This is a genomic window from Micromonospora sp. NBC_01638, assembly GCF_045209745.1.
GTDB lineage: Bacteria > Actinomycetota > Actinomycetes > Mycobacteriales > Micromonosporaceae > Micromonospora.
In genome coordinates this window covers 1,828,883-1,885,291 of sequence record NZ_CP109273.1, presented here as the reverse complement: position 1 = coordinate 1,885,291, position 56,409 = coordinate 1,828,883, and the positions used below count along the sequence as shown (strand labels likewise).

The following is a 56,409-nucleotide window of genomic DNA, read 5'->3' as shown; positions in this document are numbered from 1 at the left end:
CGGCGCTGCTCGGTCCGGCCCCGTCACTGCTGGGCGCCCTGCAGGACGCCAGCACCGGTGCCGGCTACGGCTTCCTCACCGGATGGATCATCGGCACCGCCAGCCTCGGCGGTCGCGCCTGACCAGTCCGGGGCAGGTCAGCTCGCCGGGCGGCCGAGGTCGAGGAGACGCTGTCGGCTGAGCGCGCCCACCGGGCGGCCGGCGTCGGTCACCACGAGTTGGTCTCGTCCCGAGGTGAGCAGCACCGCCAGCGCGTCGTACGCGGAGCCGTCCAGTGCGAGGGTGGGCAGGTCTGCTGCGGCGTCCCCGGGTACCGGCTCCAGCGACTCCCGGTCGAGTGGGGTGACCGCCAGCCGGCGGATGCCCCGGTCGGCGCCGACGAACTCGCGGACGAACGGGGTGGCGGGTGCGCCGAGCAGTGCGGCCGGCGTGTCGTACTGCTCCAGGTGCCCGCCCTCGGAGAGCACCGCGATCCGGTCGCCGAGGCGGACCGCCTCGTCGAGGTCGTGGGTGACCAGCACGATCGTCTTGCGGACCTCGGCCTGGAGGCGGAGGAACTCCTCCTGGAGGCGGGCCCGGACGATCGGGTCGACGGCCGAGAAGGGCTCGTCCATCAGCAGCACCACCGGGTCGGCGGCGAGTGCGCGGGCCACCCCGACCCGCTGCCGCTGGCCACCCGACAGCTCGTGCGGGTAGCGGCCGCCGAACTGGGCCGGGTCCAGTCCGACGAGGTCGAGCAGTTCGTCGACCCGGGCCCGGGTCTGGCCTTTGGGCCACCGGAGCAGGCCCGGGACGGTGGCCACGTTGGCCCGAACCGTCTGGTGTGGAAAGAGGCCGACGTTCTGGATCACGTACCCGATTCGGCGGCGCAGCCGCACCGGGTCGACGTCGGTGACGTCCTCGTCGCCGAGCGTGATCCGGCCTGCGGTCGGCTCGATCAGGCGATTGATCATGCGCAGCACCGTCGACTTGCCGCAGCCGGACGGGCCGATCAGCACCACCAGTTCGCCGGCCCGGACGTCCAGGCTGAGCTCCCGGACAGCCTCGGTGCCGTTCGGGTAGCGCTTCTGGATGCCCTGCAGGGAGATCGACGCCGCGCGAGGGGGTTGGGTCACGTCGGGGGCCTCCGGGGTAACGTCCACGTATGTCCTTCCGCCTGAGCTACCGGGCCGACCCGGGTAACCCCTGGTTCTCCTGGCAGTACGTGCGGGACAACTCTGACACGATCCTCGCCGCGGTGCGCGAACACGCCTCCCTCACCGGGCGTGCGGTGCTGATCGCGGTGCTGATCGCCCTGCCGCTGTCCGTGCTGGCGTACTGGGTCCGTCCGCTCGCCGGCCCGATCCTCGCCGTCAGTGGGGTGGTCTACACCATCCCGTCGTTGGCGCTCTTCGCGTTCATCGCGCCCTACCTGGGCACCGGGGCCACCACCGTGCTGGTCGGGCTGGTCCTCTACGCACTGTTGCTGATCGTGCGCAACGTGGTGGCCGGCCTCAACCAGGTGGCGCCGGAGGTTCGCGAGGCCGCCGAAGGAATGGGCTACGGCCGGTGGGGGCGGCTGTTCCGGATCGACCTGCCGCTGGCCGTGCCAGGCATCGTGACCGGCGTGCGGTTGGCGACCGTCTCCACGGTGGCGTTGGTCACGGTCGGGGTGCTGGTCGGGCATGGCGGTCTCGGTCAGTTGATCTTCGCGGGCTTCCAGAACAACCTCTACAAGGCTGAGATCATGACCGGCGCTCTGCTCAGCGTGGCGCTCGCGGTCGTGCTCGACCTGCTGCTCGTCCTGGTCGCCCGGTTGGTGAGCCCCTGGTCCACCCGGAGGGCACGGTGACCGTCGCGGCGAACCCGATCGGCCAGGCAGTCGTCTGGATCAACGACCCACTCAACTGGACCAATCCCGGGGGCATGCTGGACCGCCTCGGCGAGCACCTGACGATCTCGGCCCTGGCGGTGGCGCTCGGCTGCCTGGTGGCGTGGCCGCTCGGTCTCTGGCTGGGTCACGTCGGCCGGGGCGGCGGCCTGGTGGTGCTGGTGTCCAACGCCACCCTGGCCATCCCCACCCTGGCGCTGTTGACCATCCTGCCGGTGGTCTTCGCCAGCGGCTTCGGGCGGACGCCGGTCGTGGTGGCGTTGGCCGTCTTCGCCGTCCCGCCGCTGCTGGCCAACGCGTACACCGGGGTGCGGCAGGTCGACCCGGAGGCCCGCGACGCGGCCCGGGGGATGGGCCTGTCCGGCGGGCAGTTGCTGCGCCGCGTGGAGTTGCCGCTCGCGGTGCCCTACCTGGCTGCCGGGTTCCGAACCGCCGCGGTCCAGGTGATCGCGACCGCCGCGCTGGCCTCGTTCGTCAACGGCGGCGGCCTCGGCCAGATCATCCGGACCGGTTTCGGCATCGGTATCGCGGCCGGCGGGGGCCAGATCGTCGCTGGCGGAGTGCTGGTGGCCGGGCTCGCGCTGCTGGCCGAGGTGGTCCTCGGCGGTGTCGAACGGCTGGTCACTCCCCGTCCGCTGCGGCGCGGGCCGCAGAGCGCGGGGCGGGCCCGGCCCGCCGACGCCACCGGGAGCGCCTGACCCGCGTTGTCGCGGGCGACTCGTCAGGGTGAGCGTTCCGTCGAGCCGGCGACCGACGGTAGGTCGATCGGTGACGATGCGGTGACGAAGTCCATCCCAAGTTGTCGGTCGGTTGCGGAACATGTTGGGTGGATATTCGCGGGCGACCGACAGTCAGGATCGCCCGTCGGACACGCGGCCGGCCCGGGACGGGCCGCGCCGGGACACGGAAGGCGGGCACATGCGCGCACGTACACGTCTGGCTGTCGGCGCTATCGGCGCCGTCGCCGGGGCAGCACTCCTCACCGGGTGTGGTGATGCCGGCTCGTCCGGCACCAACGCGCCCCAGCAGGGCGCCTCCGGCGCCGGGTGCGCCCCGGTCGCCGGTCAGCAGCTCATCGCTCTGCAGGACGACAAGAAGCTCCAGAACTCCGACAACGTCATCCCAGCGGTCAACAGCAAGGTGGCCAACCCGCAGCTGATCGCCGCACTGGACAAGGTCTCTGCCGCGCTCGACACGCCGAAGCTGGTCCAGCTCAACAAGGCCGTCGACACGGATCGTAAGACCCCCAAGGTGGCGGCCGAGGAGTTCGCTTCCGCCAACAACCTCACTGCGGGCATCGCCAAGGGCCCGGGCGGCGACATCGTGGTCGGTGCCGGCAACTTCAGCGAGAGCCAGACGCTCGGCGAGCTGTACCGGATCGCGCTCACCGCCGCCGGTTACCAGGTCAAGGTGCAGCAGATCGGCAACCGGGAGCTCTACGAGCCGGCGCTGGAAAAGGGCGAGATCCAGGTCGTCCCGGAGTACGCGGCGACCATGGCCGAGTTCCTCAACACCAAGGTCAACGGCGCCAAGGCCCAGCCGGTCTCCTCGCCGGACATCAACACGACGGTGACCGCGCTCAAGGCCGAGGGCGACAAGGCCGGCATCACCTTCGGTGCCCCGGCCGCCGCACAGGACCAGAACGCCTTCGCCGTCACCCAGGCCTTCGCCGACAAGTACGGCGTGCGGACCCTCTCCGAACTGGCCGCGAAGTGCTCCGGCAGCGCGACGGTGCTGGGTGGCCCGCCGGAGTGCGAGCAGCGTCCGTTCTGCAAGCCGGGTCTGGAGAAGACGTACGGGTTGTCGGTGGGCAGGTTCTCCTCGCTGGACCAGGGCGGACCGCTGACCAAGAGCGGGCTGCGCGACGGCTCGATCAGCGTTGGCCTGATCTTCTCCTCGGACGGCGCCTTCGCCACCAGCTGAGCTCTCTCTCCTGATGTGCCGAGGACGCCCCCGCCCCGACCGGGCGGGGGCGTCCTCGCATCCCGGGACCCCGTTCCCTCTGATGGAGAACGTCGGTAGGCTGCGCACCTATGCCAGCCCCGGCCACCTCTGACGCCCGGCGTCAATCACCGCTGCTGACCGTGCTCTTCTGGGCGGGCGTCGCTCTCGCGCCGGTGGCGGCGCTCATTCTGTTGGTTGCCGACGGTAACGGCCCGCTGCGTTTCGCCGCGGTGCTCGCCATCCTCGCGGTGGTCCTGATCGGCCTCTCCATCGCGCTGCGTCCCGACGGTGAGGGCGCCTCGGCGCGGGCCGACGAGCTGCTGGATGAGATCGAGGAGCTCCGTCGGGAGCTGCGCACGGAGATCGTGGCCGTCGCGCAGCGCGGTAACCAGGCGCTCGACCAGGCGCAACGGGCACAGGAGGGCGTTGCCGCGGTCCGCCGCCGTCTCGACGCCAGCGGTGCTGCCCTCGCCGGTGCCGTCCCCGCTGGCGAGCCGGCGGGGCCCGGCCGGGCGCGCGTGCCGGCCGTCGAGCCGCCGGTGGACAACGCCCCGGTGGCCCGTAGCCGGGTCCAGGTGCAGGGTGACGCGCCCGCCGGTCGCGTCCGGGTGTCCAGCCCGGACGACGCGGCCCGGTGGGGTCGCTCCGAGCGCGCGGACGACGACGAGCCGGCGTACCCCCGGGAAGCCGCCGAGCCAGCGGCGACCGCGGGGACGTACGGCGCGGAACGGCCGGCCGCCACCGCGTACGCCTCAGCCCGTCCCCGTGAGCACGATCGCCCGGAACCGGCGCACCGGCCGGGCGGCGTGGTCCGGCACACCGAGACCGTGCACGTCACCACCCGGCACACCGTGGTGGACGGCGGTCCGGCCGAGCCGGCTGGGCGCTACGGCGGCGGGTACGCCGGCCAGTGGACCGCGCCGGCGCAGGAGTGGACCCGGGGCGGCGGTGCGGATGAGCGCTCCCGCTCGGCCGGCCGAGCGAGGAGCGAGCCGGAGGAACGCCCCCGAGCCGGGTACGGCGACGACCGGGCCCGCTCCGGCGACAACCGGACCCGGGGGGCGCAGCCCGCGACCCGGGGCGAGCCTGAGTGGAGCGGCGCGCGGGACGGTTCGGGTTGGGGTGCCGAACGGAACGGACCCGACCTCGATGGGGATGAGCCGGGCTGGACGGGCCGCCGCGACGAGCCGGAGTGGACCGATCCGCGCGACGCGTACGCCCAGTCCGACGAGCGCGGCTCGGCGGCCCGGTCGCACCGCACGCCGGAGAGGTCGGCCTCGGGTTCCTGGGGCAGCCCGGACGATCGCGGTTGGTCGGAGCAGCGCGACCGGACGAGCGCCGCCGCGCCGCAGCCTGGGCCGCCCCTGCGGGCCGACGACACCGGCGAGTACTGGTCACAGTTGCGGGCCGGCGACCGGTGGGCCGCCGTCCGCGACGACGAGAACGGCCGTGAGCTGCGGGTCGGCGAACGCCGGGCCGAGGTGCACGCCGACGCCACCGGCACCGAGTACCGGGTGGCCGACCGCTGGGCCGCCGTGCGGCATGAGGAGCCGCGCCGCCATGAGGAGCGCGAGTCGTACCACCGGGACGAGCCGGCGCGCCGGCACGATCGCGACGGCGGCTGGCGGGCCGAGCCGGCGGACCGGCCGGCGCTGCCGACGGGCGGCGTCCCGGTGCCGGACGAGTGGCGCCCACCCCGCCAGCGCGGTCACGAGGCGGAACCCGCACCGGAGCGGACCGGTCGACGCCGGGTCGACGAGCGCTACGGCTACCCGCCGCAGGACGACGGGCCGCGCGCCGGCGGCACGCCGCCCGGCGACCACTGGCGCTGACCCCTCAGGCCGCCCGCGTCACTTGTCGATGTCGCCGACCACGAAGAACATCGAGCCGAGGATCGCGATCAGGTCCGGGACCAGGCAGCCGGGAAGCAGGGTGGCCAGCGCCTGCACATTCGCGTACGAGGCCGTGCGCAGCTTCAACCGCCATGGCGTCTTCTCACCCCGGGACACCAGGTAGTAGCCGTTGATGCCGAGCGGGTTCTCGGTCCAGGCGTAGGTGTGCCCCTCCGGCGCCTTGAGCACCTTCGGCAGTCGGGTGTTGATCGGCCCGGTCAGCCGATCCACCCGGTCCAGGCACTGCTCGGCGAGGTCCAGCGACGCGTACACCTGGTCGAGCAGCACCTCGAAGCGGGCGTGGCAGTCCCCGGCGGTCCGGGTGACCACCGGCACGTCCAGCTCGTCGTATGCCAGGTAGGGGTCGTCGCGGCGCAGATCCAGGTCGAGCCCGGAGGCGCGAGCCACCGGCCCGGACGCGCCGAACGCGGCGGCGTCCGCGGCGGAGAGCACACCCACGCCCACCGTCCGAGCCAGGAAGATCTCGTTACGTCGGATCAGGTGGTCCAGGTCGGGCAACCGCCGGCGTACCTCGCCGATCGCCGCGCGGGCCCGGCCGGTCCACCCGTACGGCACCTCTTCCTTGAGGCCGCCCACCCGGTTGAACATGTAGTGGATCCGGCCGCCGGAGACCTCCTCCATCACCGCCTGGATCGTCTCCCGTTCCCGGAAGGCGTAGAAGATGGGCGTGATCGCCCCGATCTCCAGCGGATACGAGCCGAGGAACATCAGGTGGTTGAGCACCCGGTTCAGCTCGGCCAGGGCCATCCGCAGCCAGGTGGCCCGCTCCGGCACCTCCATGCCCATCAGGCGTTCCACGGCGAGCACCACACCCAGCTCGTTGGAGAACGCCGAGAGCCAGTCGTGCCGGTTGGCCAGCACGATGATCTGCCGGTAGTCGCGCACCTCGAAGAGCTTCTCCGCGCCCCGATGCATATAACCGATGATCGGCTCGCAGGTGATGACCCGCTCGCCGTCGAGCACCAGCTTCAGTCGCAGCACGCCGTGCGTGGAGGGGTGCTGCGGACCGATGTTCAGCACCATGTCCGTGCCGAGTTGCTGATCGCCGGTGCCGGCGACCAGGCCCGCCCCGGTGCCGACGGTCAGTTCACGGAGGTCCCCGGCGTCGGTGGTCATGCCCGTCATCGTGCCACGGCCGGCCCGAGCGGGATGCCGACCGGTTGGCGCAGCCACCAGTGCCCACCGAGCCCGGCCGGGTCGGTCAGCTCGGCCACCGCCGACGCAGCGGCCAGCGCCCGCACGTACCCGACGGGGTCCGTGCCGGCCAGGCTCAGCGGCGGTCGGCCGCCGTCGGCCCCGAGCGCCCGCAGTGCCTCCCGCTGCAGGACCAGGGAGTACGCACACCGGGCCACCCCCGCACCAGCGGAGGCGACCGAGTCCATGGCCACGTGCGCGGTCACATCACTCGACCCGTCCGGCACCGCCAGCACCTGCCGCCCACCCCGATACCCGGTCATCGTCCCGTCGACCGGCCGGCCCTCTCTCAGGTGCCCGTAGTCAACTGCTACCGCCAGCCCTCGGCTGATCTGTCGCACCGCGTTGGCCCATGCTTCGTCCCGTGGTCTGCCGATCTCTGCTCGGTGGTCGCTGTGGGGGGTTTCGCTTGTCGCATCAGTCGAGGTTGAACCACCGGTCAGGTCACGGTCCGCACTGCGAGGGCTCGCGGGACTGGGCCACCAGGTGGTCAGCCAGTCGAGGTCGTCGGGGGTGACCGGCTCGCCGATCGTCTCCACGCCGCTGTCGGGGTCGACCAGTACATATCGCCAGCCATCGGTGGTGTGCACCGCCACGTCCAACGGGACGTTGTCCAACCACTCGGTAGCCAGCAGCACCCCCGTGATATCGCCGGGGATATCAGACACCCAGTTGATCTCGTCAGGCAGATCTGCGGGGCGGGCCGCGTACTCGACTGCTGTGAAACGCACCCGTTGGGCGAGCGAGGGACGCTCGGCGACCAACGACGGCTCGTCGGGCAACCGACGGACGACGGCCGTGGGAGTCAGGGTTTCCGGGGAGCCCGCCCGCGGGGGGATCAAGCCTGACCGCCCGGAGCGGGTGGGCTCCTCCCCGGAAACCCCCACCGCGCCCCCGACGGCGCCCCCGACGGCGCCCTCGAACGCGACAAGCCCATGTAGGGCACGCAACAGTTCCCCCCGCCCAGCCCCGACGTCGATCACGTCGAGCCGTGACGGGTGGCCGAGGGCCGAGTCGACCTCTGCGATCAGGCGCAGCAGTGCGCTGGCGAACGCCGGGGACGCGTGCACGCTGGTGCGGAAGTGATCGGCCGGCCCGCTGCCGGCCACAAAGAAGCCACCCGGCCCGTAGAGGGCCTGGCTCATCGCGTCCCGCCACAGGATCGACATCAGTTCACTCCGAGCTCAGGGTGTGTCACCGTGCCGACCCTACGGTCCGGTGTCACGGTGCCCCGCGATCTTGCAGTTGCTGCCTCGACGGAGGGGGCATTCCAGGCATCTCGGCGACCGAAACTGCAAGACGCGCGGCGGTGTGGTGGCTAAGGGGCCCTTCCTTCGGTGGTGAGCGTTTTCACACATGCTTGGCCCGGTTCGGTGGGCCGGGCGCATACTTGCGATCGACCGGTACCCCTTCTCGAGGACTGGATCGTCGTCATGAGCGCACCGTTGCGCCCGCGTCCGGCCGCCCCGCACGGGCCCGCCGCCTCGCGGGATCGCGCCGACATCGGCGCCTTCGTCGCCCCCCGTCTGCTCACCGTCGGTGTCATTGGTGCCGGTCGGGTCGGAGCCGTGCTGGGGGCCGCACTCGCCGCCGCCGGGCATCGGGTGGTCGCCGTCACCGGCGGTTCCGGAGCCAGCAGCGCCCGACTCGCGCTGCTCCTGCCCGAGGTGCCCCGCCGCCCGGTCGCCGCCGTGGCCCACGCCGCCGCCGACCTGCTGCTGATCGCGGTGCCGGACGACGCGCTGGCCGGTGTGGTGGCCGACCTCGCCGATCGGGGTGCGCTGCGCCCGGGCCAGGTGGTCGCGCACACCTCCGGCGCCCATGGCCTGGCCGTGCTGGGGCCGGCCGCCGAGGTCGGTGCCCGGCCGCTCGCCCTGCACCCCGCGATGACCTTCACCGGTACGCCGGACGACCTGGCCCGGCTGGCCGGCATCTCGTACGGCGTGACCGCCCCGGCGGAGCTGCGCCCGTTTGCTGCCCGGCTGGTCGCCGACCTGGGCGGCGTGCCCGAGTGGGTGGCCGAGTCGGACCGCCCGCTGTACCACGCCGCGCTGGCCCACGGCGCGAACCATTTGGTGACCCTGGTGAACGAGGCGACGGACCGGCTGCGCGACGCCGGGGTGGACCGGCCGGAGAAGGTGCTCGCTCCGCTGCTGCGGGCCGCCCTGGAGAATGCGCTGCGGCTTGGTGACGACGCGTTGACCGGCCCGGTTTCCCGTGGCGACGCGGGGACCGTCCAGCAGCACCTGGCCCGGTTGGCCGCCACCGCACCGGAGTCCGTGCCCGCGTACCTGGCGTTGGCCCGACGTACTGCCGACCGGGCGATCGCCGCCGGCCGGCTGCGGCCGGTGGACGCGCAGTCGCTGCTGGGAGTGCTGGCCGACAGCGGTCGGGAGGTGGCCGCATGACGCAGCTCGTGCACACGCGCGTCGAGTTGGCTGAGGCCCGGGCCGGGCTGAAGGGCACGGTCGGCGTGGTGATGACCATGGGCGCGTTGCACTCCGGGCACGAGACCTTGCTGCGCGCGGCCCGGGAGCAGGCCGACCACGTGCTGGTGACGATCTTCGTGAACCCGTTGCAGTTCGGGCCGAACGAGGACTTCGACCGCTACCCGCGCACCCTCGACACGGACCTGGAGGTGTGCCGGCGGGCGGGTGCCGATCTTGTCTTTGCCCCGTCGGTGGCTGACATGTATCCGGACGGCCAGCCCCGCGTACGCCTCGACCCGGGCCCGCTCGGCGTGGAGTTGGAGGGCGCGAGTCGCCCCGGCTTCTTCCACGGTGTGCTCACCGTGGTGCTGAAGCTGCTCCAGCTCACCCAACCGGACCTGGCGTTCTTCGGCGAGAAGGACTACCAGCAGCTCACCCTGGTCCGGCGGATGGTCCGGGACCTGGACGTGCCGGTCGAGGTGGTCGGCGTGCCGACCGTCCGGGAGCCGGACGGGCTGGCGCTCTCCAGCCGCAACCGCTATCTGAGCGAGCCGGAGCGGGCCGCCGCGCTGAGCCTGTCCGCGGCCCTGCGGGCCGGCGCGCGGGCGGCCGACGACGGCCTGGACGCGGGGGCGGTGCTGACCGCCGCGCACGCCGCGTTCGGTGCGGGTACGCCCGGCGCCCGCCTCGACTACCTGGTGCTCACCGATCCCGAGTTGGAGCCAGGGCCGGTGGCCGGGCCAGCCCGGCTGGTGATCGCCGCGTGGGTGGGCGCCACCCGGTTGATCGACAACACGGCTGTCCATCTCGCCCCTCGCCCCTGACCTGGCCGCACCACCTCACCACTTTCGCGAAAGGGCACCCCGATGCTGCGGACCATGCTCAAGTCGAAGATCCACCGAGCCACGGTGACCCAGGCCGACCTGCACTACGTCGGTTCGGTGACGGTGGACGAGGACCTGCTCGACGCCGCCGACCTGCTCCCCGGCGAGCAGGTGGCGATCGTGGACATCACCAACGGCGCCCGGTTGGAGACGTACGTGATTCCGGGCCAGCGGGGCAGCGGCGTGATCGGCATCAACGGCGCCGCCGCGCATCTGGTGCACCCCGGTGACCTGGTCATCCTGATCTCGTACGGGCAGATGGACGACGCCGAGGCCCGGTCGTACCGGCCACGGGTGGTGCACGTGGACGCCGACAACCGGGTGATCGAGCTGGGTGCCGACCCGGCTGCGGTGGCGCCCGGCACGGCCGGTGACCCGGTGCCCAGCCCGCTGGCCGTGTCCAGCGTCTGATCCCGCACGACGCGATTCCGGTCTGTCACCAGAAGGTCATTTCCGGTTACCCTTGGCGCGCTGGCGGAAGCCGGCCGGTGGCTGGGGGAGGCCGCTTTGCGCAGTGCGATGACGACCCTGTTCGCCGCTGTTGCCACGGCAGCGTTGTTGGTGGGCTGTGCCGGGTCCGGTGACCTGGACGGTGACCTGACCGACGACTGGGCGGCGCTGCCGCCACCGTCGGTTTTCACCCCGGCCGCCGGTGTGTGTCAGGCCGCCGATTTCACCGATGTGGTCACTCTGGCCAGCTATGAGCCGGTGGACTGCGCCGGCCCGCACCGGGTGGAGACCGTGCATGTGGGGGCGTTCCCGGTCGAGCGGTCGAGCGTTCCGGCGGGTGGCTCGGCGGAGCTGCGGGGTGCGTTCGCCGAGTGCGACACCCGGGCGACCGGCTACGTGGGCGACGACTGGCGGGCTGGCCGGCTACGGCTGTCCGTGGCGCTGCCCTCCGGTCCGGGCTGGGTGGCGGGTTCCCGGTGGTTCCGGTGTGACCTCACCGAGTTGACCACGGTCGAGGCGGCGGCCACCGTGGTCGTCCGGTCGGGCAGTCTGCGGGACACGTTGAAGGGGGTCTCGGCGCTGCGGCTGGGTTGCCAGCAGACCCGTGGCGCGGGCGGCCGGGGTGTGCAGACGTTGGTCCCGGTGGAGTGCGGCAAGCAGCACGACGCCGAGTTCGTCGGGGTGTGGCGCGCGCCGGACATCGCGTACCCGACCCGGGACGCCGACTGGGCTCCGCTCTACACCGGCTGTCGCAGCATCCTCGGCCGGTATGCGGGCGTGCCGGACGATGCCCAGCTGCGCTACCGCAGCGGTGTGGTGGTCCGCCCGCCGGGCGCTGGGCGCTGGAAGGTCGGTGACCGGGGTGTCCGCTGCTACCTGTGGCTCAGCGACCGTACGGTGACCGCCTCGCTGAAGGGCGCGGGCCCGGTTGGCCTACCGGTCCGGACGAAGTGACCACGGCCCGACGGTCGGCCCGGTGCCGGACGGGGTCGCCCAAAGCACTCGTCCCGCCCCCGCCGCTCTGAGCGAGGGTGGTTCGGGTTGACTGGGGGGATGGATCTTCCGACCGTCGACCTGCCGGCCCTGCCCGCGTTGCTGGCCGCACCCGCCCCCGGCTGGGTGGAGACCACCGATGTGATCGTGGTGGGTTCCGGGGTGGCCGGGTTGACCGCCGCGCTGCACCTGCGTGAGGCCGGTCTGCACGTCACGGTGGTCACCAAGGTCAACATCGACGATGGCTCGACCAGATGGGCGCAGGGCGGCATCGCCGCCGTGCTCGACCCGACGGACACCGCAGCGGCGCATGTCCGGGACACCGAGGTCGCCGGGGTGGGGCTCTGCGACCCGGCGGCGGTCCGGGTGCTGGTCGAGGAGGGCCCGACCCGGCTGCGCGAGCTGATCCGGGTCGGAGCCGAGTTCGATCGCCACGCGGACGGCTCCCTGATGCTGACCCGCGAGGGCGGGCACCGGGCGGATCGGATCGTGCACGCGGGCGGGGACGCCACCGGCGCCGAGGTGCAGCGGGCGCTGCACGCCGCGGTGCAGCGCGACCCGTGGATCCGGCTGGTCGAGCACGCCCTGGTGCTGGACCTGCTGCGAGCGCCGGGCGACGGCCCGGACGGGCTGGGCCCGGCCTGTGGGATCACCCTGCACGTGCTCGGCGAGGGCAGCGAGGACGGCGTCGGCGCGCTGCTGGCCCGGGCGGTGGTGCTGGCCACCGGCGGGATGGGGCAGATCTTCTCCGCCACCACCAACCCGGCGGTGTCCACTGGGGACGGGGTGGCGCTGGCGATGCGGGCCGGCGCGGCGGTGACCGACGTGGAGTTCGTCCAGTTCCACCCGACCGCCCTGATCACCCCGTCCGGCGGGGGAGTGCCCGGTGTCGGGCACGCGCAGCAGCCGCTGGTCTCCGAGGCGCTGCGCGGCGAGGGCGCGCATCTGGTGGACGCGGACGGCAAGCGGTTCATGGTGGGCCAGCACGAGTTGGCCGAGCTGGCACCCCGGGACGTGGTGGCCAAGGGCATCCACCGGGTGTTGCTGGCCACCGGCGCGGACCATGTCTTCCTCGACGCGCGGCACCTGGGCGGGGACTTCCTGGCCGGGCGGTTCCCCACCATCGTGGCGTCCTGCCTGGCGATCGGCGTGGACCCGGCGACCGATCTGATCCCGGTCGCGCCGGCCGCCCACTACGCCTCCGGCGGCGTCCGCACCGATCTGCGCGGCCGCACCTCCATCCCCGGCCTGTACGCCTGTGGCGAGGTGGCCTGCACGGGTGTGCACGGCGCGAACCGGTTGGCCAGCAACTCGCTGCTGGAGGGTCTGGTCTTCTCCCGGCGGATCGCCGAGGACATCGCGGCCGGCCTGCCCGAGCAGGTTCAACCGGCGGACACCGGTGCCTGGCGTGGGGGTGCGGGTTGGGTGGTGCCGGCGGAGGCGACGCCGACCCTGCAACGAGCGATGACCCGGGGGGCCGGGGTGCTCCGATCCGCGGCGACGCTGGCGCAGACGGCCGGGACGCTGACCGAGTTGGGCGTCGCCCGGGGTCGGCCGCGGACCGCCGACTGGGAGGCGACCAACCTGCTCACCGTGGCGTCGACGCTGGTCGCTGCCGCGTACGCACGCGGCGAGACCCGGGGTTGCCACTGGCGGGAGGACTTCCCGACGGCCGACGAGCGGTGGCTGGGCCACCTGGTCGGGTCGGTCGGGGCGCAGGGTCGGGTGAGCCAGCTTTGGGAGGCAAAGTCATGACCGAGTCGACGCTGCAGGCGTTGCGGGCGGCCGGACTGGATCCGGCGCAGGTGCGGCGGGTGATCGAGACCGCGCTGGTCGAGGATCTGGGCCCGGATTTCCTCGACGTCACCAGCGTGGCCACCATTGGGGCGGAACAGACCGACACGGCCGACCTGGTGGCCCGCGCGGACGGGGTGTTGGCCGGGATGGCCGTGGCCGCCGCCGTGTTCGAGTTGGTGGGCGAGGTGACGGGCTTCGGTCGTACCGTCGAGGTGTCGGTGGTGGCCCGCGACGGTGAGCGGGTGGCCCGCGGCACCGTGCTGGCGACGGTGACCGGCCCGACCCGGCTGCTGCTGACGGCCGAGCGGACGGCGCTCAACCTGCTGTGCCGGATGTCCGGGGTGGCCACCCACACCCGCGCCTGGGCGGACGCGTTGGCTGGCACGAAGGCGATGGTGCTGGACACCCGCAAGACGACGCCGGGCCTGCGGGCGCTGGAGAAGTACGCGGTGCGGGCCGGTGGAGGCACCAACAAACGGATGGGCCTCTACGACGTGGCCATGATCAAGGACAACCACAAGCTGGCGTCCGGGGGCATCACGCATGCCTACCGGCGGGTTCGGGAGGCGTTCCCGGAGGTGCCGGTGCAGGTCGAGGTGACCACGGTCGACGAGGCGGTGGAGGCGGTGGAGGCGGGGGCGGATTTCCTGCTCTGCGACAACATGACGCCCGAGGTGTTGGCCGAGACGGTGGCCGCGGTGGGTGACCGGGCGGAGCTGGAGGCGACCGGCGGGCTGACTCTGGAGGTGGCGGGCCGGTACGCGGCCACCGGCGTCGACTTCCTCTCGGTGGGTGCGTTGACCCACTCGTCGCCGATCCTGGACATCGCGCTGGACCTGCGGACCGGATAGCTGGCGCTTGTCGGTCTCAGACGGTGGTCAGCGAGTTGGTGACCAGGTTGAAGATCACCCGGTTCTCGGTGTCCTGTCGGCCGTCCAGGCCGTACTTGGCCCGGAAGAGCTCCAGCACCCGGTTGTAGATCTCGGGCGCCAGCTCGTCGGCCTCACCGATGGCGAAGACCTCGCCGGCCGCCTCTGGCCGGTCCAGCACGACGGTCAGCCCGGCCAGGCCGTGCCGGGCCACGTTGCGCACCAGGTCCGTGCCGGCGATGAACCAGTCGCCGTCGGAGCGTACGTAGAGCGCGTCGCAGGTCTCCAGGTCGCGGCCGGCTCGGCGCAGGCAGAGCCGCAGCGTGAGGCAGGCCGCCAGATCCTCCAGGGGAGCGGTGTCCCACAGCTCGGCGAACCGGTCGTCGACGAACTCGCCCAACGGGGTCGAGACGAACGCCTCGATCTGCTGCGTGTCGAAGGTGCTGCCCTGCACCGGAAAGAACGAGATGAACGCCTTGCCGTCCCAGCGGTACATCTGCACGGAGGGAGCGGCGCTGTAGACCCGGACCTGAAGTCGGACACGGGCCGACTCGGGCAGTTCCTCGCTGAGCCGCGCGAGGTGCCACAGGTTGTTGAGGATGGCGACCGAGGCGTCCCGCCGGCGTAGCTCCTCGCCGCGCAGCCGGACCGCCGGTGAGTCCGGGTCGAGCAGCAGAACCTTGACGTCGGCGCCGTTGGCGAGCGCGGAGCGCAGCGCGGCCACGAACCGGGCCGCGTACGGGCCCTCCAGCATGCTGGTCCAGGTTTCCAGGATGGCCACGACCTCCCGGGACTGGGCGACCCGTTCGATCAGGGCGTCCCGGTCGAGGCGGGGGTGTTCGATGATGCTGACCGTCTGGAGCTCGCGGAAGAGCGGGTTGAGCACCACGTAGGTCAGCAGCGTCATGATCAGCGCGGCGCCGATGTTGAGGTAGAGGTCGCCGGCGAAGCTGTCGCTCTCCCGGAGGGACACCCGCCACGCCTGCACGATCATCCAGATCGCGCCGCCGGCCAGCGCGACCAGCACCAGCACGTGCCGTCGACGTCGGCGCAGGGTGTTGCGACCCCGCACCCACCACGTCCCCGACATGTCCGCTCCCCGTCCGGCCGCGCCGTGGATAGACCCATGTTCATGTCGCGATACGACCAGGATACGGTCCGTGGGCCGGTCCGCGCCCGCCCGTACGGTCGTTGTCTAGGCTGCGTGCGTGCTGCTCTGCATCGACATCGGAAACACCAACACCGTGCTGGCGACCTTCGACGGCGACAAGCTGGTGCACTCCTGGCGGATCAAGACCGATGCCCGCTCGACGGCGGACGAGTTGGGCCTGATGTTCCGAGGTCTGCTCGCTGGGGACAACGTCGAGATCACCGGTGTGGCCGCCTGCTCCACGGTGCCGGCCGCACTGCGGTCGCTGCGCACCATGCTGGGCCGTTACTACGCCGACCTGCCGAGCGTGATCGTCGAGCCCGGGGTACGGACCGGGGTGCAGTTGGCGATCGACAACCCGAAGGAGGTGGGCGCCGACCGGGTGGTGAACACCCTGGCCGCGTTCACCCTCTACGGCGGGCCGTCGATCGTGGTGGACTTCGGCACCACCACCAACTTCGACGTGATCAGCGGGCGGGGCGAGTTCCTCGGTGGGGCGTTCGCCCCGGGCATCGAGATCTCCTTCGACGCGCTGGCCGCCCGGGCTGCGCAGCTGCGCAAGGTCGAGGCCACCAAGCCCCGCTCGGTGATCGGCAAGAACACCGTGGAGTGCCTCCAGGCCGGCCTGTACTTCGGCTTCGCCGGCCAGGTGGACCGGATCGTGGAGCGGATGACCGAGGAGTTGGGCGAGGTGCGGGCGGTGATCGCCACCGGCGGCCTGGCCGCCCTGGTGATGAACGAGTGCCGCAGCATCACCCACCACGAGCCGATGATCACGCTGATCGGTCTGCGGATGGTCTACGAGCGCAACCTGTGACCCCGGCCGCCGGCCGAGAAACTGGCCGAAACCGGTCGCCGCAGCCCCGAAGGGGAGGGCGTGAGTGTGATCGACCAGGACGGGCAGGTTATCCCGTAACAGCCTCCGGACCGCTTGAGTACGCTCGGGCCTGACCCCCTGTATCTCCCGTGACGAGGAAGCGTGCCGTGAGCGAGCAGAACGCCGTGCCAGTGGACCCCGCCGATGACCTTCCCGAGCAGATGAAGGTCCGCCGGGAGAAGCGGGACCGGATGCTCGCCGAGGGCGTCGAGCCCTACCCGGTCGGTTTCTCCCGCACCACCACCCTGGCGCAGGTCCGGGCGCGCTACGCCGACCTGCCGACCGACACCGCGACCGGTGATCAGGTCGCGGTCACCGGTCGGGTGATCTTCGTACGCAACACGGGCAAGCTCTGCTTCGCGACTCTGCGGGACGGCGACGGCACCGAGTTGCAGGCGATGCTCTCCCTGGACCGGGTCGGACCGGAGCGGTTGGAGGCATGGAAGCGCCTGGTCGACCTCGGCGACCATGTCGGCGTCACCGGCGAGGTGATCACCAGTCGCCGGGGTGAGCTGTCGGTGCTGGCACAGCAGTGGGAGATGACCGCCAAGGCGCTGCGACCGTTGCCGGTGGCGCACAAGCCGCTCTCCGAGGAGGCCCGCGTCCGGCAGCGTTACGTCGACCTGATCGTCCGGCCGCAGGCGCGGGAGATGGTCCGTACCCGGGCCGCTGCGGTACGCAGTATGCGCGATTCACTGCACGGGCAGGGTTTCATCGAGGTGGAAACGCCGATGCTGCAACTGCTGCATGGTGGTGCGGCAGCTCGACCGTTCGTGACCCACAGCAATGCATTGAACACCGATCTGTATCTGCGAATCGCTCCGGAACTGTTTCTCAAGCGCGCCGTGGTCGGCGGCGTCGACCGCGTGTTCGAGATCAACCGCAACTTCCGTAATGAGGGTGTCGACTCTTCGCACTCGCCCGAGTTCGCGATGCTGGAGACGTACCAGGCCTACGGCGACTACGACACGATGGCCGAGTTGACCCGCAATCTCGTGCAACAGGCGGCGATCGCGGTCAGCGGCTCGATGGTGGTGACCCACGCCGACGGGCGTGAGTTCGACCTGGGCGGCGAGTGGCGGTCCGTGACGCTGTTCGGCGTGCTTTCCGAAGCGCTGGGCGAGGAGGTCACGGTCCGCACCGAGCGCTCCCGCCTGGTGGAGTACGCGGACAAGGTGGGACTGGCCGTGGACCCGAAGTGGGGCCCGGGCAAGCTGGCCGAGGAACTGTTCGAGGAACTGGTCGTCCCCGGTCTGGAGGCACCCACCTTCGTGCGGGACTACCCGGAGGAGACCAGCCCGCTCACCCGGGCGCACCGCAGCGAGCCGGGGCTGGCTGAGAAGTGGGACCTCTACGTGCTCGGCTTCGAGCTGGGCACCGCGTACTCCGAGCTGGTCGACCCGGTCGTGCAGCGGGAGCGGCTGGTGGCCCAGGCGCAGCTGGCTGCGCGTGGCGACGACGAGGCGATGCGTCTCGACGAGGACTTTCTTCGGGCGATGGAGTATGGAATGCCGCCGGCCGGCGGTATGGGAATGGGAATCGATCGGCTGTTGATGGCCCTGACCGGGCTCGGAATTCGGGAAACGATCCTCTTCCCGTTGGTCCGCCCCGAGTAGTCTCGGCCCGGCCCACGCCGAGCCGTAACGGCATCCTATTGACGCGGCAAGCAGAGCGCGGGTTATTGTGCTCTCGTTAGCAGGAGCAGCCTGCTCGAAAGGAATGTGGGACGTGGCCAAACAGATCATTCACAAGCTGGTCGATGACTTGGACGGCGGGGACGCTGACGAGACCGTCAAGTTCGCCCTCGACGGCGTCCAGTACGAGATCGACCTGTCGAGTGCCAACGCCGCGAAATTGCGCGACGCTTTTGCCGCGTACGTGGGCGCCGGCACCAAGGTCGGCCGCGGCGGCGTGGTGATCGGTGGGCGGGCTGCCCGTGGTCGGGGCGGCGCGACCGCCGATCGGGAACAGAACAAGGCGATCCGGGAGTGGGCCAAGAAGGCCGGCAAGGACATCTCGGACCGGGGTCGTATCCCGCAGGACATCGTCGACGAGTTCCACGCAAAGCGCTGATCCGTCAGCACCCAGGTGGCCAGCCGCCACCGCAGGCGACGCCGACGCCGGGCCGGAGCAGTTCTCCGGGCCGGCGTCGCCGCATCCGCGGCCGGCCAGGTCGGGCTGAGGTCCGGGGAAGCATTCCGCGCTCACCGGCGTTGTCCACAACCAGTGGAACAGCTATCCACAGCCTGTGGACAACCGTCCCCAGGGTTGGTCGCGGCGTTCGTCGCGACAGCCCAACCGTCCTCCCGGAGCGCCTCGGGAGCCGGAATTGAGCTTCGGTAGCGCCAGTCGGATTTCGCTCTGCGCGTAGCGCCAGGGCTACCGGAACACCTCCTGAGCGCGGACGGTTGTCCAAAACGACGTGGAACCGACCCAGACCAGAGACACACGACCTCAGCTGAGTCGGTCAGCGACGATAGAGTAAGGAGGCACGGACGCCCGTCCCGGACGTTCGTGCACCGGCCCCGCCAAGATCTTGACCATCAAGGCGCACGGCATGTGAGGAGCACGAGGGCATGTTCGAGCGGTTCACCGACCGAGCGCGACGGGTTGTCGTCCTGGCCCAAGAAGAGGCCCGGATGCTCAACCACAACTACATCGGTACGGAACACATCCTGCTGGGCCTGATCCACGAAGGTGAAGGCGTCGCGGCAAAGGCCCTGGAGAGCCTCGGCATCTCCCTGGAGGGCGTCCGCCAGCAGGTCGAGGAGATCATCGGCCAGGGCCAGCAGGCGCCGAGCGGGCACATCCCGTTCACGCCGCGGGCCAAGAAGGTGCTGGAGCTGTCGCTGCGCGAGGCGCTGCAGCTCGGCCACAACTACATCGGCACCGAGCACATCCTGCTCGGGCTGATCCGTGAGGGCGAGGGCGTCGCCGCCCAGGTGCTGGTCAAGCTCGGCGCCGACCTCAACCGGGTCCGCCAGCAGGTGATCCAGCTGCTCTCCGGCTACCAGGGCAAGGAGCCTGCCGCGGCGGGCGCCGCGCCGGGTGAGGCCGCGCCGTCGACCAGCCTGGTGCTGGACCAGTTCGGCCGCAACCTGACTCAGGCCGCCCGCGAGGGCAAGCTCGACCCGGTCATCGGGCGCGAGAAGGAAATCGAGCGGGTCATGCAGGTGCTCTCCCGCCGTACCAAGAACAACCCGGTCCTGATCGGTGAGCCCGGCGTCGGTAAGACCGCCGTGGTGGAGGGGCTTTCCCAGAAGATCATCAAGGGCGAGGTGCCCGAGACTCTCAAGGACAAGCAGCTCTACACGCTCGACCTCGGCGCGCTCGTCGCCGGTTCCCGCTACCGCGGTGACTTCGAGGAGCGCCTCAAGAAGGTGCTCAAGGAGATCCGCACCCGCGGCGACATCATCCTGTTCATCGACGAGATCCACACCCTGGTGGGTGCGGGTGCCGCCGAGGGTGCGATCGACGCCGCGAGCATCCTCAAGCCGATGCTGGCCCGTGGTGAGCTGCAGACCATCGGCGCCACCACCCTTGACGAATACCGCAAGCACCTGGAGAAGGACGCCGCTCTCGAGCGCCGGTTCCAGCCGATCCAGGTGGGTGAGCCGTCGCTGGCGCACACCATCGAGATCCTCAAGGGCCTGCGTGACCGCTACGAGGCGCACCACCGGGTCTCGATCACGGACGCAGCGCTGGTGGCTGCCGCAACTCTGGCCGATAGATACATCTCCGACCGTTTCCTGCCGGACAAGGCGATCGACCTGATCGACGAGGCCGGTGCGCGGATGCGGATCCGTCGGATGACCGCGCCGCCAGACCTGCGTGACTTCGACGAGCGGATCGCTCAGGTGCGTCGCGACAAGGAGTCCGCGATCGATGCGCAGGACTTCGAGCGCGCCGCGCAGCTGCGGGACAAGGAGAAGCAGCTCCTCGGTCAGAAGGCTCAGCGGGAGAAGGAGTGGAAGGCAGGTGACCTGGACGTCGTCAGCGAGGTTGACGACGAGCAGATCGCCGAGGTGCTCGGCAACTGGACCGGTATCCCGGTCTACAAGCTGACCGAGGAGGAGACCTCGCGCCTGCTGCGCATGGAGGACGAGCTGCACAAGCGCGTCATCGGCCAGGAGGACGCGGTCAAGGCGGTCTCGAAGGCGATCCGGCGTACCCGGGCCGGCCTGAAGGACCCGAAGCGCCCGTCGGGCTCGTTCATCTTCGCCGGCCCGTCCGGTGTGGGTAAGACCGAGCTGTCCAAGGCGCTCGCCGAGTTCCTCTTCGGCAGCGAGGATGCCCTCATCCAGCTGGACATGTCCGAGTTCCACGACCGCTACACGGTCTCCCGGCTCGTTGGTGCTCCTCCCGGCTACGTCGGTTACGACGAGGGCGGGCAGCTGACCGAGAAGGTGCGGCGTCGGCCGTTCTCGGTGGTCCTCTTCGACGAGATCGAGAAGGCCCACCCGGACGTGTTCAACACGCTCCTGCAGATCCTCGAAGACGGTCGGCTCACCGACGGTCAGGGTCGGATCGTGGACTTCAAGAACACGGTCATCATCCTGACCACCAACCTGGGCACCCGGGACGTCGCCAAGGCGGTGTCGCTCGGTTTCCAGCAGTCGGAGGACTCCGAGTCCAACTACGACCGGATGAAGCAGAAGGTCAACGACGAGCTCAAGCAGCACTTCCGGCCTGAGTTCCTCAACCGGATCGACGACACCATCGTCTTCCACCAGCTGCGCCAGACCGAGATCCTCTCGATCGTGGACATCATGATCCGGCGGATCGAGGGCCAGCTGCACAACAAGGACATGGGCCTGGAGCTGACCGACAACGCCAAGAAGTACCTGGCGCTCAAGGGCTTCGACCCGGTGCTCGGTGCCCGTCCGCTTCGTCGCACGATCCAGCGCGACATCGAGGACAACCTCTCCGAGCGGATCTTGTTCAACGAGCTGACCCCGGGTCAGATCGTCGTGGTCGACTGCGAGGGCGACCCGAACGACATCGACAAGTCCAAGCTCGTCTTCCGGGGCGCGGAGAAGCCGGTCGAAGTTCCGGACGCTGTGCCGGCCGACCTCGGCAACACCGCCACCGCGGGCGCCGACGAGTAGCACAACCAGCAGCAGGGGGCGGGGCCTCGGTGGCGTGAGCCATCGAGGCCCCGCCTTCTCGTCGTCACCGCACCGCTCACGATTACGCCCGCCGTAACCGCTCGCCGGGGCGGTAGGGCGTGCCGGTGGAGGCGTTCGCCGGCAAGATCGCGCAACAACCTGGATGTAGTGGCATCCGGCGTGTCCAACACCACTTCATCCAGGATCGAGCACGATCTTGGGTCGGGCGGGTCGGGCGGGTCGGGCGGGTCGGGCGGGCCGGGCGGGCCGGGCGGGTCAGGCGGTCAGGTCGGCGGTGGGGAGGGACGGGCCGTCGCCGACGAGGCGGAAGGCGTCGGCTCCGGCTGGTTCGACCAGCCCGTCCTGCACCAGGCCGGCCAGGGCTCGGGCGCGCTGCACGTCATCGGTCCAGACCTGGTCCAGCCGTTGGTGCGGGACCGGCCCAGTGGTTTCCCGGAGCACCCCGAGCAGCAGGCCGCGTACCTGTCGGTCGGTGCCCGCGTACCGCTGGGATCGGCGGGTTGGCCCCGCTGGCGCCTCCTGGCCGGAGGCCCGCCACGCGCAGACCGACTCGACCGGGCAGGCCGTGCAGCGCGGTGACCGGGCCGTGCAGATCACCGCGCCCAACTCCATGAACGCGGCGCTGGCCAGCGCCGCCGCAGCCGGTTCCGCCGGGAGTAGTTCCTCGGTGGCGACCAGGTCGGCTGGCCGGGTGACCGGCCCCGCGTCCGGCTCGCCGGCCACGGCCCGGCAAACCACCCGGCGCACGTTGGTGTCGACCACCGGGTGCCGCTGCCCGTACGCGAAGGCGGCCACCGCCCGCGCCGTGTAGGTGCCGACTCCCGGCAGTGCCAGCAGTTGTTCCAGCCGGTCCGGCACCTGGCCGCCGTGCCGGTCCACGATAGCGACCGCACATTCCCGCAGCCGGACCGCCCGGCGGGGGTAGCCGAGGCGTCCCCACATCCGGATCGCCTCGGCGGGGGTGTCCGCCGCCAACGCTGCCGGGTCCGGCCAGCGGGCCAGCCATGCCTGCCAGGTCGGCACCACCCGGACCACGGGCGTCTGCTGGAGCATGACCTCGCTGACCAGGATGGCCCACGGGCTGACCCCGGGCGCACGCCACGGCAGGTCACGGGCGTGCTGCTGGAACCATCGGCTGACCAGGGTGGCGAAATCGGGTTGAGTCATGGCGCCGTCGATGATGTCACGCGCTGGGATCCCGCTGGGTGGGCGGCTCGGGCGGGGTGCCACGGCGGCGCCCGACGGGTCGGGGAGAATGCCCTGATGAACGAGCTCGCGATCACCGTCATCGGTCGGGACCGGCCGGGCATCGTGGCCGACGTCGCCGAGGTGCTGGCCCGACTGGGCGCGAACCTCACCGACAGCACGATGACGCGGCTGCGGGGGCATTTCGCAATGACCCTCATCTGCACCGGGCCGGCCGCCGCCGAGGTTGAGGCCGCGCTGGCGTCGCTGGCCGCCGAGGGTCAACTGCTGGCGACGGTACGCGCGGTCACCCCCGACGGCGAGGTGCCTGCGGCGGGTGAGCCGTTCGTGATGGCGGTGCACGGTTCGGACCGGATGGGGATCGTCGCGGCGATGACCCGGGTGCTGGTCGACGCCGGCGGTAATGTCACCGACCTGAGTACGCGGTTGGCCGGCCCGCTCTACGTGGTGCTGGCCGAGGTCGAGTTGCCGGCCGGCGTGGCCGACACGCTGATCGACCGGCTGCACCGGACGGCCGCCGAGTTGGGCGTGGAGGTCACCCTCCGGCCAGCGGACCCGGATCTGTTGTGACCGGCGAGGTGAGCGGGCCGGACGGTGACACGTACGCCGGGCTGGGCGATTGGACGCCGGAGTCGCTGGTCGTGCCGGGTGCGGTGCGGGCGGTGGTGTCCGCCCCGCATCCGATGCTGAGCCGGGCCGCCGACGAGGTTGATCCGACGGCGGAGGAGACGGTCCAGCTCGCTGCCGACCTGGTCGCGACGATGCGAGTCTCGCCGGGCTGCGTTGGGCTGGCCGCGCCGCAGGTCGGGGTGGGCGCTCGCGTCTTCGCCGTCGATGTGACCGGGCATCCGAAGGCGGTCACGGTGCATGGCACCTTCGTACTCTGTAATGCCCGGGTGGTCGAGGCGACCCGGTGGAAACCGGGCCGGGAGGGGTGCATGTCGGTGCCGGACCTGACAGGGGACGTGAAGCGGGCCAGTCGGCTGGTGGTGGAGGGTGACCTGCCGGGTACCGGCGAGCAGGTCCGGTTGGTGACCGACGGCTTCGAGGCGCGGGCGTTGCAGCACGAGATCGACCACTGCGCGGGGCTGCTCTTTCTGGACCGGGTTGCCGGTGCGCACGCCGTCTATCAGCGCAAGGTCTACCTCTGATCGGCTGCCGCACCATCAACGCGTCAGTCCTGAATGGACTGTTTCGGGGGTGCCCCGGCGCGACTCCGGCGCGTCGCGTCGCGCTGGCGGGCGTAGCGCGGCTACGGTGGGGGGCATCATGCGTCTGACGGTCGGCCCTCTGTCACCCGCCGTGTACTGGCGGCGTCGTGCCGTCGTACTCGGAGCGGGTCTTCTCTTCCTGATTGTCCTGCTCTACTCCTGCACCGGCTCGGGTCGTTCCGACGGGGGCAAGAAGGCGGGCGCGCCGCCATCCTCGGCGCCGACGTCCGCCGCGTCTCCGGGGCCAGGTGGGCCGATGCTGACACCTCAGACCGGTGCGCCGGCGACGTCCGCCGACACAGGTGCGACGAATCCGAGCCCCGCGGTCACCAGCAACGAACCTCCGCTGGGCGCGGCCGCCGGTTCGGAGGACGACGGCACCTGCACCGACGCGGAGATCAGCGTGGTCTCGGTGGCGAGTCCAAACTCGGTCCAGCGCGGGGCGACGGTCGACCTGCAACTCAAAGTCAAGAACACGTCGGACCGGACGTGCAGTCGGAACGTCGGCGCCGACCTGCAGGAGATCTTCATCAAGTCCGGTGCCGAGAAGATCTGGTCGTCGGACACCTGCGGCAAGGTCCAGGGCTCGGACGTGCAGTCCTTCACGCCGAACTTCGAGCGCTCCTACCGGGTGGCGTGGAACGGTCGGGACACCAGCCGGTGCGACGGCAGCGGGCTGGCCGCCGGGCCGTTCCCGCCGCTCGGGGCATACCAGGTGTTCGCCCGGGTCGGCACGAAGCTCAGCGCGGGCGTGAAGCTCACCGTCACCGGCTGAGCCGGATCAGACGTACCGCTCCAGGATGGATGCCTCGGCGAGCCGGGACAGCCCCTCCCGGACGCCGCGAGCCCGGGCGTCACCGACCCCTTCGACGGCCTGCAGATCCTCCACGGTCGCGCCGAGCAGCCGCTGAAGGCTGCCGAAATGCACGACCAGGCGGTCGACCACCGCCACCGGCAGCCGGGGCACCTTGGCCAACAGTCGGAAGCCCCGGGGGCTGACCGCGGCGTCCAGTGCGTCGGACGCGGCGGGGTAGCCGATCGCCTTGGCGACCGCCACCAGGTCGATCAGCTCGGTGGCGCCGAGCAGATCCAGCTCGACCAGCGCCTCGTCCAGGGTGCGCGACTTCCGGCCGACCGGCAGGTAGTCCCGGATGACCAGCGTCCGGTCGGCGTCCACGCCGGCCATCAGCTCGTCGAGTTGCAGGGCGAGCAGGCGGCCGTCGGTGCCCAGCTCCACCACGTACCCGGCGATCTCGTCGGCGATCCGGCGAACCATCTCCAGTCGCTGCACCACGGCCACCGCGTCCCGCACGGTGACCAGATCCTCGATCTCCAGTGCGGAGAGCGTGCCGGACACCTCGTCCAGCCGGAGCTTGTAGCGCTCCAGGGTGGCGAGCGCCTGGTTGGCCCGGGAGAGGATCGCCGCCGAGTCGTCGAGCACGTGCCGCTGACCGTTGACGTAGAGGCTGATGATCCGCATGGACTGGCTGACCGAGATGACCGGGTAGCCGGTCTGCCGGGCCACCCGCTCGGCGGTGCGGTGCCGGGTGCCGGACTCTTCGGTCGGGATGGACGGGTCGGGCATCAGGTGCACGGCTGCCCGGACGATCCTGGTGCCGTCGCTGGAGAGCACGACGGCGCCGTCCATCTTGCACAGCTCTCGCACCCGCGTCGCGGAGAACTCCACATCCAGCGCGAAGCCGCCGGTGCACAGACCCTCGACGACCTTGTCGTAGCCGAGCACGATGAGCGCGCCGGTGCGGCCGCGCAGGATGCGCTCCAAACCGTCGCGTAAGGCGGTGCCGGGGGCCATCAGGGCAAGGTTGGCCCGCAGCGGATCCCCGGTCCCCCCGGCGGCTCCCGCGGTCACGCTCACGCTGATCGGGCGGGCGGGCGAGCCCACGGCGCCGGTGCGGGCCTGGGGCGGCGCACCGGCTGGCTTGGTGGTATCGCGGTCGATCGGCACGGGCATAGTCTACGGACTGCCGTGCGGTGGGTGCTGTCGTGGTTACTGTGATGTGTCACGATGCGGCCCTTCCAACCGGTTCCCGCTTGCGACGTGCTGTCCGATATCGCCGTCCCCGTCGGCACGATGCGTCACTCGGCGGACGCGCGAGCCGCATGGTGCAGCGCCGAACGGACGTCCGTGACCTCGGTCACCCGCATCTGCTCGGGGCCGGCGCCGGTGCTGGCCGGGCCGCAACCGGGCGGCACCAGGGCCACCTTGAAACCCAGCCGGGCCGCCTCGGCCAGCCGGCGCGGCACCGCACCGACCCGACGCACCTCGCCGGTCAGCCCCACCTCGCCGATCGCCACCAGGTGTGGCGCGATGGCCAGGTTGAGCCCGCCGGAGGCGACCGCCAACGCGACCGCCAGGTCGGCGGCCGGCTCCACCACCCGGATGCCGCCCACCGTGGCGGCGAAGACCTCCCGGTCGTGCAGGGTCAGCCGCTCGGTGCGCCGTTGCAGCACCGCGAGCACCATCGCCAGTCGTGCCGAGTCGAGGCCGGAGACGGTGCGTCGGGGAGAGCCGGCCACCGTCGCGCCGATCAGGGCCTGCACCTCGGTGACCAGGGCCCGCCGCCCCTCCATCGCCACGGTCACGCAGGTGCCCGGGACCGGCTCCGCGTAGCGGGTCAGGAACAGCCCGGACGGGTCGGCCAGGCTGCTGATGCCGCCCTCGTGCATCTCGAAGCAGCCGACCTCGTCGGCCGCGCCGAACCGGTTCTTCACGCCGCGCACCAGGCGCAGCGAGGAATGCTTGTCACCCTCGAAGTACAAAACCACATCGACCAGGTGCTCCAGCACCCGAGGCCCGGCCACCTGGCCGTCCTTGGTGACGTGCCCGACCAACACGGTGGCGATGCCCCGCTCCTTCGCGACCGAGACCAGCGCGGAGGTGACCGCGCGCACCTGGGTCACCCCGCCGGGCACCCCCTCGGTGCCGGTGGTCGAGATGGTCTGCACCGAGTCGAGCACCAGCAGGCCCGGTTTGACCGCGTCGAGGTGCCCGAGCACCGAGGCCAGGTCGCTCTCCGCCGCAAGGTAGAGCTTGTCGTGCAGGGCGCCCATCCGCTCGGCGCGCAGGCGCACCTGACTTACCGACTCTTCCCCACTGACCACCAGCGAGGGGCTGCCCGCGCCGACCGCCCACTGCTGCGCCACGTCGAGCAGCAGGGTCGACTTGCCCACGCCGGGCTCGCCAGCGAGCAGCACCACGGCCCCGGGGACCAGGCCACCGCCGAGCACCCGGTCGAGCTCGCTCACCCCGGTGGGACGGGCGCGGGCCGGAGCGGCGCTGATGGTGGCGATCGGCCGGGCTGGCTCGGCCGGCATCCGGGAGCTGACCACCCGACCGGAGACGGTCGGGCCGGTGACCGTGCTCTCGACCACCGCGCCCCACTCGCCGCACTCCGGGCAGCGCCCCACCCACTTGGGCGGCTGGTGCCCGCAGGCGTCGCACTCGTAGGCCGGACGCGGCTCGCGGGTGGTGGACCGACCACGGGCGGCACCGGCCGTGCCGCCACGCGGAGGGGTCGATCGGGAGGTGGTCACATCAAAACGCTAGTCCTCGCGTACGACGAAAACACCCCGGCGTGGTGGTCACCACGCCGGGGTGTTTGTCGATGTGCAGGTCGGGTCACTCGTGGGCCGTGTCGCCCTCGTAGCCGCCCTCGCGCTCGATGATCGGCGACGGGGGTGCCGCCGGCGTGAGCGGCACCGCGATCGGCGCCTGGCCGGTCACCGTGTTGCCGTTACCGAAGTCGAAGGTCACGAGGACGTTCTGACCGGAGCGCAGCGCCTCGGTCAGGCCGATCAGCCGGAGCTGCGTGGTGGCCTCGGAGTTGAACTGGATGTAGCTCAGCGGAGCCAGCTCGATCCGGGCCGGCTGACCCGGGGCGGCAGGGCTGGCCGAGCCCGACGCCCGCGCCGACTCCGGAGCGGACGGGGTGGCCGAGGACGACCCGGTCTCCGACGGGGTCGCCGACGGGCTGGCCGAGCCGGACGCGGAGGTCGACGGGCTCTGCGAGCCGGAGGGGGTCGGGCTGGTGGAGGCGGACGGCGACGGGCTCGCCGAGCCGCCGCCGATCACGACCTCGCGGGCGCTCTCGGTGGTGACGGTGACGGTCACCGTCTCCTTGGAGTCGTTGTAGATCACGGCGCTGAGCGCAGCGTCCTGGCCGGCCCGGTAGCCCTCGACGCCCGGGTAGTCCACCAGCAAGCCCCGCACGTAGAAGGATCCGTTGCTGGTCGTGAGGCTGACGCCCTGGACCGACGGCTCCTTCAGCGCGGTCTCGGCGACCTGACCGGTGCCGCATCCGGAGGCCAGCAGGCCGGCCGCCGCAATCCCGGACAGCAACAGGGCCGCCCGCCGGGATCCCCTGATCGAGCGCGTCACGTCGGTCCTCCTCGTCACAATCCCCACCCGGGTCGTACGCCGGGCACGGTGGCCATACCCGCGCAGACCGCGCTCCAGGGTAGTTGGGACTGATCGAGGCCCGCACGCGGACCCGGCAATGCCACCTGGCCGGGTGCCGTTCACACCACCCGACCGCTCGCCACCAGCAGAACCACATCGATCAGGGCCACCAGCATCACCGCGCGGAACGCGGACACCGGCCGCCGGCCGGCCCGGACCGCCGAGCGCCCGGCGTACCAGCTCAGTGGCGGCACCACGGCGGCCGTGCCGACCGCTGCCACCCCGATCGCCGACGGCGGCCCGGGGGGCCCGAGGACCAGGGTCGCCGTCGCCGCGAGGAGCAGACCGGCCGCCGCCGCCTGGCTGCTGGCGGCACCCAGGCGGTGTGGCAGGCCGCGCACCCCGGTCCGAGCGTCGTCGGCCAGGTCGGGCAGCACGTTGGCGAAGTGCGCGCCGGCGCCCAGGAGCGCCGCCGCCGCCAACAGCCAGGCCGGTGGAGTTGGCTGACCGGGTAGCGCCAGCACCACGAAGGCGGGCAGCGCGCCGAAGGAGACGGCGTACGGCAGCACCGAGAACGCGGTGGCCTTCAGCGGCCAGTCGTAGAGCAGCGCCGAGACGAGGGCCACGGTCAGCCAGAACGCCGCCGTCGGGTTGGCGGTCAGCGCCAGCAACGGACAGGCCACCGCGGCCGCCGCCGCGGCCCAGGCCGTGGTGCGCCGGCCGACCGCGCCGGCGGCGACCGGCTTGTCGGTACGCCCCACAGTGGCGTCCCGCTCGGCGTCCAGTGCGTCGTTGGTCCAGCCGACGGCAAGCTGACTGGCCAGCACGGCGAGCACCACGGAGACGATTCCGATCGGCCGGTGGCCCACCCCCCAGGCCAGCAGACCGGCAACCGTGGTGACCGCTGCGGTCGGTTCCGGATGGCTCGCTCTGACCAGCCCTAACACCCTCGACGACATAAGGAAAGTCTGGTCGTTACCGAGCAGTCGTGCCACGCTCGGTGCCATGCGAGACGTGGCTGCGGCCGAGGCGTCCACCGATCCCAGGTTGCTGCCGCGCAACGATCCGCGCCAGTACGACGACCTGGCCGGTGAGTGGTGGCGGCCGGATGGCGCGTTCGCGATGCTGCACTGGCTGGCTGAGGCTCGCGCGGCGCTGGTGCCACCGGCCACCCGCCCCGACGCGTTGCTGGTCGATCTGGGTTGCGGTGCCGGTCTGCTCGCGCCGCACCTGATCGGCAAGGGCTACCGCCACGTCGGGGTGGATCTGACCCGCTCGGCGTTGGTGCAGGCAGCCGAGCACGGGGTGCGCGTGATCCAGGGCGATGCCACCGCGGTCCCGCTCCCGGACGGTTGCGCCGACGTGGTCTCCGCGGGCGAGTTGCTGGAGCATGTGCCGGCCTGGCCGCGCGCGGTGGCCGAGGCGTGCCGGTTGCTGCGCCCGGGCGGTCTGCTGGTGTTGGACACCCTGAACGACACCGCGCTGGCCCGGCTCGTCGCGGTGCGGATCGCCGAGCGGCTGCCGACGGTGCCGCGCGGCATCCACGATCCACGGTTGTTCGTGGACGCCCGTGCGTTGGTTGCCGAATGCGCTAGGCACGGCGTCGATCTGCGACTGCGGGGCATCCGTCCGCAGGTCGGCGGCCTGGTTGCCTGGCTGCTGCGTCGCGCCCGCGCGGCCGGGTCGGCCGATCCGGCACCTGCCGGCCGCGCTCCGCGCATCGTGCCGACCCGGTCCACCGCCGTGTTGTACCAGGGTCGGGGGGTCCGAACCGGATAGTCGGGTCGGGGCGGGGTATGGGACGCCGAGGAGGGAGCGATATGACGGTGCATGCGCTTGAGGCGGCCCGCCGGTTGGCGCCGCGGTTCGCCGCGCGGGCGGCGGAGCACGACCGGAACGGCTCCTTTCCGGTGGACGACTTCCGGGACCTGCGGGAGGCCGGCCTGTTCGGGCTGATGGTGCCGCGGGCGCTGGGCGGCCTGGGAGCCACCTTCGCCGAGTACGCCGCAGTGGCCACTGAGCTTGCTCGGGGCAACGGAGCGACGGCCCTGGTGTTCAACATGCACGCCTCGGTGACCGGAGCGCTGGGCGCGGTCACCGAGGAACTGGCCGAGGCGCTGGGCGTGCCGGACGAGGCGTTGGCTGCCCGGGACCGGTTGCTCAGCGCAGCGGCGCAGGGCTCCTGGTACGCGGTCGCGATGAGTGAGCGTGGCGCCGGTGCCCGGCTGTCGCAGCTGAGCACGGTCTACGAGGCGACCGACGGGGGTTGGCATCTCAAGGGCAGCAAGACGTTCTGTTCCGGCGCCGGGCACGCCGACGGTTACCTGGTCGCGGCGCGCAGCGCGGCCGACCAGTCGGTTGTCTCGCAGTTCCTGGTGCCGGCCGGCGATGGTCTGACCGTGGAGCCGACCTGGGACTCCCTCGGCATGCGCGCCACCTCTTCACACGACCTGCACCTGGACGTCACCGTGCCGGCCGACCGCCTGCTCGGCGGGGTGGAGGGGCTGGCGCTGGTGGTCGCCCAGCTCATGCCGCACTGGCTCGTGGCCAGCTACGCGGCCGTCTACGTGGGGGTGGCCCGAGCGGCGATCGACGCGGCGGCCGAGCATCTCAACGCCCGCAACCTGGCTGGCCTGCCCGCGGTGCGAGCCCGGCTGGGTCGGGCGGACGCGGCGACGGCGGCCGCGCAGCTGGTGGTCACCGAGGCGGCCCGCCGGGTGGACGAGGCGCCGGGCGACGAAGATACCAACCGCTGGGTATGGCGGGCGAAGCTGCTCGCCGGCACCACGGCCGCCGAGGTGGCGGCCTCGGTGCTGGAGGCGGCGGGCACCTCGGCGACCCGCCGTGGTCATCCGCTGGAACGGCTCTACCGCGATGCCCGCTGCGGTTCGCTGCACCCGGCCACGTCGGACGTCTGCGCCGACTGGCTCGGCATCGCCGCGCTGGGCGGCGACCCGGATCGTGACGGATCGGCACCGCGTTGGTGAGCCGGCCTTGCGGGACTCGCGCGGGAGACAGACCGGCCGGGGTGGCTGGTGGGACGGCCAGGGGGAGGACAGCGTCTGACGAAAGGTGGGATCGTGTCCGTACCAGTGATCGCGGGGCTCGGGGCTGCACAGCCGCCGTCCGCTTCGCAGGACGAGTTGTGGGAGGGCTTCTTCTCCCGGCACTTTTCCGGCACCACCCGGTCGTTGGCCCAGCGGATCTTCGCGAACTCGGGGGTGACCCGGCGGCAGGCCGCGGTCAATCCTCTTCTGGAGGACGTCTCGGACTGGCCGACCGAGCGCCGGATGCGCCGCTATCAGGTGGAGGCTCTGCCCCTGGGCAAGGAGGCGGTGGGCCGTGCGTTGACTGCCGCCGGGCTGGGCGCCGGCGACATCGGGCTGTTCATCGTCTGCTCCTGCACGGGCTACGCCACCCCCGGCTTGGACATCCTGCTCGCTCGGGACCTCGGCATGGCGGCGGACACCCAGCGGATGTTCGTCGGCCACATGGGCTGTTACGCGGCGCTGCCGGGGCTCGGCGCGGCGAGTGACTTCGTCACCGCCCGGGGGCGACCGGCGCTGCTGCTCTGCGCGGAGCTGACCAGCCTGCACATCCAACCGTCCAGCGCCAGGGTGGACACCCAGCAGATCGTGTCCCACGCACTCTTCTCGGACGCCGCGGTCGCCGCCGTGGTCACGCCGGGCGGTCCGGGGTACGCGATGCGCGAGGTCACCTCCGTCACCGACACTTCGACGGCCGATCACATGACCTGGGACGTCACCGACGCCGGCTTCCGGATGGGGCTGTCACCGAAGGTGCCGCAGGTGCTTTCGAGGCATGTCCGCGGGCTGGTCGACGATCTGCTGGCCCGGCACGGGGTCACCAGCTCCGAGGTGGACGGTTGGGCGGTGCACCCGGGCGGGCCGCGGATCCTCAACGTGGTTGAGCGTGAGTTGGCGTTGCCCCCGGAGGGGCTGGCGGCGTCTCGCGCGACGCTCGACGAGCACGGCAACTGCTCGTCGCCGACCGTGCTGCTGATCCTGGACCGCCTGGGCCGTGCGACGCCGGCGGCTCGACGCATCGTCATGCTGGCGTTCGGCCCCGGCCTCACCCTCTACGCCGCCCTGCTCGATCGACAGGAGTGAACTTCCGGTGACCCGGCCGGTACGCTCGCTGGATGGATGCGACGGCGGACGACCGGCTGCGGTCGGCGGTGTTGTTCGGCGCTGCGGTGGCGGCCCTGACCGTCGGTGGCTGGTGGTGGCACGCTGCCGCGCCCGCCTCGACGGTCGGGTCGGCTGCTTTTTCGGCGGCGGCCTCGCCGACCGTGGGGCCGAGCGTCAGCACCGCGTTGGACCGCGCCCTGGTCGTCAGGGCAGCCGGTGAGCGGCTGACGATCGTGGGCCCGACGGAGATGGTACGAACGGAGATCGATTCGGCCACCGGCATGATCACCGACATCGAGGGCGATCCGAGCTGGCTCTTCTTCCAGGGTGAGCTGCCCTCGTTTCGCGAGACGATCTGGCGCGAGCAGACGGCACTCGTTCCGGGAGAGCGCGTCGTCCGACAGGCGGCGGGCAGCGATTCCCGGCAGTTGCTGCAATACCGGTGCACCAGGCCGGGCACGCTGCTGGTGACGATCTTCGGGGCCGACCTGTCCGGGCCGTCCGAGATCGACTGTGACGGCATGACCACCAGCGCCGAGGTGTTCTCGCACGGCAGGCCGTTCCGGGTGTCGTTGGCGACGGCGGCAGAGCGGGAGATCGACGTCGAGGCGCAGCTCGTCACTCTGCCCCGCTAGAGCTGGTCACCGAGTTCCTCGCGATCATGCAGTTGCTGCCTCGACGTAGGGGGCATTTCACGCATCTCGGCGACCGGAACTGCAGATCGGCGCGGCGGGGCGGGTTACGTCCTGCCGCTGTCAGGGGGCCAGGGCGGTCAGGTCAGTCCGGTACGTCTCGACCGGCCCCAGGTCGGGCAGCACCCGGGTCACCTTGCCGGTGCGGTCGACCAGCAGGGCGGTCGCGGTGCCGGGGCGGGCCGGTTGGCCCAGGAACGAGCGCAGCCCTCCGGCGGGGTCGGCCAGCGCGCGGGCGTGCCGCTGGTTGGTGGGCCCGGCCGGGACGGTCCGCCCTCCGGTGACGGTGACCACGGAGACACCGGCGGGCGCTGCCGCCAGGGCGTCGGCGACGCGCTCCGGGCAGGGGCAGCCGTCCAGCAGGATGATCATGGCGGGCAGCAGGCCGCGCAGTGGCACCGGCGCCTGGCTCGCGTCGACCAGGTCCAGCGCGGGCAGGGCCCGCCCGGTGAGGGTCGCGGGCGGCGAGTAGGGGGCCGGGGCCGGACGGTCGGTGCTGCGGCTGGCTCGTGGCCAGGTGGCCACGAGCAGACCGGTCAGCGTGGTGAGGACCACCACCAGCAGAACCAGCAACGGCAGGCCCAGAGCCCGGTGGCCGCCGGGCAGGCCGGTGGCCCTGCGCAGCTCGCGGCGGATCTGGGCGGCCTCGGCGGCGAGCGCGGAGGCGTCGTCGGGGATCACCACGCGGCCCCATGCGGGCGGCAGGCCGGGCAGGCCGTCGGCTGGCCCCGGGCCCTCTGCATCCGGCTTGCCCATCGGACCTCCTGGAAGCGTCTCGAGAGCGGAGTGCGGCTCGGTCTCCAGGGTCGCGCACCAGGGGCACCTCCCGCTACATCTGGGCGCAGTCCCGCCGGCCGGGCTACCATGGGAGGAGCGCATAGCCCTTGATCTCGACGTTCTGTTCACCCGCATCGGGCAGTCATCCGTGCGTTACGGAGCGTGTTCGAACCATTGGTTTGACCGCCTGTCAAGCTGAAGCAAGACCTCTCACAGGGCCCCTGAGCTGCGCCAATGGTCAGGACATCGGAGAGACATCGCTGCCTGACCGTGTTACCCTAGACACAGCGAAAGGGGTTTCGAACCTATGGTTTTCAGTGTCGGCGAGACCGTTGTTTACCCCCACCACGGGGCCGCACTCATCGAGGCAATCGAGACTCGGATCATCAAGGGCGAGCCTAAGAAATACCTCGTCCTGAGGGTCGCGCAGGGTGACCTGACGGTCCGGGTGCCCGCCGAGAATGCCGAGATCGTGGGTGTGCGCGAGGTGGTCGGCGAAGAGGGCCTCGGTCTGGTCTTCGACGTTCTCCGGGCTCCGCACACCGAGGAGCCGACCAACTGGTCGCGGCGTTACAAGGCCAACCTGGAAAAGCTGGCTTCCGGCAACCCGCTGAAGGTCGCCGAGGTCGTCCGCGACCTGTGGCGCCGGGAGCGGGAGCGGGGCCTCTCTGCGGGCGAGAAGCGGATGCTGGCCAAGGCCCGCGACATTCTCGTCGGCGAGGTCGCGTTGGCGGAGAAGAGCACCAAGGACGAGGCGGAGATGCTGCTCGACAAGGTCCTCACCGAGGCCTAGTCCGCACAGCATCGTCGTACCCACTAAGTAGCGAAGAAACCACCGAGGACCGCGACGTGACCGCGCAGCTCAATCCGCGCGGTGACGTCGCGGTCCTTGTGCCTGCGGCGGGTGCCGGCGTACGGCTCGGCCCCGGCCGACCCAAGGCGCTGCGCCTGCTCGCCGGCGAGCCGCTCCTGGTGCACGCCGTGCGTCGGCTGGCCGCCGCACCTTCGGTGCACACGATCGTGGTGGCCGCGCCGGTCGCCGACGTGGAGGTCGTCCGCGAACTGCTGACCCCGGTTGCGTCGGTGATCGTGGTAGCAGGCGGTGCGGAACGACAGGCGTCGGTGGCCGCCGCGTTGGCTGCGGTGCCCGCCGGCCCGATGATCGTCCTGGTGCATGACGCCGCCCGCGCGCTCACCCCGCCTGAGCTCGTCGAATCCGTCGCGGCGGCGGTCCGTGCCGGGTGCGACGCGGTGATCCCAGTCCTGCCGGTCGTTGACACGATCAAGGAGGTCGGTGCCGGCGAGGTGGTGCTCGGCACCGTCGACCGTTCCGCCCTGCGTGCGGTGCAGACCCCGCAGGGTTTCCGCCGGGCCGTGCTCAGCGCCGCGCACACCGCCGCCAGCGACTCCCTCACTGACGACGCCGGGCTTGTCGAGAAGCAGGGCATCACAGTGAGCTGCGTGCCGGGCTCGGAGTATGCCCTGAAAATCACCCGACCGTTCGACCTGGCTCTGGCGGAGCATCTGCTTGCCGCCGCCGGTTGACGCGTACCCTCTGATCATGATCGTTCCCCGGGTGGCCATCGGCACCGACGTGCACGCGTTCGAGCCCGGCCGGCCCTGCTGGGTGGCCGGCCTGCTCTGGCCCGACCAGGACGGCCTCGCCGGGCACTCGGACGCCGATGTGGTCGCGCACGCCGCCTGCAACGCGCTGCTCTCCGCCGCCGGCCTCGGTGATCTCGGCTCGGCCTTCGGGGTGGGCGAGCCGGAGTGGGCCGGCGCGTCCGGGGTCGCCCTGCTGACCGAGACGGCCCGCCGGGTGCGCGCCGCCGGCCTGGAAATCGGCAACGTGTCCGTGCAGGTCGTCGGCAACCGCCCCAAGATCGGCCGGCGCCGTGCGGAGGCACAGGAGGTGCTCTCCGCAGCCGTCGGCGCCCCGGTCACCGTCTCCGCCGCGACCACCGACGGGCTCGGCTTCACGGGCCGCGAGGAAGGGTTGGCCGGCGTCGCGGTGGCGCTGGTGTACGACGCACCGGCCACCTAGGCTCGCCGCGATGTCCAGCGACCCCGCCCCCGATCAGTCCGCCGCCGACGGCTATGTCCAGCGGGCCCAACTTCTCGCCGAGCTCGGCCGTCACGACGAGGCGGCCGGAGAGCTGACCTACGGGCTGGCCCTGCGGCCGGATGACGTGGACGCCCTCACCATGCTGGCCCGGGTGCACCTGGCCGCCGGCCGTCCGGCCGAGGCGCTCACCGCCGCGGACACGGCCGTGGCGGCCGCACCGGAGGCACTCCCGCCGCTGGCTGCCAGGGGCATGGCGTTGGCCGACCTGGAGCGCTACTCCGAGTCGGCCGCCACTGCCGACCGGATCCTCGCCCTCGGCCCGGCCGACGCGTACGCCCAACGGAGCGCGGCGGCGATCCTGGCCGGTGCCCGCAACGGCCAGCCGGCGCTGAACGCGGCCTGGCGCGGGGTCGAACTGGCCCCGGAGGAGCCGCAGGCGCATCTGGTGCTCAGCCTGGTCGCCGCCCGGCTGGACCTGTTCGACCTGGCTGAGCGGGCCTACCGGGAGGCGTTGCGGCTCGACCCGCGCATCGCCGAGGCCGGCCACGACGTGGGTGTCCTGCGACTGGAGCAGCGCTGCTGGTCGGAGGCGTTGGAACACGTTGCCGAGGCCGTGACGATCAGCCCGAGCCGAATCGACTCGCCGCGGACCCTCGCGTACGGCCTGCACCGCCTGGTGCTCTACGGCGCGGGTTGGTCGCTGCTGGCGGCGGTGCTGGTCGCGTTCGCGGCCTCGATGAGCGACGGGTTCTCCCGAATCCTGGCGGTGCTCGCCGCGCTCACCGGCGGGATCGTCGTCTGGCAGCTCGCGGCCCGGCTGCCGGGACTGACCCGGAGCGTCCTGCCCGCCATGTTGCACTCGGACCGGGCGATGGCCCTGGCGATCTACGCCGTGGCCGCCGCGCCGGTGCTGCTGCTGGCGTACGCGGTGGTCGGCTCGCCGTGGCCGCTGGTGCTGGCCATCGCCGTCACGGCGATCGCCGAGCTCGCCGTCTTCACCCGCACCGCGATCCGTTCCTGATCTAGACGCGACGCGCCCAGGTCCAGGCGTAGCCCTCGTCCTCGCAGCCGCTGGCGGCGTCGCAGAGATCCAGGGGGCGGAAGGTATCGACCATGACGGCCAACTCGTCGAAGTGGTCGGCGCCGATGGAACGCTCGGCGGCACCCGGCTGGGGGCCGTGGGTGAAACCGGACGGGTGCAGGGAGATCGAGCCCTGCTCGATGCCGGAGCCGCGCCGGGCCTCGTAGTTGCCGCCGGTGTAGAAGAGCATCTCGTCGGAGTCCACGTTGTGGTGGTTGTACGGCACCGGGATCGCATCCGGGTGGTAGTCGACCTTGCGCGGCACGAACGAGCAGATGACGAAGTTGGGGCCCTGGAAGGTCTGGTGCACCGGCGGGGGCTGGTGGATGCGGCCGGTGATCGGCTCGAAGTCGTGGATGGAGAATGCCCACGGGTAGAGGTGCCCGTCCCAGCCGACCACGTCGAACGGGTGGTTGGCGTAGACGTAGCGGGTCCAGCCACGCCGGTGGCGGACCAGCACCTCGACCTCCTCGCCGTCGACGAGCAGCGGGGCGTCGGGGCCGCGGACGTCGCGCTCGCAGTACGGCGAGTGCTCCAGGAACTGGCCGCGTACGGAGAGGTAGCGCTTCGGCGGGCCGATGTGCCCGGCCGCCTCGACGGTGAGCAGCCGGACGGGCTGGTCACCGGTGGGCACGAGCCGGTGGATGGTCGAGGTGGGGATGATGACGTAGTCGCCGGCGACCGCGTCCAGCACCCCGAACGGGGACTCGACCCGCAGGGTGCCCGACTCGACGTAGAGGCAGTGGTCGCCGGTGGCGTCGCGGAACAGCGGTGAGGGCCGGTCGGCGAGCACGTACCCGATCCGGACGTCGTCGTTGGCGAGCAGGTACTGCCGGCCGAGGACCGGGTCGGCGCCGCCGGTGTCCAGCTTGTGGGTGCGCAGGTGGCGGGGCTTGAGCGGCAGGTTCGGTGCCCGGGTGTACGCGGGCGGGGTGAACTCGTCGGCGGCCAGGATCGCGGTGGGCGCGTGCCGGTGGTAGAGCAGGGACGAGTCGGAGGAGAAGCCTTCCTGGCCCATCAGCTCCTCGGCGTAGAGGCTGCCATCGGGCTGACGGAACTGGGTGTGGCGCTTGCGCGGCACCTCGCCGACGCTGCGGTAATACGGCATCTCGCCTCCCGATATGTCCCGCCCATCGGCCAGGAGTGTCCGATAATCGGACGCTGTTGTCCGTTCCTCGTAGCGTCCCGTACATTCTTGTTCCGTGTCAACGCAGGTGCCCCCGCTTCTCGACGGCCTGGTGGACGACGCCGCCGTCTTCCCTCCCGGCAGCGCCGCGCTTCACGACGCGCTGACCGCCCACCGTCAGCACCGCACCGCCTGGTACGCCGACCTGGTCGGCCCGCTGCTGATCCCCGCCTCGGACGTGGCGGCCGGTGAGCTGAGCGGTCTCGTCGATCCCGGCGAGGGCCTGGTGGTCGGCGTGATCGGTGACACCGGGATCGGGAGCCTGCCGTTCGCGCTCTCGTTCCTGGCACCGGATGGCGTCACCGCCCGCCAGGTCGAGGTGGCGGTCGCCAAGCGCGGCGAGGACCCGCTGCCCGGCATCGCCGAGTTGCTGCGCCTGACCGATGCCATGCCGGGCGTCGAGGCCGTCTACGCCGAACTGCCGCTGACCTTCGGACTGATGGGCGCGCTGGACGCGCTCGCCGCCGCCCGGGACGACGGGGTGCCGATCGCGGCCAAGTTCCGCACCGGCGGCCTGGCCGCCGAACTCTTCCCCACGCCAGCCGGACTGGCCGCGGTGATCTGCGCGTGCCGCGACCGGGGCCTGCCGTTCAAGCTCACCGCCGGGCTGCACCAGGCGGTCCGGCACGTGGACCCGGAGACCGGGTTTACCCACCACGGCTACGCCAACGTGTTGGCCGCGACCCTGGCAGCCGCCGACGGTGACGGTGTGGAGACGGTCGCCGAGCTGCTGACCGTGGTCGATCCGCGCCCGCTGCTGGAGCGCGCGACCGCCCGGCTGGACGCGTCCCGCCCACTGTGGGTCGGCTTCGGCTCGTGCAGCATCCTGGAACCACTGACCGATCTGATCCGGCTTGGGCTGGTGAACGGGGGCTACGACGCATGACCTGGGTGACCGGCGCTGACGGTTCGCCGTACGGGGTGACGAACCTGCCGTACGGGGTGTTCCGGTCCGACGGGGGTCAGTCGCGGATCGGCGTACGGATCGGGTCATGGGTGTTCGACCTGGCCGCGGCCGAGGCCGCCGAGCTGGTGCTGGCTGCCGGTGCGCTGTGCCGGCCCACCCTCAACGACTTCATGGCACTGGGTCGTCCGCAGTGGACTGCGGTGCGGCAGCGGATCACCGAGCTGCTGACCGACCCGGCGCACCGGGCCGCGGTGGAACCGCTGCTCGTGCCCCTCGCCGAGGTGGAGCTGCTGCTTCCGATCGAGGTGGCCGACTACGTCGACTTCTACTCCTCCGAGCACCACGCGTCGAACGTGGGGCAGATCTTCCGCCCCGGCCAGCCGCCGCTGCTGCCCAACTGGAAGCACCTGCCGATCGGCTACCACGGGCGGGCCGGCACGGTGGTGGTCTCCGGCACGCCGGTGATCCGGCCGACCGGGCAGCGGGCCTCCGCCGATGGCCCGGTCACCGGCCCATCGGTACGCCTCGACATCGAGGCCGAGGTCGGCTTCGTGGTGGGCGTACCCAGTTCGTTGGGTGCTCGGGTGTCCGTCGACGACTTCGCCGAGCACGTGTTCGGGGTGGTGCTGGTCAACGACTGGTCGGCCCGGGACATCCAGGCCTGGGAGTACCAACCACTCGGCCCGTTCCTCGGAAAGTCGTTCGCCACCTCGGTTTCGGCCTGGGTGACGCCGCTGGACGCGCTCAGCGATGCCTTCGTGCCGGCCCCCGACCAGGACCCGCCGGTGGTCGACTACCTGCGGGACGTGCCGCACCTGGGCCTGGACCTCCGACTGGCGGTCGAGTGGAACGGCGAGCAGGTCAGCGAGCCCCCGTTCGCCACCATGTACTGGACGCCGGCACAGCAGTTGGCGCACCTCACCGTCAACGGCGCGTCACTGCGCACCGGCGACCTGTACGCCTCCGGCACCGTCTCCGGCCCGGACCGATCCCAGGTCGGTTCGTTCCTGGAACTGACCTGGGGCGGGGCCGAGCCGGTCCAGGTGGGCGACGAGAGGCGCACCTTCCTCGCCGACGGCGACACGGTGACCATCACCGCCACCGCTCCCGGCCCGGACGGCTCCACCATCGCCCTCGGCGAGGTCACCGGCACGGTTCGCCCGGCCCGCTGAGCCGCCCTGTCGCTTGGCCGCTGAGCGGGCCGGGCGCTGGGATCGTTGCGCGGGCCTGTCGCCGGGCCCGCCAGCTACCCGGCCCGCCAGCCACCTGGCTCAGTCGGGCACCTCCACCCGACCCGGCGCGGGTTTGACCCACTGTCCGGCGGGCCGTCCCGCCGGTGGGACTGGTGATCGCACCGGCTGTGCGATCACCAAGCCCCGTTGCCCCGTTGGTTGACGCGGATCATGTCGTCCCGCCATCCGGCACGGACCGGGCCTCTGCCCGTCTGCCAGTGGTGGGGCAATTCCATCGCACACGGAGGTAACCACGATGCACGACTTTGCGGGAGCGATCTGGCGGACCAGCAGCCGCTCGAACGACCAGGGACTCTGCGTGGAGGTGGCGGACAACCTGGTCGATGTCCTCGGCGTTGTCGGGGTCCGCGACTCCAAGGACCAGGCCGGACCCACACTGGCTGTCAGCCCGCCGGGGTGGACGGCGTTCATCGGCGCCGCCCGGGGTGGCCGCTTCGAACGCTGACCGGCGCGCCGGCAACGGTCGACGACCGGCCAAGCGAATGCCGAAACGGACAGCGTGGCCTCCGGGTGGTGGAAATTCCGTCCCGGGGGTCACGCTCGGCCCACACTCCGCGTACCGTCGGGCACACGGGAGGGTGGCATGTCGACGGTGGCGGTTACCGGGTTCATCGAGGCGCACGCTGTCGATGTCTGGCGTCTGCTGACCGACCTGCCCGGCCGGGCGGCCCGGCTGACCGGGGCCGGCCCGATCGAGGTGCTCACCCCGGGTCCGTTCGGGCCGGGCACGGCCTGGCGTGAGGAGCGTGCCCAGCCGGGCGGCGGCACGCTGACCGAGGAGTTTCTGGTGGTGGAGGCGTTCACCCCGCAGCGGCTGGTGCTCTGTTCCTCCGGTGCCGGCGTGGATTACCGGATCACCTGGAGCCTGCGGCCGGTCCGCCGTCGCCGTCGGGGTTGCACGGCGATCACCGTCACCCAGGAGGCGGTGCCGACCGCCCCGTACGGTCGGGTGGTGGCGCTGCTGCTCGGCGGGCTCGCCGCGCGGGCGGTCGAGGTGGCGCTCCGGCGTGATCTCGCCGACCTGGCCGTCGCGGCCGGTGCCATCGGCTCCGTCGAAGCCGCCTGAGCCCCTGCCGGTCACGTCCGCCCGCTGCGGCGCGCGACCTGATCGGGGTGTGGCCGGTTCCGCTGGGTAGGGTGCCGGGCGGAGGTGCGGCATGGGGTTCCCGAGGGGCCGGCGACGGCTCGTGCTGGTGGTCGCGGCGCTGCTCGCGATCGCGGCCGTCGCGGTCATCGTCCACCGGGTGCTCGCGCCGGCAGAGGTGAGCACGGTGGCGCGGGCTGACTACCCGGCCCCGGCCCGGCCGGCTGCCGGAGTGGTCGGTCGACTGCCCGTCGCCCCGTTGATCGTGGACGCGAGGCTGCGGGTGTACGCCGCACACCGCCAGGTCTACGCCGACCGTCCGGTCGACGGGCGGCACCGGACCACCCCGTACTGGTCGTACCGGCGCTGGCCCGCGGAGCTGACCGGGGTCGTGGCCAGCGGCAGCACGGTGGTCAGTCGGTGGTCCGATGGTCAACTTGTCGCACTCGCCGCGCCAACCGGCCGGGTGCTCTGGAAAACCGACGGCCCGGAACCCGCCACGAGTGGGGCGGTGGTGCGGCGAACCGGTGCGGCCACCGTCTGGGACCCGCGCGGGCTTCAGCTCACCGACCTCCCGGACGGCCGAACGGTGCTGGTCGTCAGCGGGGACACCCAGGCGCGTGGGGTCGAGTTGAGTGGCGGTCGGGAGCTGTGGCGGGTCGATCTACCCGGCAGTTGCCGCAGCGACGTTGGCACCACCGCCTCCGGGCAGGTGATCGGTCTGGACACCTGCACCGCGCCGGCCACGGTCGAGTTCCGGGACGCGGCGACTGGCGCCGTGCGCGAGCGCTGGCGACCGCCGGGTGCCCCGGACGAGTTGGTGGTGACTCCGCTCGGCTGTCGTACCGGCCGGTCGGACTGCCTGGCCCTGCGGACCGCCGGTCCGGGCGACGCGGGCGGGCGGGGTTGGTTGCTGAGTGCCGGCGAGCCGGTCGCCGCCCCCGCGCTGGATCCGGCCGGCGCCACGCTGGTCGGCGAGCAGGCGGTCGTCGTGCTCGACGGGGTGGCGGTGGGTCGGTCGGCGCGTACGGGCACCGAGCTGTGGCGGTCCGCGGACCTGGGCACGGCACGGGTGCTGGCCGCACAGCCTGGCCGGGTGCACCTGCTGACCGAGGCGAACGACCTGGTGACGCTGGACCCGGCGACTGGCACGCAGTTGTCCCGCTTCTCGCTCAACGTCGGCTCGGATGGGACCGGCTGGGCGCCCGGTGCGGTGACAGCCGAGGACGGCTACCTCGCCGTGGAACGGCTGCGCAAGCCGGTCGACCCGAACGGGGACGACCAGCGTTACTACCTGACCTCCGAGGCGGTGATCCTGGCCGCCACCTGATCCTGGCCGCGACGATCGCGGTCACATCAGCGCCAACTCCGCAGCGGTAAGGAACGCGTCGTTCTCGGCCGGGGTGCCGATGGTGACCCGAACCCCGTCCCCGGTGAACGGCCGCACGATCACCCCACGCGCCTCGCACGCCTTGCCGAACGCCACCGCCCGCTCGCCCAGCGGCAGCCAGACGAAGTTGGCCTGGCTGGTCGGCAGCTCGGGCACGAACTTGCGCAGTGCCTCGGTGACCCGGTCCCGCTCAGCGACGACCAGGGCGCAACGGCGCTCCATCTCCGCGGCCTGGGTCAGCGCGGCGAGCGCCCCGGCCTGGGCCGCGGTGCTGGTGGAGAACGGGGTCGCCACCTTGCGGATGGCGGCAGCCACCACCGGCTGGGCAACCAGCCAGCCGATCCGCAGCCCGGCCAGACCCCACGCCTTGGACAGGGTGCGCAGCACCGCCACGTTGGGCCGGTCCAGGTAGTCGAGCCCGTCCGGCACCTCAGGGTCGTTGACGAACTCCCGGTACGCCTCGTCGATCACCACCAGCACGTCGTCCGGCACCGCGTCGAGGAACCGGTCCAACTCGGCCCGGCGTACCGCAGTGCCGGTGGGGTTGTTCGGGTTGCAGACCAGGACCACCCGGGTCCGGTCGGTCACCGCGGCGGCCATCGCCGCCAGGTCGTGCCCGTGCCCGGCGTCGTTGGGCACCCGCACGCTTGTCGCGCCGCTGGTCGCCGCAATGATCGGGTACGCCTCGAAGGACCGCCACGAGTAGAGCACCTCGTCACCGGGCAGGCAGGTGGCCCGAACCAGGTGCTCCGCGAGCGCCACCGACCCGCAGCCGGTGGCGATCCGGTCCGCGTCCACCCCGTACCGCTGAGCCAGCGCGTCACGCAGCGCGACCACGCCCATGTCCGGGTAGCGGTGCGAGGCGGTGATTGCCTCGGTGACCGCCTCCACCACGCCGGGCAGCGGCCCGTACGGAACCTCGTTGCTGGCCAGCTTGATGGCCTCCGGCAGGCCCAGCTCCCGAGCCAGGTCGGCGGGGCTGCGCCCCGGCACGTAGTTGGGCAGCGCGTCCAGGTCGGCGCGGGTCAGCCGCAGTGCCGGCTGGTGACGTCCGGAGTCGGTCATGGGGTGTCTCCCGAGGGCTGGTCGCGGTCGTTCGAGGGGGCGGAAACGGGGGTTTCGGGGACTTCGACGACCACCGTCTGCGCGCGCTTGTCGTGCAGTGCCCGGCGCAGCGGGTGGTCGAAGAGGGGGGAGAGAGCGTCGACCAGTTGCAGCACCAGGCCGAGCCCGACGCAGTACCAGAGCAGAGTCGGCAGGCCCAGCGTGCTCCACCTGCTCAGCGCCCGGCCAAAGCCCAGCGGCTGGTCGGCGGCGATCGGCACAGCCCGAATCCGCATCACCCGCTTGCCGATGGTCTGCCCACCAGAGGCCATGGCGGGCACCTCGTACGCCAGCCAGAGCGCGGTGGCGATCAGCAGGATCACCACGAGGAGAGGCCCAGCCTGTTCACCGGGCATCGGCAGGTTGTCGGCGGAGGTGTCGCCCCGCGCGGCTCGCCGGAAGATTTCCTGCCAGTACGGCGCCCACTCCTGCAGCCATCGCCAGATGAACCAGCCGTTGACGACCACGTTCAGTGCGAGCAGGACGCCGAAGTCGATCAGCCGGGCCGTGAACCGGCGGCCATAGCCGGCCAACGCGAGGCCATGCGGTCGCGGCTCGGGCGGCCGCACGGGCCAGCCGGGGTAACCGGCCGGTGGCGCCCAGCCGGGTTGGCCGCCCGGTGGGACCCAGCCCGGCGGACCACCCTGCGGCCCCCCGGGAGGACCCGCTTGCGGTCCCCAACCTGGGCCGTGTCCCGGTTGTTGGCCTTGCTGCGGCGGCCAGCCGGGCGCAGCGGTCGCCGGGCCGGGGGTGGCCGACGCCGCGGGCGCGGCCGAAGTGGCCGGCACGGGCGGCGGCTCGACCGGGGGCGGCTCGACCGGCGGTGGGCCGTCCGGCGGGGTGGCGTCAACGGGAATGGGCGCACCGAGCCAACCCTCGCCGTCCCAGTAACGCCGGGTCTCGGTATCGGCAGGGTCGACGTACCAACCAGGTTGCACGCTCACGCCATCGCTCCGCTTCGCTCCACGACGGCGCGAGGCGCCACGCTACTGAGCCCGTTGGTTCGCTCGCTCCGCTCGCTCACGAGGACACCTTAACGACGACCGTTTCCGCGAACTTGTCGTGGAGGCACTGCTGCCACGGCTTGTCCCAGAGCTGCCAGAACCCGTCGAGGTAGCTGCCCCCGGGGACCAGCGAGCCGGCCAGGTACTGCACCAGCCACCGCCGGCCGGCCATCCGCCGGTCCAGCGTGCGGGTCGGGTCGATCGGCACCACACGCAGCTTCATGAGCTTCTTGCCGAGCGTCTGACCGTCGCGCTTGAGGTACTCCACGTGGTAGAGCCAGTAGAGCCCGAGCATCAGAACGAGGAGCCCGAACTGGAGCAGCAGGATCGGCAGGAAGAAGCTGATGAAGAAGGTGCTCGGGTCGGTCTCCACGGGAGTCCCGTCCGGGTTGGTTCGGGTCATCTCGGTGAACATCTGCCACCAGAGGATGAGGAAGACCGGCATGAACAGCGCCAGTGAGACGGCGGTCGCCAGCGCCGTGTCGATCAGCCAGGCCAGCAGCCGGTCACTGAAACTGGCCAGCGGCTGTCCGCTCGGGCTCAGCGTCGGCGGCGGGGCCACCGGTTGCGGCGGTCCGGCGTAGAGCGGCGGCGGGGCGTACCCGGGTGGGGCGTACTGCGGCGGCGCGGCGTACCCCTGGGGGTGTGGTCCGGGCGGCGGCGCGAAGCCGCCGGCGGCGGGCTGAGGCCCACCGACCGGCGGCGTCGGGTACGACGGAGGCTGCGTCACGCCTGCAAGTGTTACAGGTTGCCGCGGGCTTCCTGCTCCCGCTCGATCGCCTGGAAGAGCGCCTTGAAGTTGCCCTTGCCAAAGCCGAGCGAGCCGTGCCGCTCAATCAGCTCGAAGAAGACCGTGGGGCGGTCCTGCACCGGCTTGGTGAAGATCTGGAGCAGGTAGCCATCCTCGTCCCGGTCGACCAGGATCTTGCGGGCCTTCAGCTCCTCGATCGGCACCCGCACGTTGCCGATCCGGGCGCGCAGCTCCGGGTCCTCGTAGTACGAGTCCGGGGTGTCCAGGAACTCCACTCCGGCCGCGCGCATCGCGTCGACGCTGGCCACGATGTCGTTGGTGGCGACGGCGATGTGCTGGGCACCGGGGCCCTGGTAGAACTCCAGGTACTCGTCGATCTGGGACTTCTTGCGGGCGATCGCCGGCTCGTTGAGCGGGAACTTCACCTTGCGGGTGCCGTTCGCGACGACCTTGCTCATCAGCGCCGAGTAGTCGGTGGCGATGTCGTCGCCGATGAACTCCGCCATGTTGGAAAAGCCCATCACCCGCTTGTAGAACTCGACCCACTCGTCCATCCGGCCCAGCTCCACGTTGCCGACCACGTGGTCGACGGCCTGGAAGAAGCGCTTCGGCTGGATGCCGGCGGCGATCATCGGCTGCCGGTCCACGATCGGGCCGCGGGCCACGAAGCCGGGCAGGAACGGGCCGGTGTAGCGGGACCGGTCGACCAGCGTGTGCCGGGTGTCGCCGTACGCGGCGATGGCGGCCATCCGAACGGTGCCGTGTTCGTCGGTCATTTCGTGCGGCTCGACGACGCCGGTGGCGCCCTGCGCGACGGCGTGCGCGTACGCGGCGTCGACGTCCGGCACCTCCAGCGCGATGTCGCTGACCCCGTCGCTGTGCCGGGCCACGTGCTCGGCGCCGTCGGCGTCCGGGCGCACCGCGCCGGTCAGCACGAACCGGGCCGAGCCGCTGGTCAGCACGTACTGGGCGTGGTCCCGGTAGCCCTGCTCCGGGCCGCGGTACGCCACGCAGGTCATGCCGAACGCGGTGGAGTAGTAGTGCGCGGCCTGCTTGGCGTTGCCGACCAGGAAGTGCACGTGGTCGAGGCCCCGCACCGGGAACGGGTCGCGGCTGATGTCGTGGTCGACAGCGCCGACGAGCCGGTCGATGTCGACGTCCTCGGTCGACTGGGGTCGGTCGATCGCCTGGGTCATGGTGGTCTCCCTCGCGTACCGGCCGGCCGGGTGGGCCGTCCTCGGTCTTGTGGCGAGGATCGCTGCGCCGACACCAGGTGGGCAACTGTTGACAGAAATGCTGGTCAGGTTGCGCATTCGGTATGGTCTTACCTCATGAATGGTGAGCAGAATGTACAGCTCGACGCGCTCGATGTGCGCTTGATCGATCTGCTCGCCGACGAGCCACGGATCGGGGTGCTGGAGTGCTCCCGTCGGCTCGGGGTGGCCCGGGGCACCGTCCAGGCCCGGCTGGACAAGCTGGTCGAGCGGCGTGTCATTGAGGGCTTCGGCCCCGAGATCTCACCGGCCGCGATCGGGTTCGGGGTGACCAGCTTCGTCACCCTGGAGATCAGTCAGCGGCACGGCCACGACCCGGTCACCGCCCACCTCGCCGCCATCCCCGAGGTGCTGGAGGCGCACACCATCACCGGCTCCAGCGACCTGCTCTGCCGGATCGTGGCCCGCTCCAACACCGACCTGCAGCGGGTCATCGACCAGATCGTCTCCTCCGCCGGCATCACCCGGGCGTCGACGATCATCGCGCTGGCCGAGCAGATCCCCTACCGCACGCTGCCCCTGGTGCGCAGCGCCGTACGGGCCGACGGAAGGGCACCTTCCTGACGCTCTAACACCTCCGGCCTCAGAAAGCGCGGCGACACGGCGGCGCGGGCGTACGGAAGATCCGTGATCGTGGCTACGGTGTGCGGTGTGGCGAAGGGGAGCGTGCGCGGCGGGCTGCTGCTCGGCCTCGCCGTGGTCGTCGCGCTCGCCGCGACCGGCGTGTGGAACCCTTTCCCGGGCATGTGGGACTGGGTGGACCGCAGCGAACCCATCTCTGAGCCCGATGTGGTCTGGCAGCAACGGGTCGGCGGCACCCCGCAGAGCGTGACCATCGCCGGCGACGCCGTCGTGGTCGAGCAGCGCACCCGGGTCGAGGCCCGCAGCCTGGCCACCGGCACCCAGCTCTGGGAGCGCAAGGCGGACTGGTCGGCGGTCGCTGGCGGCGACCGGGACCCGGTCGTCGCCGTGGGCAAGCTCCTGGTCAAGGGGTACGAGCTGCTCGACCCGGCCACCGGGGCGACCAGGCGACGAGACGACGACGCGGTGGCCGTGTGGACGTACCGCAACCTGCTCCTCGACGCCCGCTGCACAGATGCCACCGACTGCACCCTGAGCGCCTGGGACCCACGCGGCACCGCACCGCTGTGGACTGCCTTCCTGCCCGGGGTGCACAGCGGTCTGCTCGCCGACAACCCTGGCCTGCGCGGCACCCGCCGGCTCACCTCCACCCGGATCGACGACGGGGTGGCCGGCGCGGAGCCCGCACCACCGCTGCTCGGGTTCCCGGTCGACGGCCGGGTGCACGTGGTCGACACCGCCACCGGCCGGGTCCTGCAGAACGTCGAGCCCGGCCGGGACGAGCGGCTCTCCGTGGTGGGCGGCCGGATGCTGCGGATCGCCGCCCGATCCCAGGACGGCACCTGTTACTTCGCCATCTCCGCCCGGGACCCGGCGACCGGGCAGGAGGTTTGGCAGCGGGCCGGGGTCAACCTGCGCACCGCCGACAACGCCGGCTGCGTGCAGCGCGAAGACCCGCAGGGTGCGCGCAACGTGCTGATCGGCGTCAGCCCGGACAGTCGCGAGGCGGTCATCGACGGGTACGACGGACGGCTGCTCTGGGTCGGCGAACCGGGCACCAAGTTGATCGCGGTCGACGACCGCCTGGCGGTGTTCCGGGCTGCCGACAAACGCTCGGTCATCGCCCGTGAGCTGGGCACCGACCGGGTGCTGTGGACGCGGCCCGCCAGCGGCAAGGCCGGTGCTGCCCTCACCCCGTACGCGGCGGTGGTCGCCGACGAGAAGCCGTCCCGGTTGGCCGCGCTGGACCCGCGCAGCGGCCGGGAGTTGGCCGTCCTGCGCACCTCGGCGAACGCCCTCGCGGTCGGGTCACAGGGCATGATCATTGGCGAGGGGCGGGAGATCGGGTATGTCCGTTTTGGTGCGACCGGGGGGTCGCCAGCCCGAACGCCCGGCGACGGCGGGAATCCCAGGCCGGGCGGCACCGGCCCCGTCACCGGCCCCGGCACCGGCCCCGGCGGGCAGAACAACGGCGACTGCGGGCCGAAGGGAGAGCTCTGCCCCGACCCGGACGGCGGGAAGGACGGCTGAGCGGGCGGCTCGCTTGCTGATCCAGCTGGCGGCGGAGCGCAGCAGGCCCAGCGGATGAGAGCGGCGTCCCAGGACCAGCCCGGCGGGTGGGAGTGACCGACCGGTCTGCCCTAGGCTTGCCGCTCATGAGCGGTGCCGCTGCATTCTCGTACGCCCCCCTGCTGCCGACCGGCCCCGACCAGACGGACTATCGCCTGGTCACGGACGAGGGCGTCGACGTCGTACACGGCCCGGGAGGCCGCCGGTTCCTCACCGTGGAGCCGGCCGCGCTCACCGCGCTGACTGCCGAGGCGATGCACGACATCGCGCATTTCCTGCGCCCGGCGCACCTGGCCCAGCTCCGGGCGATCATCGACGACCCGGCCGCTTCGCCGAACGACCGGTTCGTCGCACTGGACCTGCTGCGCAACGCGAACATCGCCGCTGGCGGGGTGCTGCCGATGTGCCAGGACACCGGCACCGCGATCGTGATGGGCAAGCGCGGCCGGCACGTGCTGACCGACGGCACCGACGCCGAGGCGATCTCCCGGGGCGTCTACCAGGCGTACACCAGGCTGAACCTGCGCTACTCCCAGCTCGCACCGCTGACCATGTGGGACGAGCGGAACACCGGCAGCAACCTGCCGGCCCAGGTGGAGCTGTACGCCGAGGACCCGGACGGGCACCCCGACGCGTACAAGTTCCTGTTCATGGCCAAGGGTGGCGGCTCGGCCAACAAGTCGTACCTCTACCAGGAGACCAAGGCGCTGCTCAACCCGACGCGGATGATGCAGTTTCTGGAGGAGAAGCTGCGGCTCATCGGCACCGCCGCCTGCCCGCCATACCACCTGGCCATCGTCATCGGTGGCACCTCCGCCGAGTACGCCCTGAAGACCGCGAAGTACGCCAGCGCCAAGTATCTCGATGCGCTGCCGACCTCGGGCTCGATGAGCGCGCACGGTTTCCGTGACCTGGAGTTGGAGGCGGAGGTGCTGGAGCTGACCCGCAACTTCGGCATCGGTGCCCAGTTCGGTGGCCGGTACTTCTGCCACGACGTGCGGGTGGTCCGGTTGCCGCGGCACGGCGCGTCCTGCCCGGTGGCGATCGCCGTCTCCTGCTCGGCGGACCGGCAGGCGGTCGCCAAGATCACCCCGTCGGGTGTCTGGCTGGAGCGGCTGGAGACCGACCCGGCACGCTTCCTGCCCGACGTCACCGACGATTCGCTCGACGCCGAGTTGGTCGTCCGAGTCGACCTGAACCGGCCGATGGACGAGATCCGCGCCGAGCTGTCCAAATACCCGGTGAAGACCCGGCTGTCGCTGTCCGGCCCGCTCGTGGTGGCACGGGACATCGCCCACGCCAAGATCGCCGAGCGGTTGGACGCCGGTGAGCCGATGCCGCAGTACCTGCGTGACCACGCGGTCTACTACGCCGGCCCAGCGAAGACCCCCGAGGGTTACGCCTCCGGCTCCTTCGGCCCGACCACCGCCGGTCGGATGGACGCCTACGTGGAGAAGTTCCAGGCTGCCGGAGGCTCACAGGTGATGCTGGCCAAGGGCAACCGCTCCGGTCAGGTCACCCGCTCCTGCCAGCAGCACGGCGGCTTCTACCTCGGCTCGATCGGCGGCCCCGCGGCCCGGCTCGCGCAGGACTGCATCAAGCACGTCGAGGTCCTCGAATACGCGGAGCTGGGCATGGAGGCGGTCTGGAAGATCGAGGTGGAGGACTTCCCCGCCTTCATCGTGGTCGACGACAAGGGCAACGACTTCTTCGCCGAGGTCACCAAGCCGGTGCTCACCGTCGGCCGCCGCTGACCCGGCACGTACGCGAAGGGGCGCCAGGCGAACACGCCCGGCGCCCCTTCTGTCGTCTGTGCTCCACCGACATCGGTGCGCCTGCCCCGGTGGGGTGGAACGGGCGCACCGCCCCCGTCGGATGCCGTCACCGACAACCCGGAGCGAGTCTGCTGCGCACCGCTGTCGATCCGCTCTCAGATCACTATCGCCTGACCGAGGCGGTCTGTTACCACCGGACTACTCTGCTGGAAGTTACGCCATTGATGCGGGGGAGTAAATGCGGTTCGGGATCCTGGGGCCCCTGCGGGTCGGCGGTGGCGAGTCCACTGTCACGGCAGGACGCGACCGGATCGTGCTCGCCATGCTGCTGCTACGGGCCGGCCGGCTCGTGCCGGTCGACGAGCTGGTTGACGCGCTGTGGGAAGAGCGTCCCCCGGCCACCGCCCGGGCCCAGTTGCAGACCTGCGTGTCGCGGTTACGCCGCCGGCTCGCCGAGCTCGGGCTGGCGCCGGAGACGATCGTCACCGACCCGGCGGGGTACGGCGTCCGCACCGCGCCGACCGATCTGGACGCCGAGGACTTCGCCCGGGGCGTGGAGGTGGCCCGTGCCGCCGTCGCGGCCGGTCGCCTGGTCGACGCGCGTACGGAATTCCGCGCCGCCCTGGCGCTCTGGCGAGGGCCGGCGCTCGGCGGAATCCCGAGCCGCAGTGTCCGCCGTCGCGCACAGGCCCTCGACGAGCAGCGCCTCACCGTGCTGGAGGAGTGCGTCGACGTCGAGCTGCGCCTCGGTCAGGCCGCTGAGCTGATCGAGGAGCTGGTCGAAAGCGTCGACCAGCACCCGCTGCGGGAGCGTCTGCGCGGCCAGCTGATGCTGGCCCTGTCCTCGGTCGGCCGGCAGGCCGACGCGCTCGCGGTCTACCGTGAGGGCCGGCGGATCTACGCCGACGAGCTGGGCATCGAACCGGGCGTCGAGTTGCAGGGGCTGCACCAACGGGTGCTCGCCGGTGACCTGGCCCTGGCCGGTCGGGAGACCCGACCCGTCGGACCGGTCCGTGCGCTGCCCCGGGCGATCGGCGACTTCATCGGCCGCCAGGAGACGGTGGCCCGCCTGGTCAAGGAGATCGAGGAGGACGGCACCCGGATCCAGGTGGTCGACGGAATGGCCGGGAGTGGCAAGACCACGCTCGCCGTGCACGTTGCCACCGCACTCGCCGACCGCTATCCCGACGCTCAGCTCTTCATCGACCTGCACGGGCACAGTGAACGTCGACCATTGACGCCGAGCGCGGCCGTGGCGGCGCTGCTGCGCCAGCTCGGTGTGCCGGCGGAGCGGATGCCGGAAAACCTGGACGACCGGCTGGCGCTCTGGCGGATCGAGCTGGCCGGCCTGCGGGCCCTGGTGGTGCTGGACAACGCGGCCACCGCCGACCAGGTGGCACCGCTGCTGCCCAACGGCTCGCACTGCCTGGTCCTGATCACCAGTCGGCGCCGACTGGTCGGGCTCGACGAGGGCCGGCCGTCGTCGCTGCCGGTGCTCGACGCCGACGAGGCGATCGAGCTGCTCGGCCGGGTGGCCGGTGCGGAGAGGATCGCCGCCGAACCGGAGGCGGCGGCCGAGGTGGCGCGTCGCTGCGGCCACCTACCGCTCGCCATCAGGCTGGCCGGCGCACGCCTGGCGCACCGGCCCCGCTGGCGGGTCGCCGACCTGGCCGAGCGGCTGGTCGCCGGGGCGGGCCCGCTGGCCGAGCTGGCCGCCGGTCAGCGCTCGGTGGGACAGGCGTTCGCCCTGTCGTACGCGCAGGTCTCACCGTCGGCGCAGCGGCTGTTCCCGTTGCTCGGCCTGTACCCGGGCGGACGCCTCGACAGTCGGGTGGCCGCCGCCCTCGCCGGGCTTCCCCTGGCCGACACCCAGGACCTCCTGGACGAGCTGGTCGACGCGCACCTGGTGGAGGAGGTGCAGCCGGGCCGATACCGGTTACACGACCTGCTCCGCGAGTACGCCCGGCTGCTGCTCGTTGGTCCCCAGCGGCAGGCCGAGCGCCGGCCCGCCCTGGAACGGCTGCTGGACCACCACCTGTCCGTCACGTTGGCGATCGCCCGGATGATCGAGGCGGCGGGCAGTCGCCGCAACATTCCCGCGGACACGCCCGGCCGACCCGATCTGATCGCCGCCCCGGTGTTCGAGGGGCGGGCCTGGTTCGAGGAGAACCACGCCGGGCTCACCGCCCTGGTCCGGCTGGCCGAGGAGGAGGGCTTCCCGGTTCAGTGCTGGAAGCTGGCCCGGGCCTGCTGGCGGCTCAACTTCGACGGCGGACACCTCGACGAGCTGGTCGAGACCCATACGATCGGGCTGCGAGTCGCCGAACGGCTGGGCGACGAGGCGGCCATCGCCACGATGCTGAACTACCTCTCCTCTGGGTATTTCCGACTGGCCCGATTCCCTGAGGCGATCCGGGCGATGGAGGTGGCGCTCACGTTGCGCCGCCGGCTCGGGCTGCGTGGCGATGTGCTCAGCACGCTGTGGAACCTGGGCATCTCGTACGCCGCGAACGGTGACCTCCGGCAGGGTGAGGCGAAGTTCGACGAGGCACTCGGCCTGGTCCGGGGCATGGTCGACGCCAATGCAATGACCAATCTGTTGAACAACCTGTCCTATACGTTGATCGGCTGGGGCCGCTACGACGAGGCGCTGCGCCTGGCCAGACTGCACCTCCTGCTGGCCCGGCAGACGAAGGACGGCCGGCAGACCGACAACGCCCTGGGGCACGTCGCCATGGTCCGGCACCGGATGGGTGACCTGGGTCCTGCTCGCCGTCTGCTGCGGGTCGCGCTGTATCTCAAACGCCGGGGAGGCAATCGATTCGGCGAGGGGGAGGTGCTCAACGAGATCGGTGTGCTGGAGCGTGGCGCCGGACAGCCGGAACGTGCCGCCGCCGCGCACCGGGACGCGCTGGTGGCGATGGTGGAGGCCGGCGACCGGATCGGGGAGTGTGCCTCACGCAACCTGTTGGCCCGCGCGATCCTGGAGCAGGGCGATGTCGCCAGCGCGCTCGACCTGCACCGCCGGGTGCTCGCCGACGCCAACCGGCTGGGCGCCCGCTACGAGCAGGCCCGGGCGTTGGAGGGCATCGCCCGCTGCGTACGGGCCACCGATCCGACGGCGGCCCGGGCGCACCTGGATCGGGCGCTGTTCCTGTTCCGGCAGGTCGAGTCGCCGGATCAGCACGAGGTGGAACGCCTGCTCGCCGAGTTGGGCTGACGGATCATCTGCGGGTCGGCCTCGGGCGCGGCAGGATGGTACGCGTGACGACTCCAGAAGCGACCGGTTACCGCATCGAACGCGACTCAATGGGCGAGGTGGAGGTGCCCGCCGAGGCGCTGTGGCGGGCACAGACCCAGCGTGCGGTGCAGAATTTTCCGATTTCCGGCCGGGGTCTCGAGCCGGCCCAGATCAAGGCCCTCGCACAGATAAAGGGCGCGGCGGCCGAGGTCAACGGCGAGTTGGGCGTGATCGACGCCAACGTGGCCGCCGCCATCGCCGCCGCCGCCGCGCACGTGGCTGACGGCGGCTACGACGACCAGTTCCCGGTGGACGTCTTCCAGACCGGATCGGGCACATCGTCGAACATGAACGCCAACGAGGTGATCGCCACCCTGGCCACCCGGGAACTGGGCCGGGACGTGCACCCGAACGACCACGTCAACGCCTCCCAGTCCAGCAACGACGTCTTCCCGTCCTCGATCCACCTGGCCGCCACCCAGTTCATCGTGGAGGACCTGCTGCCGTCGCTGGCCCACCTGGCGTCGGCGCTGGAGGCCAAGGCTGCGGAGTTCGAGACGGTGGTCAAGGCCGGGCGTACCCACCTGATGGACGCCACCCCGGTCACCATGGGCCAGGAGTTCGGTGGGTACGCCGCCCAGGTCCGCTACGGCGTGGACCGGCTGGAGGGTTCGCTGCCCCGACTGGCCGAGCTGCCACTGGGCGGCACCGCCGTGGGCACCGGGATCAACACCCCGCTGGGCTTCGCCGCCGCCGTGATCGGCAAGCTGCGCGAGTCGACCGGGCTGCCGCTGTCCGAGGCGCGCAACCACTTCGAGGCGCAGGGCGCCCGGGACGCGCTGGTGGAGACCTCGGGGCAGCTGCGTACCGTGGCGGTCGGCCTCTACAAGATCGCGAATGACATCCGCTGGATGGGTTCCGGTCCCCGTGCCGGCCTGCGCGAGCTGCGCATTCCCGACCTGCAGCCCGGCTCGTCGATCATGCCGGGCAAGGTCAACCCGGTGGTCGCCGAGGCGATGCGGCAGGTCTGCGCACAGGTGATCGGCAACGACGCGACCGTTGGTTTCGCCGGCTCGCAGGGCGACTTCGAGCTGAACGTGATGCTTCCCGTGATGGGTCGCAACCTGTTGGAGTCGATCCGGCTGCTCTCCGCGGTGAGCCGGCTGTTCGCCGACCGGCTGGTGGTCGGCCTGGTCGCGGACGCCGAGGTCTGCCTGGCGTACGCCGAAGGGTCGCCGTCGATCGTCACCCCGCTCAACCGCTACCTGGGGTACGACGAGGCCGCGTCGATCGCCAAGGAGGCGCTGGCCAAGCAGACCTCGATCCGGGAGGTGGTGATTTCCCGGGGCCACGTCGATTCCGGCAAGCTCACCGAGACCCAACTCGACGAGACGCTGGACCTGCTCCGCATGACCCACCCCTGATCCGGTGGGTGTCCTGCTCAGCGCGGGCCGCCGCGCGGTGCCGCCCAGCCGAGGAAGCGGGTGAATAGCGCCGCGGGGTTCGGGCCGTCGTGTGGGTTGAGTCGGTACAGGTCGGCGGCCGCGTCGTGCAGGACCGTGCACAGGTAGATGCTCAACGCGATCCGGTCGTGCGCGTACTCCTGGCGCAGGGTGAGCCGGGCGACCGGGCACGGCCAGGGCGCGGCGCAGACCCGGCAGAGCCAGAGTGGGCGCAGGGGTAGGTGCGGTCGCCGTAGCGGCCTGGTCTGGTCGTCCGGGGCGCTCCGGGTCATGGTGCGGCCTTCCTTTGGAGCTGAATCGTTTGCGGCATCACCCCGCCGCCGCCAAGATCGCACTCGATCCTGGATGTAGTGGTCTCAGCCCGCCGGGACCCCACTACTTCCACGATCGAGCACGCTCTTGCGGGGGCGGTCGGCGTGGTCTGGATTGGGACCGCCCGGCCGGGGGAGCGGGCGGTCCCGTGCGGCGCCGACAAACCCGGGGGACGGGGAGCGGTGCCGCACTTCACAGTCTGGTGATCAGGCGACTACGGTCGGAAGGGTCTGGCTGACCTGTCGTGGCTGCCCTGTTCCAGGGCGGCACCACCGCTGGCGGCCGACTGGAGTTGATCGTCGGCGGGGTGGAGGGCGGCAGGACATGGCCGATGGGCAGATGACGGCGGCGGCGTTCCTGATCGCGGAACTGCGCCGGGCACGGGCCCGGCGGGGCTGGAGTCAGGACGAGC

General features: G+C 71.7%; 53 protein-coding genes (2 of these 53 only partly in view). 37 read left to right on the top strand and 16 right to left on the bottom strand.

Annotation, left to right across the window (positions count from 1 at the left end; translation table 11 throughout):
* Positions 1–122, top strand: partial view of a hypothetical protein gene (locus tag OG811_RS08920; protein WP_406073315.1) — the 3' portion only. 310 nt of this gene lie to the left of the window's left edge; the window shows 122 of its 432 coding nt (coding positions 311–432); its start codon lies beyond the left edge, outside the window; its stop codon occupies positions 120–122.
* A 15-nt stretch (positions 123–137) separates the two neighbouring features.
* Here the strand turns inward: OG811_RS08920 and OG811_RS08915 are convergent, their stop codons facing one another.
* Positions 138–1,142 (bottom strand): ABC transporter ATP-binding protein, encoded by a 1,005-nt coding sequence (locus tag OG811_RS08915; RefSeq protein WP_406073313.1) that lies wholly within the window; start codon positions 1,140–1,142, stop codon positions 138–140.
* 2 nt (positions 1,143–1,144) lie between these two features.
* On the opposite strand from OG811_RS08915, the gene OG811_RS08910 reads away from it, so the two are divergent.
* From OG811_RS08910 to OG811_RS08895, 4 genes are all read left to right on the top strand, one after another.
* Positions 1,145–1,831 (top strand): ABC transporter permease, encoded by a 687-nt coding sequence (locus tag OG811_RS08910; RefSeq protein WP_406073311.1) that lies wholly within the window; start codon positions 1,145–1,147, stop codon positions 1,829–1,831.
* Positions 1,828–2,568, top strand: a complete 741-nt coding sequence (locus OG811_RS08905; RefSeq protein ID WP_406073310.1) for an ABC transporter permease — start codon at positions 1,828–1,830, stop codon at positions 2,566–2,568. Before OG811_RS08910 ends, OG811_RS08905 begins: the two co-directional genes overlap by 4 nt.
* A gap of 220 nt (positions 2,569–2,788) precedes the next feature.
* A complete protein-coding gene (locus OG811_RS08900) occupies positions 2,789–3,793 on the top strand; it encodes a glycine betaine ABC transporter substrate-binding protein (protein ID WP_406073309.1) in 1,005 nt (334 codons plus the stop codon).
* A 110-nt stretch (positions 3,794–3,903) separates the two neighbouring features.
* Positions 3,904–5,646: a hypothetical protein gene (locus OG811_RS08895; protein WP_406073307.1), complete on the top strand. Its 1,743-nt coding sequence runs from the start codon at positions 3,904–3,906 to the stop codon at positions 5,644–5,646.
* Positions 5,647–5,664: 18 nt separating this feature from the next.
* On the opposite strand, the gene OG811_RS08890 is transcribed toward OG811_RS08895, so the two are convergent.
* Positions 5,665–6,852, bottom strand: coding sequence for an NADH-quinone oxidoreductase subunit D (locus OG811_RS08890; protein WP_406073306.1), 1,188 nt, complete (start codon positions 6,850–6,852; stop codon positions 5,665–5,667).
* The gene (locus OG811_RS08885) at positions 6,849–8,090 is read right to left on the bottom strand and encodes an SAM-dependent methyltransferase (RefSeq protein WP_406073304.1); all 1,242 of its coding nucleotides are present in this window, start codon (positions 8,088–8,090) and stop codon (positions 6,849–6,851) included. Before OG811_RS08885 ends, OG811_RS08890 begins: the two co-directional genes overlap by 4 nt.
* Before the next feature lie 264 nt (positions 8,091–8,354).
* Between OG811_RS08885 and OG811_RS08880 the strand changes: the two genes are divergently transcribed.
* The 6 genes from OG811_RS08880 (at position 8,355) to nadC (ending at position 14,325) form a co-directional block, all read left to right on the top strand.
* On the top strand, positions 8,355–9,329 hold the full coding sequence (locus OG811_RS08880) for a Rossmann-like and DUF2520 domain-containing protein (RefSeq protein ID WP_406073302.1): 975 nt from the start codon (positions 8,355–8,357) through the stop codon (positions 9,327–9,329).
* Positions 9,326–10,174: a pantoate--beta-alanine ligase gene (panC, locus tag OG811_RS08875; protein WP_406073300.1), complete on the top strand. Its 849-nt coding sequence runs from the start codon at positions 9,326–9,328 to the stop codon at positions 10,172–10,174. The genes OG811_RS08880 and panC overlap by 4 nt, the downstream gene beginning before the upstream one ends.
* 42 nt (positions 10,175–10,216) lie before the next feature.
* Entirely contained in the window at positions 10,217–10,645 is a 429-nt protein-coding gene (gene panD, locus OG811_RS08870) for an aspartate 1-decarboxylase (protein WP_406073298.1), read from the top strand.
* Positions 10,646–10,753: 108 nt separating this feature from the next.
* The gene (locus OG811_RS08865; RefSeq protein ID WP_406073297.1) at positions 10,754–11,638 is read left to right on the top strand and encodes a septum formation family protein; all 885 of its coding nucleotides are present in this window, start codon (positions 10,754–10,756) and stop codon (positions 11,636–11,638) included.
* Between the two features lie 99 nt (positions 11,639–11,737).
* Positions 11,738–13,432 (top strand): L-aspartate oxidase, encoded by a 1,695-nt coding sequence (locus OG811_RS08860; RefSeq protein ID WP_406073295.1) that lies wholly within the window; start codon positions 11,738–11,740, stop codon positions 13,430–13,432.
* Entirely contained in the window at positions 13,429–14,325 is an 897-nt protein-coding gene (gene nadC, locus OG811_RS08855) for a carboxylating nicotinate-nucleotide diphosphorylase (RefSeq protein ID WP_406073293.1), read from the top strand. Before OG811_RS08860 ends, nadC begins: the two co-directional genes overlap by 4 nt.
* A gap of 16 nt (positions 14,326–14,341) precedes the next feature.
* Here nadC and OG811_RS08850 read toward each other — a convergent pair whose 3' ends face one another.
* Positions 14,342–15,433 (bottom strand): hypothetical protein, encoded by a 1,092-nt coding sequence (locus OG811_RS08850; RefSeq protein WP_406073291.1) that lies wholly within the window; start codon positions 15,431–15,433, stop codon positions 14,342–14,344.
* A 118-nt stretch (positions 15,434–15,551) separates the two neighbouring features.
* On the opposite strand from OG811_RS08850, the gene OG811_RS08845 reads away from it, so the two are divergent.
* The 4 genes from OG811_RS08845 to OG811_RS08830 all read left to right on the top strand — a co-directional run bounded on the left by OG811_RS08845 (position 15,552) and on the right by OG811_RS08830 (position 21,478).
* Positions 15,552–16,310, top strand: coding sequence for a type III pantothenate kinase (locus tag OG811_RS08845; RefSeq protein ID WP_406073290.1), 759 nt, complete (start codon positions 15,552–15,554; stop codon positions 16,308–16,310).
* 167 nt (positions 16,311–16,477) lie between these two features.
* Positions 16,478–17,986: a lysine--tRNA ligase gene (gene lysS / locus OG811_RS08840; protein ID WP_406073288.1), complete on the top strand. Its 1,509-nt coding sequence runs from the start codon at positions 16,478–16,480 to the stop codon at positions 17,984–17,986.
* 112 nt (positions 17,987–18,098) lie between these two features.
* The gene (locus tag OG811_RS08835; RefSeq protein ID WP_406073286.1) at positions 18,099–18,443 is read left to right on the top strand and encodes an Lsr2 family protein; all 345 of its coding nucleotides are present in this window, start codon (positions 18,099–18,101) and stop codon (positions 18,441–18,443) included.
* A gap of 503 nt (positions 18,444–18,946) precedes the next feature.
* The gene (locus OG811_RS08830; RefSeq protein ID WP_406073284.1) at positions 18,947–21,478 is read left to right on the top strand and encodes an ATP-dependent Clp protease ATP-binding subunit; all 2,532 of its coding nucleotides are present in this window, start codon (positions 18,947–18,949) and stop codon (positions 21,476–21,478) included.
* 276 nt (positions 21,479–21,754) lie between these two features.
* On the opposite strand, the gene OG811_RS08825 is transcribed toward OG811_RS08830, so the two are convergent.
* On the bottom strand, positions 21,755–22,666 hold the full coding sequence (locus OG811_RS08825; protein WP_406073282.1) for an A/G-specific adenine glycosylase: 912 nt from the start codon (positions 22,664–22,666) through the stop codon (positions 21,755–21,757).
* 96 nt (positions 22,667–22,762) lie between these two features.
* On the opposite strand from OG811_RS08825, the gene OG811_RS08820 reads away from it, so the two are divergent.
* The 3 genes from OG811_RS08820 (at position 22,763) to OG811_RS08810 (ending at position 24,691) form a co-directional block, all read left to right on the top strand.
* Positions 22,763–23,275: a glycine cleavage system protein R gene (locus OG811_RS08820; RefSeq protein ID WP_406073281.1), complete on the top strand. Its 513-nt coding sequence runs from the start codon at positions 22,763–22,765 to the stop codon at positions 23,273–23,275.
* Positions 23,272–23,856 carry a peptide deformylase gene (locus OG811_RS08815; protein ID WP_406073279.1) on the top strand — a complete coding sequence of 195 codons (585 nt, stop codon included), beginning with the start codon at positions 23,272–23,274 and terminating at the stop codon, positions 23,854–23,856. The genes OG811_RS08820 and OG811_RS08815 overlap by 4 nt, the downstream gene beginning before the upstream one ends.
* A 118-nt stretch (positions 23,857–23,974) precedes the next feature.
* Positions 23,975–24,691: a hypothetical protein gene (locus tag OG811_RS08810; protein WP_406073278.1), complete on the top strand. Its 717-nt coding sequence runs from the start codon at positions 23,975–23,977 to the stop codon at positions 24,689–24,691.
* A gap of 6 nt (positions 24,692–24,697) precedes the next feature.
* On the opposite strand, the gene disA is transcribed toward OG811_RS08810, so the two are convergent.
* The 4 genes from disA to OG811_RS08790 all read right to left on the bottom strand — a co-directional run bounded on the left by disA (position 24,698) and on the right by OG811_RS08790 (position 29,295).
* On the bottom strand, positions 24,698–25,882 hold the full coding sequence (gene disA / locus OG811_RS08805) for a DNA integrity scanning diadenylate cyclase DisA (protein ID WP_272613959.1): 1,185 nt from the start codon (positions 25,880–25,882) through the stop codon (positions 24,698–24,700).
* 131 nt (positions 25,883–26,013) lie between these two features.
* The gene (gene radA, locus OG811_RS08800) at positions 26,014–27,471 is read right to left on the bottom strand and encodes a DNA repair protein RadA (protein ID WP_406073276.1); all 1,458 of its coding nucleotides are present in this window, start codon (positions 27,469–27,471) and stop codon (positions 26,014–26,016) included.
* 85 nt (positions 27,472–27,556) lie between these two features.
* Positions 27,557–28,315, bottom strand: a complete 759-nt coding sequence (locus tag OG811_RS08795; RefSeq protein ID WP_406073274.1) for a hypothetical protein — start codon at positions 28,313–28,315, stop codon at positions 27,557–27,559.
* A gap of 140 nt (positions 28,316–28,455) precedes the next feature.
* The gene (locus tag OG811_RS08790; RefSeq protein WP_406075603.1) at positions 28,456–29,295 is read right to left on the bottom strand and encodes a UbiA family prenyltransferase; all 840 of its coding nucleotides are present in this window, start codon (positions 29,293–29,295) and stop codon (positions 28,456–28,458) included.
* Positions 29,296–29,341: 46 nt separating this feature from the next.
* On the opposite strand from OG811_RS08790, the gene OG811_RS08785 reads away from it, so the two are divergent.
* The 4 genes from OG811_RS08785 to OG811_RS08770 all read left to right on the top strand — a co-directional run bounded on the left by OG811_RS08785 (position 29,342) and on the right by OG811_RS08770 (position 33,122).
* Positions 29,342–30,115, top strand: a complete 774-nt coding sequence (locus OG811_RS08785) for a class I SAM-dependent methyltransferase (protein WP_406073272.1) — start codon at positions 29,342–29,344, stop codon at positions 30,113–30,115.
* 41 nt (positions 30,116–30,156) lie between these two features.
* Positions 30,157–31,323 carry an acyl-CoA dehydrogenase family protein gene (locus OG811_RS08780; RefSeq protein WP_406073271.1) on the top strand — a complete coding sequence of 389 codons (1,167 nt, stop codon included), beginning with the start codon at positions 30,157–30,159 and terminating at the stop codon, positions 31,321–31,323.
* Between the two features lie 93 nt (positions 31,324–31,416).
* Positions 31,417–32,466: a type III polyketide synthase gene (locus OG811_RS08775; protein ID WP_406073269.1), complete on the top strand. Its 1,050-nt coding sequence runs from the start codon at positions 31,417–31,419 to the stop codon at positions 32,464–32,466.
* Positions 32,467–32,498: 32 nt separating this feature from the next.
* Positions 32,499–33,122 (top strand): hypothetical protein, encoded by a 624-nt coding sequence (locus OG811_RS08770; protein WP_406073267.1) that lies wholly within the window; start codon positions 32,499–32,501, stop codon positions 33,120–33,122.
* Positions 33,123–33,242: 120 nt separating this feature from the next.
* On the opposite strand, the gene OG811_RS08765 is transcribed toward OG811_RS08770, so the two are convergent.
* Positions 33,243–33,935: a hypothetical protein gene (locus tag OG811_RS08765; RefSeq protein WP_406073265.1), complete on the bottom strand. Its 693-nt coding sequence runs from the start codon at positions 33,933–33,935 to the stop codon at positions 33,243–33,245.
* Between the two features lie 328 nt (positions 33,936–34,263).
* Between OG811_RS08765 and OG811_RS08760 the strand changes: the two genes are divergently transcribed.
* Genes OG811_RS08760 through OG811_RS08745 form a run of 4 tightly spaced genes read left to right on the top strand, consistent with a single transcriptional unit; the run spans position 34,264 to position 37,042 of the window.
* Positions 34,264–34,749: a CarD family transcriptional regulator gene (locus tag OG811_RS08760; protein WP_272613946.1), complete on the top strand. Its 486-nt coding sequence runs from the start codon at positions 34,264–34,266 to the stop codon at positions 34,747–34,749.
* Between the two features lie 56 nt (positions 34,750–34,805).
* Positions 34,806–35,501, top strand: coding sequence for a 2-C-methyl-D-erythritol 4-phosphate cytidylyltransferase (ispD, locus tag OG811_RS08755; RefSeq protein WP_406073263.1), 696 nt, complete (start codon positions 34,806–34,808; stop codon positions 35,499–35,501).
* Between the two features lie 13 nt (positions 35,502–35,514).
* Positions 35,515–36,000: a 2-C-methyl-D-erythritol 2,4-cyclodiphosphate synthase gene (gene ispF, locus OG811_RS08750; protein WP_406075602.1), complete on the top strand. Its 486-nt coding sequence runs from the start codon at positions 35,515–35,517 to the stop codon at positions 35,998–36,000.
* A gap of 10 nt (positions 36,001–36,010) precedes the next feature.
* Positions 36,011–37,042 carry a tetratricopeptide repeat protein gene (locus OG811_RS08745; RefSeq protein ID WP_406073262.1) on the top strand — a complete coding sequence of 344 codons (1,032 nt, stop codon included), beginning with the start codon at positions 36,011–36,013 and terminating at the stop codon, positions 37,040–37,042.
* 1 nt (position 37,043) lies between these two features.
* Here OG811_RS08745 and OG811_RS08740 read toward each other — a convergent pair whose 3' ends face one another.
* On the bottom strand, positions 37,044–38,210 hold the full coding sequence (locus tag OG811_RS08740) for a homogentisate 1,2-dioxygenase (RefSeq protein WP_406073260.1): 1,167 nt from the start codon (positions 38,208–38,210) through the stop codon (positions 37,044–37,046).
* A 94-nt stretch (positions 38,211–38,304) separates the two neighbouring features.
* On the opposite strand from OG811_RS08740, the gene OG811_RS08735 reads away from it, so the two are divergent.
* The 5 genes from OG811_RS08735 to OG811_RS08715 all read left to right on the top strand — a co-directional run bounded on the left by OG811_RS08735 (position 38,305) and on the right by OG811_RS08715 (position 42,862).
* On the top strand, positions 38,305–39,174 hold the full coding sequence (locus OG811_RS08735; protein WP_406073258.1) for a hypothetical protein: 870 nt from the start codon (positions 38,305–38,307) through the stop codon (positions 39,172–39,174).
* On the top strand, positions 39,171–40,367 hold the full coding sequence (gene fahA / locus OG811_RS08730) for a fumarylacetoacetase (protein WP_406073256.1): 1,197 nt from the start codon (positions 39,171–39,173) through the stop codon (positions 40,365–40,367). The genes OG811_RS08735 and fahA overlap by 4 nt, the downstream gene beginning before the upstream one ends.
* A gap of 316 nt (positions 40,368–40,683) precedes the next feature.
* The gene (locus tag OG811_RS08725) at positions 40,684–40,893 is read left to right on the top strand and encodes a DUF397 domain-containing protein (RefSeq protein WP_406073254.1); all 210 of its coding nucleotides are present in this window, start codon (positions 40,684–40,686) and stop codon (positions 40,891–40,893) included.
* Positions 40,894–41,031: 138 nt separating this feature from the next.
* Positions 41,032–41,514: an SRPBCC family protein gene (locus OG811_RS08720; protein WP_406073253.1), complete on the top strand. Its 483-nt coding sequence runs from the start codon at positions 41,032–41,034 to the stop codon at positions 41,512–41,514.
* Between the two features lie 91 nt (positions 41,515–41,605).
* On the top strand, positions 41,606–42,862 hold the full coding sequence (locus OG811_RS08715) for a pyrrolo-quinoline quinone (RefSeq protein WP_406073251.1): 1,257 nt from the start codon (positions 41,606–41,608) through the stop codon (positions 42,860–42,862).
* A gap of 21 nt (positions 42,863–42,883) precedes the next feature.
* Here OG811_RS08715 and hisC read toward each other — a convergent pair whose 3' ends face one another.
* The 4 genes from hisC to hppD all read right to left on the bottom strand — a co-directional run bounded on the left by hisC (position 42,884) and on the right by hppD (position 46,977).
* Positions 42,884–43,987, bottom strand: a complete 1,104-nt coding sequence (hisC, locus tag OG811_RS08710; RefSeq protein WP_406073249.1) for a histidinol-phosphate transaminase — start codon at positions 43,985–43,987, stop codon at positions 42,884–42,886.
* On the bottom strand, positions 43,984–44,970 hold the full coding sequence (locus tag OG811_RS08705; protein WP_406073247.1) for an RDD family protein: 987 nt from the start codon (positions 44,968–44,970) through the stop codon (positions 43,984–43,986). Before OG811_RS08705 ends, hisC begins: the two co-directional genes overlap by 4 nt.
* A gap of 76 nt (positions 44,971–45,046) precedes the next feature.
* Positions 45,047–45,760: an RDD family protein gene (locus tag OG811_RS08700; protein WP_406073246.1), complete on the bottom strand. Its 714-nt coding sequence runs from the start codon at positions 45,758–45,760 to the stop codon at positions 45,047–45,049.
* An 11-nt stretch (positions 45,761–45,771) separates the two neighbouring features.
* Entirely contained in the window at positions 45,772–46,977 is a 1,206-nt protein-coding gene (gene hppD, locus OG811_RS08695; RefSeq protein WP_406073245.1) for a 4-hydroxyphenylpyruvate dioxygenase, read from the bottom strand.
* A 135-nt stretch (positions 46,978–47,112) separates the two neighbouring features.
* On the opposite strand from hppD, the gene OG811_RS08690 reads away from it, so the two are divergent.
* The 5 genes from OG811_RS08690 to OG811_RS08670 all read left to right on the top strand — a co-directional run bounded on the left by OG811_RS08690 (position 47,113) and on the right by OG811_RS08670 (position 55,646).
* A complete protein-coding gene (locus OG811_RS08690; protein ID WP_406073244.1) occupies positions 47,113–47,619 on the top strand; it encodes an Lrp/AsnC family transcriptional regulator in 507 nt (168 codons plus the stop codon).
* A 114-nt stretch (positions 47,620–47,733) separates the two neighbouring features.
* Positions 47,734–49,167 carry a PQQ-binding-like beta-propeller repeat protein gene (locus OG811_RS08685; protein WP_406075601.1) on the top strand — a complete coding sequence of 478 codons (1,434 nt, stop codon included), beginning with the start codon at positions 47,734–47,736 and terminating at the stop codon, positions 49,165–49,167.
* A 125-nt stretch (positions 49,168–49,292) separates the two neighbouring features.
* Entirely contained in the window at positions 49,293–50,960 is a 1,668-nt protein-coding gene (locus OG811_RS08680; RefSeq protein ID WP_406073242.1) for a fumarate hydratase, read from the top strand.
* Positions 50,961–51,219: 259 nt separating this feature from the next.
* Entirely contained in the window at positions 51,220–54,201 is a 2,982-nt protein-coding gene (locus tag OG811_RS08675; protein WP_406073240.1) for a BTAD domain-containing putative transcriptional regulator, read from the top strand.
* 35 nt (positions 54,202–54,236) lie between these two features.
* Complete coding sequence (locus OG811_RS08670) at positions 54,237–55,646, top strand: class II fumarate hydratase (RefSeq protein WP_406073238.1); 1,410 nt, start codon at positions 54,237–54,239, stop codon at positions 55,644–55,646.
* A 17-nt stretch (positions 55,647–55,663) separates the two neighbouring features.
* Here OG811_RS08670 and OG811_RS08665 read toward each other — a convergent pair whose 3' ends face one another.
* Positions 55,664–55,957, bottom strand: a complete 294-nt coding sequence (locus OG811_RS08665) for a hypothetical protein (protein ID WP_406073236.1) — start codon at positions 55,955–55,957, stop codon at positions 55,664–55,666.
* 364 nt (positions 55,958–56,321) lie between these two features.
* On the opposite strand from OG811_RS08665, the gene OG811_RS08660 reads away from it, so the two are divergent.
* Positions 56,322–56,409: the 5' end (the start) of a Scr1 family TA system antitoxin-like transcriptional regulator gene (locus OG811_RS08660; RefSeq protein ID WP_406073234.1), read on the top strand. It continues 725 nt past the right edge of the window; the window shows 88 of its 813 coding nt (coding positions 1–88); the start codon lies at positions 56,322–56,324; the stop codon falls past the right edge of the window.

Excerpts from the sequence above, each read along its gene's own strand:
- OG811_RS08910 (WP_406073311.1), top strand. The coding sequence starts at position 1,145 with ATGTCCTTCCGCCTGAGCTACCGGGCCGACCCGGGTAACCCCTGGTTC.
- OG811_RS08900 (WP_406073309.1), top strand. The coding sequence starts at position 2,789 with ATGCGCGCACGTACACGTCTGGCTGTCGGCGCTATCGGCGCCGTCGCC.
- OG811_RS08895 (WP_406073307.1), top strand. The coding sequence starts at position 3,904 with ATGCCAGCCCCGGCCACCTCTGACGCCCGGCGTCAATCACCGCTGCTG.
- OG811_RS08890 (WP_406073306.1), bottom strand. The coding sequence starts at position 6,852 with ATGACGGGCATGACCACCGACGCCGGGGACCTCCGTGAACTGACCGTC.
- OG811_RS08885 (WP_406073304.1), bottom strand. The coding sequence starts at position 8,090 with ATGTCGATCCTGTGGCGGGACGCGATGAGCCAGGCCCTCTACGGGCCG.
- OG811_RS08880 (WP_406073302.1), top strand. The coding sequence starts at position 8,355 with ATGAGCGCACCGTTGCGCCCGCGTCCGGCCGCCCCGCACGGGCCCGCC.
- panC (WP_406073300.1), top strand. The coding sequence starts at position 9,326 with ATGACGCAGCTCGTGCACACGCGCGTCGAGTTGGCTGAGGCCCGGGCC.
- panD (WP_406073298.1), top strand. The coding sequence starts at position 10,217 with ATGCTGCGGACCATGCTCAAGTCGAAGATCCACCGAGCCACGGTGACC.
- OG811_RS08865 (WP_406073297.1), top strand. The coding sequence starts at position 10,754 with ATGACGACCCTGTTCGCCGCTGTTGCCACGGCAGCGTTGTTGGTGGGC.
- OG811_RS08860 (WP_406073295.1), top strand. The coding sequence starts at position 11,738 with ATGGATCTTCCGACCGTCGACCTGCCGGCCCTGCCCGCGTTGCTGGCC.
- nadC (WP_406073293.1), top strand. The coding sequence starts at position 13,429 with ATGACCGAGTCGACGCTGCAGGCGTTGCGGGCGGCCGGACTGGATCCG.
- OG811_RS08850 (WP_406073291.1), bottom strand. The coding sequence starts at position 15,433 with ATGTCGGGGACGTGGTGGGTGCGGGGTCGCAACACCCTGCGCCGACGT.
- OG811_RS08830 (WP_406073284.1), top strand. The coding sequence starts at position 18,947 with ATGTTCGAGCGGTTCACCGACCGAGCGCGACGGGTTGTCGTCCTGGCC.
- OG811_RS08825 (WP_406073282.1), bottom strand. The coding sequence starts at position 22,666 with ATGACTCAACCCGATTTCGCCACCCTGGTCAGCCGATGGTTCCAGCAG.
- OG811_RS08820 (WP_406073281.1), top strand. The coding sequence starts at position 22,763 with ATGAACGAGCTCGCGATCACCGTCATCGGTCGGGACCGGCCGGGCATC.
- OG811_RS08810 (WP_406073278.1), top strand. The coding sequence starts at position 23,975 with ATGCGTCTGACGGTCGGCCCTCTGTCACCCGCCGTGTACTGGCGGCGT.
- OG811_RS08790 (WP_406075603.1), bottom strand. The coding sequence starts at position 29,295 with ATGTCGTCGAGGGTGTTAGGGCTGGTCAGAGCGAGCCATCCGGAACCG.
- OG811_RS08785 (WP_406073272.1), top strand. The coding sequence starts at position 29,342 with ATGCGAGACGTGGCTGCGGCCGAGGCGTCCACCGATCCCAGGTTGCTG.
- OG811_RS08780 (WP_406073271.1), top strand. The coding sequence starts at position 30,157 with ATGACGGTGCATGCGCTTGAGGCGGCCCGCCGGTTGGCGCCGCGGTTC.
- OG811_RS08770 (WP_406073267.1), top strand. The coding sequence starts at position 32,499 with ATGGATGCGACGGCGGACGACCGGCTGCGGTCGGCGGTGTTGTTCGGC.
- OG811_RS08765 (WP_406073265.1), bottom strand. The coding sequence starts at position 33,935 with ATGGGCAAGCCGGATGCAGAGGGCCCGGGGCCAGCCGACGGCCTGCCC.
- OG811_RS08760 (WP_272613946.1), top strand. The coding sequence starts at position 34,264 with ATGGTTTTCAGTGTCGGCGAGACCGTTGTTTACCCCCACCACGGGGCC.
- OG811_RS08745 (WP_406073262.1), top strand. The coding sequence starts at position 36,011 with ATGTCCAGCGACCCCGCCCCCGATCAGTCCGCCGCCGACGGCTATGTC.
- OG811_RS08740 (WP_406073260.1), bottom strand. The coding sequence starts at position 38,210 with ATGCCGTATTACCGCAGCGTCGGCGAGGTGCCGCGCAAGCGCCACACC.
- fahA (WP_406073256.1), top strand. The coding sequence starts at position 39,171 with ATGACCTGGGTGACCGGCGCTGACGGTTCGCCGTACGGGGTGACGAAC.
- OG811_RS08725 (WP_406073254.1), top strand. The coding sequence starts at position 40,684 with ATGCACGACTTTGCGGGAGCGATCTGGCGGACCAGCAGCCGCTCGAAC.
- OG811_RS08720 (WP_406073253.1), top strand. The coding sequence starts at position 41,032 with ATGTCGACGGTGGCGGTTACCGGGTTCATCGAGGCGCACGCTGTCGAT.
- OG811_RS08715 (WP_406073251.1), top strand. The coding sequence starts at position 41,606 with ATGGGGTTCCCGAGGGGCCGGCGACGGCTCGTGCTGGTGGTCGCGGCG.
- hisC (WP_406073249.1), bottom strand. The coding sequence starts at position 43,987 with ATGACCGACTCCGGACGTCACCAGCCGGCACTGCGGCTGACCCGCGCC.
- hppD (WP_406073245.1), bottom strand. The coding sequence starts at position 46,977 with ATGACCCAGGCGATCGACCGACCCCAGTCGACCGAGGACGTCGACATC.
- OG811_RS08690 (WP_406073244.1), top strand. The coding sequence starts at position 47,113 with ATGAATGGTGAGCAGAATGTACAGCTCGACGCGCTCGATGTGCGCTTG.
- OG811_RS08680 (WP_406073242.1), top strand. The coding sequence starts at position 49,293 with ATGAGCGGTGCCGCTGCATTCTCGTACGCCCCCCTGCTGCCGACCGGC.
- OG811_RS08675 (WP_406073240.1), top strand. The coding sequence starts at position 51,220 with ATGCGGTTCGGGATCCTGGGGCCCCTGCGGGTCGGCGGTGGCGAGTCC.
- OG811_RS08670 (WP_406073238.1), top strand. The coding sequence starts at position 54,237 with ATGGTACGCGTGACGACTCCAGAAGCGACCGGTTACCGCATCGAACGC.
- OG811_RS08665 (WP_406073236.1), bottom strand. The coding sequence starts at position 55,957 with ATGACCCGGAGCGCCCCGGACGACCAGACCAGGCCGCTACGGCGACCG.